The organism is Thioalkalivibrio sp. HK1 (assembly GCA_000583135.1).
Classification (GTDB): domain Bacteria; phylum Pseudomonadota; class Gammaproteobacteria; order HK1; family HK1; genus HK1.
In genome coordinates this window covers 1-50,579 of the sequence record JFBG01000044.1, presented here as the reverse complement: position 1 = coordinate 50,579, position 50,579 = coordinate 1, and the positions used below count along the sequence as shown (strand labels likewise).

Annotated in this window: 44 protein-coding genes; 29 read left to right on the top strand and 15 right to left on the bottom strand. The window is 59.8% G+C overall.

Annotated features, from left to right (window positions below; all coding sequences use genetic code 11):
• The first annotated feature begins 171 nt into the window (after positions 1 to 171).
• From BF99_RS0112010 to BF99_RS0111975, 5 genes are all read left to right on the top strand, one after another.
• Complete coding sequence (locus BF99_RS0112010; protein WP_156013295.1) at positions 172 to 429, top strand: hypothetical protein; 258 nt, start codon at positions 172 to 174, stop codon at positions 427 to 429.
• A 193-nt stretch (positions 430 to 622) separates the two neighbouring features.
• The gene (locus BF99_RS0112000; RefSeq protein ID WP_025771045.1) at positions 623 to 2,041 is read left to right on the top strand and encodes a metallophosphoesterase family protein; all 1,419 of its coding nucleotides are present in this window, start codon (positions 623 to 625) and stop codon (positions 2,039 to 2,041) included.
• Complete coding sequence (locus BF99_RS0111995; RefSeq protein ID WP_025771044.1) at positions 2,038 to 5,688, top strand: hypothetical protein; 3,651 nt, start codon at positions 2,038 to 2,040, stop codon at positions 5,686 to 5,688. Before BF99_RS0112000 ends, BF99_RS0111995 begins: the two co-directional genes overlap by 4 nt.
• A gap of 233 nt (positions 5,689 to 5,921) precedes the next feature.
• Positions 5,922 to 7,925, top strand: coding sequence for a transketolase (gene tkt / locus BF99_RS0111985; protein ID WP_025771043.1), 2,004 nt, complete (start codon positions 5,922 to 5,924; stop codon positions 7,923 to 7,925).
• A 178-nt stretch (positions 7,926 to 8,103) separates the two neighbouring features.
• Positions 8,104 to 8,466 (top strand): hypothetical protein, encoded by a 363-nt coding sequence (locus BF99_RS0111975; protein WP_025771042.1) that lies wholly within the window; start codon positions 8,104 to 8,106, stop codon positions 8,464 to 8,466.
• A gap of 283 nt (positions 8,467 to 8,749) precedes the next feature.
• Here the strand turns inward: BF99_RS0111975 and BF99_RS0111965 are convergent, their stop codons facing one another.
• Positions 8,750 to 10,141, bottom strand: a complete 1,392-nt coding sequence (locus BF99_RS0111965) for a uracil-xanthine permease family protein (protein WP_025771041.1) — start codon at positions 10,139 to 10,141, stop codon at positions 8,750 to 8,752.
• Between the two features lie 923 nt (positions 10,142 to 11,064).
• Here BF99_RS0111965 and gap point away from each other — a divergent pair.
• The 4 genes from gap (at position 11,065) to BF99_RS0111935 (ending at position 14,977) form a co-directional block, all read left to right on the top strand.
• Complete coding sequence (gene gap / locus BF99_RS0111950) at positions 11,065 to 12,078, top strand: type I glyceraldehyde-3-phosphate dehydrogenase (RefSeq protein WP_025771039.1); 1,014 nt, start codon at positions 11,065 to 11,067, stop codon at positions 12,076 to 12,078.
• 16 nt (positions 12,079 to 12,094) lie between these two features.
• Entirely contained in the window at positions 12,095 to 13,315 is a 1,221-nt protein-coding gene (locus BF99_RS0111945) for a phosphoglycerate kinase (protein WP_197019122.1), read from the top strand.
• 13 nt (positions 13,316 to 13,328) lie between these two features.
• Positions 13,329 to 14,444: a S1C family serine protease gene (locus tag BF99_RS0111940; protein WP_051482894.1), complete on the top strand. Its 1,116-nt coding sequence runs from the start codon at positions 13,329 to 13,331 to the stop codon at positions 14,442 to 14,444.
• Positions 14,445 to 14,563: 119 nt separating this feature from the next.
• Entirely contained in the window at positions 14,564 to 14,977 is a 414-nt protein-coding gene (locus BF99_RS0111935; RefSeq protein ID WP_025771036.1) for a GFA family protein, read from the top strand.
• 93 nt (positions 14,978 to 15,070) lie between these two features.
• Here BF99_RS0111935 and BF99_RS0111925 read toward each other — a convergent pair whose 3' ends face one another.
• From BF99_RS0111925 to BF99_RS22990, 5 genes are all read right to left on the bottom strand, one after another.
• Positions 15,071 to 15,958: a phosphoribosylaminoimidazolesuccinocarboxamide synthase gene (locus tag BF99_RS0111925; protein ID WP_025771035.1), complete on the bottom strand. Its 888-nt coding sequence runs from the start codon at positions 15,956 to 15,958 to the stop codon at positions 15,071 to 15,073.
• 104 nt (positions 15,959 to 16,062) lie between these two features.
• Positions 16,063 to 17,163 (bottom strand): hypothetical protein, encoded by a 1,101-nt coding sequence (locus BF99_RS0111915; RefSeq protein ID WP_025771034.1) that lies wholly within the window; start codon positions 17,161 to 17,163, stop codon positions 16,063 to 16,065.
• 65 nt (positions 17,164 to 17,228) lie between these two features.
• A complete protein-coding gene (locus tag BF99_RS0111910) occupies positions 17,229 to 18,212 on the bottom strand; it encodes a DNA-methyltransferase (RefSeq protein WP_025771033.1) in 984 nt (327 codons plus the stop codon).
• A gap of 113 nt (positions 18,213 to 18,325) precedes the next feature.
• On the bottom strand, positions 18,326 to 18,505 hold the full coding sequence (locus BF99_RS0111900) for a hypothetical protein (protein WP_025771032.1): 180 nt from the start codon (positions 18,503 to 18,505) through the stop codon (positions 18,326 to 18,328).
• A complete protein-coding gene (locus tag BF99_RS22990; RefSeq protein ID WP_156013293.1) occupies positions 18,502 to 18,642 on the bottom strand; it encodes a hypothetical protein in 141 nt (46 codons plus the stop codon). The genes BF99_RS0111900 and BF99_RS22990 overlap by 4 nt, the downstream gene beginning before the upstream one ends.
• Before the next feature lie 152 nt (positions 18,643 to 18,794).
• On the opposite strand from BF99_RS22990, the gene BF99_RS20860 reads away from it, so the two are divergent.
• Positions 18,795 to 18,980 (top strand): hypothetical protein, encoded by a 186-nt coding sequence (locus BF99_RS20860; RefSeq protein ID WP_038098215.1) that lies wholly within the window; start codon positions 18,795 to 18,797, stop codon positions 18,978 to 18,980.
• Between the two features lie 54 nt (positions 18,981 to 19,034).
• Here the strand turns inward: BF99_RS20860 and BF99_RS0111885 are convergent, their stop codons facing one another.
• From BF99_RS0111885 to BF99_RS0111860, 6 genes are read right to left on the bottom strand one after another with little or no spacing between them, the layout of a single operon-like run.
• Positions 19,035 to 19,715 (bottom strand): fumarate hydratase C-terminal domain-containing protein, encoded by a 681-nt coding sequence (locus BF99_RS0111885; RefSeq protein ID WP_025771030.1) that lies wholly within the window; start codon positions 19,713 to 19,715, stop codon positions 19,035 to 19,037.
• Positions 19,676 to 20,647 carry a fumarate hydratase gene (locus BF99_RS0111880; RefSeq protein ID WP_025771029.1) on the bottom strand — a complete coding sequence of 324 codons (972 nt, stop codon included), beginning with the start codon at positions 20,645 to 20,647 and terminating at the stop codon, positions 19,676 to 19,678. Before BF99_RS0111880 ends, BF99_RS0111885 begins: the two co-directional genes overlap by 40 nt.
• Positions 20,647 to 22,404 (bottom strand): L-aspartate oxidase, encoded by a 1,758-nt coding sequence (locus tag BF99_RS0111875; protein WP_025771028.1) that lies wholly within the window; start codon positions 22,402 to 22,404, stop codon positions 20,647 to 20,649. The genes BF99_RS0111880 and BF99_RS0111875 overlap by 1 nt, the downstream gene beginning before the upstream one ends.
• Positions 22,401 to 22,754 carry a succinate dehydrogenase, cytochrome b556 subunit gene (gene sdhC, locus BF99_RS0111870; protein WP_025771027.1) on the bottom strand — a complete coding sequence of 118 codons (354 nt, stop codon included), beginning with the start codon at positions 22,752 to 22,754 and terminating at the stop codon, positions 22,401 to 22,403. Before sdhC ends, BF99_RS0111875 begins: the two co-directional genes overlap by 4 nt.
• On the bottom strand, positions 22,751 to 23,080 hold the full coding sequence (locus tag BF99_RS0111865; protein WP_025771026.1) for a succinate dehydrogenase: 330 nt from the start codon (positions 23,078 to 23,080) through the stop codon (positions 22,751 to 22,753). Before BF99_RS0111865 ends, sdhC begins: the two co-directional genes overlap by 4 nt.
• Positions 23,077 to 23,802, bottom strand: coding sequence for a succinate dehydrogenase/fumarate reductase iron-sulfur subunit (locus BF99_RS0111860; protein WP_025771025.1), 726 nt, complete (start codon positions 23,800 to 23,802; stop codon positions 23,077 to 23,079). Before BF99_RS0111860 ends, BF99_RS0111865 begins: the two co-directional genes overlap by 4 nt.
• Before the next feature lie 307 nt (positions 23,803 to 24,109).
• Here BF99_RS0111860 and BF99_RS0111850 point away from each other — a divergent pair, with 307 nt between their 5' ends.
• From BF99_RS0111850 to BF99_RS0111805, 9 genes are all read left to right on the top strand, one after another.
• Complete coding sequence (locus BF99_RS0111850; protein WP_025771024.1) at positions 24,110 to 25,021, top strand: LysR family transcriptional regulator; 912 nt, start codon at positions 24,110 to 24,112, stop codon at positions 25,019 to 25,021.
• 336 nt (positions 25,022 to 25,357) lie between these two features.
• The gene (locus BF99_RS0111845) at positions 25,358 to 26,677 is read left to right on the top strand and encodes an ABC transporter substrate-binding protein (protein ID WP_025771023.1); all 1,320 of its coding nucleotides are present in this window, start codon (positions 25,358 to 25,360) and stop codon (positions 26,675 to 26,677) included.
• Positions 26,678 to 26,783: 106 nt separating this feature from the next.
• A complete protein-coding gene (locus BF99_RS0111835) occupies positions 26,784 to 27,731 on the top strand; it encodes a carbohydrate ABC transporter permease (protein WP_025771022.1) in 948 nt (315 codons plus the stop codon).
• The gene (locus BF99_RS0111830; RefSeq protein WP_025771021.1) at positions 27,728 to 28,666 is read left to right on the top strand and encodes a carbohydrate ABC transporter permease; all 939 of its coding nucleotides are present in this window, start codon (positions 27,728 to 27,730) and stop codon (positions 28,664 to 28,666) included. Before BF99_RS0111835 ends, BF99_RS0111830 begins: the two co-directional genes overlap by 4 nt.
• Complete coding sequence (locus BF99_RS0111825) at positions 28,663 to 28,854, top strand: hypothetical protein (protein WP_025771020.1); 192 nt, start codon at positions 28,663 to 28,665, stop codon at positions 28,852 to 28,854. The genes BF99_RS0111830 and BF99_RS0111825 overlap by 4 nt, the downstream gene beginning before the upstream one ends.
• Before the next feature lie 3 nt (positions 28,855 to 28,857).
• Positions 28,858 to 29,952, top strand: a complete 1,095-nt coding sequence (locus BF99_RS0111820) for an ABC transporter ATP-binding protein (protein WP_025771019.1) — start codon at positions 28,858 to 28,860, stop codon at positions 29,950 to 29,952.
• Positions 29,945 to 30,940 carry an ABC transporter ATP-binding protein gene (locus BF99_RS0111815; protein WP_025771018.1) on the top strand — a complete coding sequence of 332 codons (996 nt, stop codon included), beginning with the start codon at positions 29,945 to 29,947 and terminating at the stop codon, positions 30,938 to 30,940. The genes BF99_RS0111820 and BF99_RS0111815 overlap by 8 nt, the downstream gene beginning before the upstream one ends.
• Positions 30,941 to 30,966: 26 nt before the next feature.
• Positions 30,967 to 32,586: a dihydroxyacetone kinase subunit DhaK gene (locus tag BF99_RS0111810; RefSeq protein WP_025771017.1), complete on the top strand. Its 1,620-nt coding sequence runs from the start codon at positions 30,967 to 30,969 to the stop codon at positions 32,584 to 32,586.
• 108 nt (positions 32,587 to 32,694) lie between these two features.
• Positions 32,695 to 33,750, top strand: coding sequence for a LacI family DNA-binding transcriptional regulator (locus BF99_RS0111805; RefSeq protein WP_038098221.1), 1,056 nt, complete (start codon positions 32,695 to 32,697; stop codon positions 33,748 to 33,750).
• A 222-nt stretch (positions 33,751 to 33,972) separates the two neighbouring features.
• Here BF99_RS0111805 and BF99_RS0111795 read toward each other — a convergent pair whose 3' ends face one another.
• Together BF99_RS0111795 and BF99_RS0111785 are read right to left on the bottom strand one after the other, a co-directional pair.
• Positions 33,973 to 35,220, bottom strand: a complete 1,248-nt coding sequence (locus BF99_RS0111795; protein ID WP_156013292.1) for a hypothetical protein — start codon at positions 35,218 to 35,220, stop codon at positions 33,973 to 33,975.
• Between the two features lie 417 nt (positions 35,221 to 35,637).
• The gene (locus tag BF99_RS0111785) at positions 35,638 to 37,248 is read right to left on the bottom strand and encodes a glycerol-3-phosphate dehydrogenase/oxidase (protein ID WP_025771014.1); all 1,611 of its coding nucleotides are present in this window, start codon (positions 37,246 to 37,248) and stop codon (positions 35,638 to 35,640) included.
• A gap of 359 nt (positions 37,249 to 37,607) precedes the next feature.
• Here BF99_RS0111785 and BF99_RS0111775 point away from each other — a divergent pair, with 359 nt between their 5' ends.
• The 8 genes from BF99_RS0111775 (at position 37,608) to BF99_RS0111735 (ending at position 46,372) form a co-directional block, all read left to right on the top strand.
• Positions 37,608 to 39,341 (top strand): ABC transporter substrate-binding protein, encoded by a 1,734-nt coding sequence (locus BF99_RS0111775; protein ID WP_025771012.1) that lies wholly within the window; start codon positions 37,608 to 37,610, stop codon positions 39,339 to 39,341.
• A gap of 388 nt (positions 39,342 to 39,729) precedes the next feature.
• Complete coding sequence (locus BF99_RS0111765; protein WP_025771010.1) at positions 39,730 to 40,797, top strand: ABC transporter ATP-binding protein; 1,068 nt, start codon at positions 39,730 to 39,732, stop codon at positions 40,795 to 40,797.
• A gap of 28 nt (positions 40,798 to 40,825) precedes the next feature.
• Positions 40,826 to 41,887, top strand: a complete 1,062-nt coding sequence (locus tag BF99_RS0111760) for an ABC transporter ATP-binding protein (protein ID WP_025771009.1) — start codon at positions 40,826 to 40,828, stop codon at positions 41,885 to 41,887.
• 15 nt (positions 41,888 to 41,902) lie between these two features.
• Positions 41,903 to 42,769 (top strand): carbohydrate ABC transporter permease, encoded by an 867-nt coding sequence (locus BF99_RS0111755; RefSeq protein WP_025771008.1) that lies wholly within the window; start codon positions 41,903 to 41,905, stop codon positions 42,767 to 42,769.
• Position 42,770: 1 nt separating this feature from the next.
• Complete coding sequence (locus tag BF99_RS0111750; RefSeq protein ID WP_025771007.1) at positions 42,771 to 43,571, top strand: carbohydrate ABC transporter permease; 801 nt, start codon at positions 42,771 to 42,773, stop codon at positions 43,569 to 43,571.
• A 25-nt stretch (positions 43,572 to 43,596) separates the two neighbouring features.
• A complete protein-coding gene (locus tag BF99_RS0111745; RefSeq protein ID WP_025771006.1) occupies positions 43,597 to 43,878 on the top strand; it encodes a DUF2160 domain-containing protein in 282 nt (93 codons plus the stop codon).
• 31 nt (positions 43,879 to 43,909) lie between these two features.
• The gene (glpK, locus tag BF99_RS0111740) at positions 43,910 to 45,394 is read left to right on the top strand and encodes a glycerol kinase GlpK (protein ID WP_025771005.1); all 1,485 of its coding nucleotides are present in this window, start codon (positions 43,910 to 43,912) and stop codon (positions 45,392 to 45,394) included.
• A gap of 201 nt (positions 45,395 to 45,595) precedes the next feature.
• Entirely contained in the window at positions 45,596 to 46,372 is a 777-nt protein-coding gene (locus BF99_RS0111735; RefSeq protein WP_025771004.1) for an SIR2 family NAD-dependent protein deacylase, read from the top strand.
• Between the two features lie 97 nt (positions 46,373 to 46,469).
• On the opposite strand, the gene BF99_RS0111730 is transcribed toward BF99_RS0111735, so the two are convergent.
• Positions 46,470 to 47,216 carry a creatininase family protein gene (locus tag BF99_RS0111730; protein WP_025771003.1) on the bottom strand — a complete coding sequence of 249 codons (747 nt, stop codon included), beginning with the start codon at positions 47,214 to 47,216 and terminating at the stop codon, positions 46,470 to 46,472.
• 514 nt (positions 47,217 to 47,730) lie between these two features.
• Here BF99_RS0111730 and BF99_RS20855 point away from each other — a divergent pair.
• Together BF99_RS20855 and BF99_RS20850 are read left to right on the top strand one after the other, a co-directional pair.
• Positions 47,731 to 48,291 (top strand): disulfide bond formation protein B, encoded by a 561-nt coding sequence (locus tag BF99_RS20855; RefSeq protein WP_081759244.1) that lies wholly within the window; start codon positions 47,731 to 47,733, stop codon positions 48,289 to 48,291.
• Between the two features lie 420 nt (positions 48,292 to 48,711).
• Positions 48,712 to 50,579 (top strand): matrixin family metalloprotease (locus tag BF99_RS20850; protein ID WP_197019121.1); only part of this gene is annotated, 1,868 nt, incomplete at its 3' end.

The window sequence follows — 50,579 nt, the reverse complement described above, 5'->3', positions numbered from 1 at the left end:
TTGAAATCGTTTGCATCCCAAGGCTTAGATGCTTCGATCCTCGGCGCTCGCCTTTTCATCCATCCACCGATAGGAGGCTCGATAATGAGTCGGCAGATCAAGTGGTACCACCACCGCAAGGGCTGACGATCCTGCGAGAAGGCGTCCGCATTGTTGGACGCCCATTGTCTCGTGCCAGACGATGTCATTCCCGCATCGAGAAAGTTGGGGCGCGAGGATGCCCGCTCCCTCGCCGAGGGGTGTTCGCGCGCCATCGTATCGAAGGGCAAGAAGACCACGGTCTTCACCATTTCCGGCGTTCCCGACGATGATCTGATCGATGCCATGTTGGGACCGACCGGGAATTTGCGGGCTCCGGCCTTGCGGGTCGGAAAAACGCTTCTGATCGGATTCGACGAGGAGCATTACGAGAAAGCGCTCGGGCTTTGATCGCCTGCCAAAGCGCTATCGTCCCTTGGCGTCGATCCGGATCATCGATCCGGATTGCCGATCATCAGGGTCGACAATTCTCAGGGTCGACGATCGGCCGGGCTTGGTGACCGGGCCTTGAAAGCGCCTCGGCGGTGGTGGTCCGTCGGTGGCGATAAGGTGCGATTTAAGATTCGGCGAAAAGGCCCGTTCGATGAAGTTTCTATGCTTGGGCGATATCCACTTGGGGCGCACCCCCTCCCGTCTTCCGGCGGGTCTGGGCGAACCCCGCCCGGCGCAGGCGTTCGGACCGGCGGCGGCATTTCGCCGCTGCGTCGATTACGCCCTCGACAACGATATCGATGCGCTGTTGTTGGCCGGGGACGTCATCGACGACGAGGATGATTTCTACGAGGCCTGCGGCGATCTTCGTCGGGGGATCGAGCGACTCGCCAAGGCCAAGGTGCCGATCATCGCGGTCAATGGCAACCACGACGGTCAAGCCCTGCCGCGACTGGCCGACACTCTCGCGCCCCGAAGCGAATCAAGAGATCCGATCGCCTGCGGCTTTTATCTGCTCGGGCGGGGCGGCAAGTGGGAGACACTGACCATCGAAGGCGATGCCGGCGAGGCCGTGCACCTCTTGGGCTGGTCGTTCCCGAGCGTGCACGTTCGAACGAGCCCGTTGGCCACCCTCCTTCCGCTCGGCCCGCACCTGCCGGGGCTCGATATCAGGCGCGGCCCGGTGATCGCTTTGCTCCATTGCGATCGGGACGCCCCCGCAAGCCCCTGGGCCCCGGTGCGATCGAGCGACCTCGCCGCCGCCCCGGTGGATGCCTGGCTGCTCGGTCACGTCCACAAACCCGATGCCCTGACTCCTCCTCGTCCGATGGGTTATCTCGGTTCGCTGACCGGGCTCGATCCGGGCGAGGCGGGGCCGCGCGGCCCTTGGCTCCTCGAGTGCAAGAAGGCGGGTTTGGAGATCGAGCACCTGCCTTTGGCCCCTCTTCGATGGGAGGAGGTGACGGTCGATCTCGAGGGTATCGAGGGTCATGAGGAGGTGGATGCGCGGGTTGTCGGCGCCATCGCTCGGCGGCATCGGGAGATCGTCGCCACCCATCGGATGCCGGACGAAGGGCAGCGCCGTAGGCCGCATGATCTCGATGAGCGTTGGCGCCCTTTGGCCGTCGGCTGTCGCTTGCGTTTCATCGGCCGGATATCCGGACGAAGGGAGATCGAGCGGCGCCTCGAAGTCGACAATCCGATCGAAAAGTTCGATCTCGAACAAGAAGGGATCCGCTATTTCGTTCACGACTGGCGCATGGAAACGCGTCCGGCCCTCGATCTCGAGAATTTGGCGAGAGGAAGCGATCCCCCGGCGCTGCTCGCTCGCCGCATCCTCGCCTTGCGTCCCGGGGTTGCAAGATCGCAAGACGAGGCGTTGCGGCGCTCCCTGATCGATGGTTTTCGACGGCGCTTGGAGCGTCGATCGAGCGGCCCTTTTCTGCGCATCGCCCGCGCCTCGCCGGATGACGAGACCATCGTCGAGTTGCTGCAAGAAGCAGCCCTTTCAGTGCTCGAGGCTTTGGAAGCGCAACGCAAAGAGGAGGCGGCGGAGGAGGGGGGATCGTGAAATTGCGCCGTATCGCCATCAGGCGGCTGGCGGGGATCGCCTCGCCGGGTTTCGAACTCGACGGATTTTCCGATGGCATCAATATCGTTCACGGTCCCAACGCCTCCGGCAAGAGCAGCGTGGCCAGGGCCTTGCGCGCCTTGCTCGATGCGCAGGCTTTGCCCGCAGACGAATCCGTGGATCTCGAAGCGGAATTCGAGGATTCGGGCGGCAGGCGGTGGCAGGTGGTGCGCACCGGCCGCAGCCTGATGTGGACCTGCGACGGCGAGCGCTGCCAAGCGCCGCCTTTGCCCGATCCACATCACTTGGCCGGCTACACCTTGCATATCGAGGATCTGCTGGAAAGCGGCGATCGGCACGATGCGCGGATCGCCCGCGAGATCGCTCGAGATCTCGCCGGGGGCTACGACTTCGCGGCCGCGAAGGAGGCCTGCAAGGTCGCCATCGGCCCCCGCTTCGGTCACGGCGAGGCCAAAGTGCTGGGCGAGGCCGAATCCGATCTGCGCCGCATCGAGGAGCGGCAGCGATCCTTGGTGCGCGAGGAGGCGCGACTCGAAGCCTTGCAGGAAGAGCGGGCGCAACTCGAAGCGCGGCTGGAAAGACTGCCGCGGGCCTTGCGGGCCAAGGAATGGCTCGGGCATCGAAGGCGATTGCGCGATATCGAGGCGATGCTTCTCGATTTTCCTTGCGGGATGGAGCGCCTGCGCGCCGACGAGATCGCAAGGCTGGAAGAACTCGAAAGAGCCCATGATCTCGCCAAGCGTCGCAACGCCGGCGCCGGCGCCGAGGTACAGGCTTTGGAGCGGAAATTCCGGCAGATCGGATTGGACGCCGACACCCCCGATCAGGCGGCGATCGCCCGCATTCGGGGGCGTCTTCGGCTTTTATCCAAGTGCGAAAACGCCTTGCAGCGGGCAAGGCAAAGCGAAAGCGAGGCCTTGGCCGAGCGGGATGCCGCCGGATGCGATCTCGGAACGCCTTCGGGGGTGCGGGCGCGGATCGACCCCGCAACATTGGGGGAGGTCGAGCGCGGGCTGGCCGCCTATCGCGAGCTCGAGGCCGAGCGTCGGGCGATCGAAAAGGAGCGCACCGCCCGAGCCGAGCATCGAGCGCGATCGGCGCCCAAGGATGAAAGAACGAGCGAAGGAGCGGGCGAAGGGCGAGAGGCATCGGGGATCGAACGCCGGACCGTCGAGTCCGATCCGGATATCGAAGAGCGATTGCAAAGAGCCCTTCGAGCGCTGGTGCAATGGATGGCGGCGGCGAAGCGTCCCGCCGGAACGCATCGTCGAGCCGGATTCGCGCTATCGCTTCTTCTATGTATCGGTGCGATTTTCTTTTTGCCGGCGCTTATCGGCGGCTTCGGGGCGCAGGCGCCATGGCTGCCCGCGCTCGCTTTTTTTCTGATCGGAGCCCTCGCCGGGATCTGCGGCCTTGTTGCCCTCGATCTCGATCCGAGAAAAGCCCGGCGCGAGCGGGCGAAGGCCTTTTTCAGCGAACAAGGCGTCATCGGCCCTAAGCGATGGACGCAGGAGTCGGTTCGAGATCGCATCGAATCGCTGGGCGCCGAGATCGCCCTTATAGGGGAGCGCAGCGCCAACGCCCGCCGCATCCAATCCCTCGACGAGCGCTTGATCGAGGGCGAGCGGGTGCTGAACGAAGAGCGTCATCGTCTCGAGGCCATCGCTCGCAAGGTGCACTTCGACCCCCTAATCCTCGATGCCTCTTTCGAGCGATGGCTAAGGCTCGTCGATCGATACGCTCGTGCCGACGGCGAGTACATCGAGAGTCGCTCTCTTTGTGAAGATCTCTCGGAGCGAGCGGATGCCCTGCGCCAAGAGATCGAATCCTTTCTCGCCGGATACGAGGACTCGTCCCGGATTTTGTCAGGGATCTCGTCCGGGAATTCGACAGGGCGAGAGCCGGTGCGAGAGGCGGCGGATCGGCCGGCCCCGGATGATTCGGCCGAGATCTTCCAATCGCGCTTGGAGATTTTGCAAACGAGGATCGATGCCCGGGACGATGCTTTGCGGGCGAAAGGCGAGGCGCAAAGACGCTTGGACGATGGCGCCGCCGCTTGCGAGCGATGCCGGGCGCAGATCGACGAGTTTTATCGGCAGGCGGGGCTCGAATCCAAGGACGAGGCCGAGCTGCGTCGGCGTTTGGGGCTTTTGGATCGGTGGCGATCTTTATCGGATGATCGATCGGAAGCCGTCGGTGCCGAAAAATCCTGCACCGTCGAGCTTCGATGCGATGCCGAGTTGACCGCCTTGGCAAGGGCCGATGACGATCGCGCCCTCGATCGCCTCATCGATACCCTAAAAGACGACAAGGAGCGGATTTCGAGTCTTCAAGAGGAGATCATGCGCATCCGCACGCTCGTCGATCAAGCTGGACGAAGCGGGGCCCTCGAGCGGGCCAAGGCGATATGCCGGCGGCGAGGCGATGCCTTGGAGCGACGCTTCGAGGATGCGAAACGGGCCGAGGCTCGCGGCTTTATGCTCGATGCGATCGAGTCCGCGCATCGAACGGATAGCCGTCCGGCGCTTCTTCGCCGCGCCGAGGCGTGGTTCGCGCATTTTTCTCGACATCAATTCGCGCTCGAAGCGGTATCGAGGGATCGCTTTGCCGCGCGGGATACGGCCGACGGCGCTCGACGGGCGCTATCGGAGCTCTCGAGCGCAACCCGCATGCAGCTGCGATTGGCGGTGCGCATCGCTTGGGCTCTCGAGGCCGAGAAGGGCCGCGCAAGCCTGCCCTTTTTCCTCGACGAGGCCCTGACCACCGCCGACCCCGAGCGATTTCGGGCGGTGGCCCGAAGCCTTGCGGATCTCGCATCGAAGGGGCGTCAGATCGTCTACCTCACCGCGCAGCCCTTCCAAGCGAGTCATTGGCAAGCCCCCCAGGCGGTGGTGATCGATCTCGCCGCCCGTCGAGGCTTGGCGCAGGCGGCGGGATCCGCAAGCGATTTAGCGCCCCCACCGGCGCCATCGCTCCCGCCGCTGCCGGGGGACGATTCCCCCGAGGCATACGCGCAGCGCTTGCAAGTTCCCATGATCGACCCTTGGCGGCCGGATTCGACCCATCCTTTTTATCTGCTGCGCGATGATCTGCCGCTCTTGCGGCGGCTGCTCGTGGCCGGAATTCACCACATCGGGGCGCTCGATTCCCTGCTCGCATCGGACGAGGCGGCGGTGGTGCTCGATCCTTGCGAGATCCTTGATCTGCGCAGATTGTCGGTGGCGGCGAGGGCTTGGTTCGAGGCTTGGCAAAGGGGGCGGGGAAGGCCGGTCGATGCCGGGGCGTTGGAGCGATCGGGGATCGTCAGCGAAGTCTTCATCGACCGCGTGCTCGATATCGTCCGCAGCCAAGGCGGCGATGCGCGCCGATTATTGGGGGCGATGGGCTCGTTGCGCAATTTTCGCAAAGACAAGCTCGAGCAGATGAGTCAGTGGCTATTCGAGCAAGGCCATCTGACCGACGAGCCGCCGATGGACGAGGGCGCGCTCGAACGGCGCCTCGCAAGGGTGTTGCTCGATCAGACTTTCGATGAGTCCACCACCCCTGCCGACGAGCGAGAGGCTGCGCTCATCGTCGCCCGCTCCTTGGCGCGCAGCCTGCAAGCGGGGTTGATCCCCGCCTCTTAAGGGTGTGGTGCTTTTTCGATCGGGGCGCATCGCTTTGTGGGCGACTCGCCTTTCCTTTTCGTCTTCATCGCCATTGACCCCAAAGCGCAAAGAGGGGAGTGCGCTTTCGATACGCCGTTTTTCGGCGAGGTGCGAAAATTCCATTAATCGTTAAAATCCGTACCGTTGGACGATGCAAAGACTTATCACGAAGACCCCATCAAAAGACCCTTCGACTCAAGAGATATTCTCGGATGCCCACAGCCAAAGAACTAGCCGATGCGATTCGCGTGTTGTCCATGGATGCCGTGCAGCAGGCGGGATCCGGCCACCCGGGGATGCCGATGGGGATGGCGGATATCGCGCAGACCCTGTGGTGCGACCATCTTCGGCACGATCCGGCGCACAGCGATTGGCCGGATCGCGATCGCTTCGTATTGTCGAACGGCCACGGCTCGATGCTGCTCTATGCGCTGCTGCATCTATCGGGCTACGACCTTCCCATCGACGAGATCCGACGTTTCCGCCAACTGGGGTCGAGCACCCCCGGGCATCCCGAATACGGCGATACCCCGGGGGTCGAGACCACCACCGGGCCTTTGGGGCAGGGCCTTGCCAATGCGGTGGGGATGGCCATCGCCGAAAGGGCGTTGGCGGCGCGCTTCAATCGCAAAGGGCACGAGATCGTCGATCACCGCACTTGGGTTTTTCTCGGCGACGGCTGCCTGATGGAGGGGATCTCGCACGAAGCCTGCTCGCTCGCCGGCACCTTGGGGCTCGGCAAGTTGATAGGGATTTACGACGATAACGCCATTTCCATCGACGGCGACGTCAAAGGGTGGTTCACCGACGATACCCCCAAGCGCTTCGAGGCTTATGGCTGGCATGTGATACGGGATGTGGATGGCCACGATGCGGCGGCGGTGAGCCGAGCCATCGCCGAGGCCAAGGCGGTCTCGGATCGCCCCTCGCTCCTATGCTGCAAGACGATCATCGGCTTCGGTTCGCCGGGCAAGCAAGGCGATGCCTCGGCTCACGGCTCGCCCTTGGGGGTCGAGGAGGTCGAGCGGGCCCGCGCATCGCTCGGCTGGACGCATCCCCCTTTCGAGATCCCCACCGATATCTACGCCGCTTGGGATGCCCGTCCGTCGGGCGAAAAACGCTATCGAGATTGGTGCGAGCGATTCGAATCCTATCGCGCCGCCTTCCCCGAGGAGGCGGGCGAGTTCGAGCGCCGAATGCAAGGTCTTTTACCCCGAGGCTGGGATGCGGCATGCGAGGACGCCCTTGCCGCCGTCGATGCCGCGGCCTTGTCGGTGGCATCGCGCAAGGCCTCGCTCGATGCCCTCGAAGCCTTGGGTCCGATGCTGCCGGAGCTGATCGGAGGCTCCGCCGACCTCACCGGCTCCAATCTCACCCTTTGGAGCGGATCCGAGATCCTCTCGCGGGATTGTCCTGATGGGAACTACATCCATTTCGGGGTGCGCGAATTCGCGATGAGCGCGATCGGCACCGGCCTTGCCCTGCACGGCGGTTTCATCCCCTACTGCGCGACCTTTCTCGTTTTCTCCGAATACGCCCGCAATGCGCTGCGCATGGCGGCGCTGATGGGACAACGCGTGATCTTCGTCTTCACCCACGATTCCATCGGCTTGGGCGAGGACGGCCCCACCCATCAGGCGGTGGAGCAGACCGCCACCTTGAGGCTGATCCCCGGGATGTCGGTGTGGCGCCCTTGCGATGCGGTGGAGTCCATGGTGGCTTGGCAAGAGGCTTTGATGCGCCGGGAGGGGCCGACTTGTCTGCTCTTTTCGCGTCAGGGGCTTTCTCACCAAGAGCGAAGCCGCAAGCAGGTGGAAGATATCAAGCGAGGGGCGCATGTTTTGAAAGAAGGAAGCGATGCGCTGTTGATCGCCACCGGCTCCGAGGTCGGCATCGCAATGAGCGCCGCCGCCTTGCTCGATGCCCAAGGCCTTTCGGTGCAGGTGGTCTCGATGACCAGCGTGGATCGATTCGAAGCCCAGGACGAGGCCTATCGCGCATCGGTGCTGCCGCCCTCGCAGCGGGCCAGGGTGGCGGTCGAGGCGGGCATCCCGCACGGTTGGCGGGCTTGGACCGGCGAGGATGGAGCGGTCATCGGGGTGAGCGATTTCGGAAAGTCCGCCCCGTGGAAGGATGTCTACGAATATTTCGGGCTGACCGCCGAACATGTCGCCGCCGAGGTCCGGCGGGTGATCGAAAGGCTTCGCTCCCCTTAGAAAAAAAATCCCGTCGGAGCGCTCAAGGGAGGGCGGCGAGCCATCTCCCGATGTCTTCGGCGGTTCGAAGAGACGGGTTTTTCAAGATCCCCCGAACGATGATCGGGTGATCGAGGATTCATCGAGCGGCATCTTCGATGCTGCCGATCGTGCGGAATTTCGATAAAGGAGAGACGATGTGAACGCCAAGAAATACCTGATCGCCCTTGCGCTCTTACCGCTGTTTTTCGCCAACGCCCATGCCCAGTTGAGCCCCACCAAGCATTGGGCCGATGCCGAGGCGATATGCAAAAAAAGCATCGAGGAGTTCGCCCCTTTCGAGTTCATCTGGGAGCCGGGCACCCCCGTTTTCTCGGCGGCGCATATCAACGACACCGATAACATCAGATATAGCGGAGCGGGCATTCAATTCAAAACCCCCAAGGGCGATTGGTTGCGCATCAAATACCACTGCAACTATTACCCCGGCTCGAAGATCTGGCGGGTGGGGCTCCATGAATATTCCCAAAAACTGATCGAGAACCTGATGAGCTGCAAATGATCCTCTGATCATCGAATCCGCTTTTGAAAGCCCGGCCCTTCGCACCGAGGCGGCATATCCTCAGCTTGGGTGGAAGGGACCGGTCTTGATATGAGATTCGATCGCTTGCGAGGGTCGGATCAGGCCAAGGCGACTCGAAAGGCTTTCCTCCATCCCATTGCATACCGTTGTCTTCGCTCTTCATCCTCCGGTCTTTTTCAAGGCTCGTTCGAAGGGATAGGGGCTTTCGCAGCGCAAAGGGTGCGCGGTTTGCGAAAGCCCCTTCCCGTTCAGGCCGCCCCCCTTAGGCGGAGGGTGCTTGATCGAGGCTTTTGGATTCCTCGCCTTTTTCGTCTTGCGGCAGCACCAAGTTGAGCACGATGGCGATCAGGGCTGCGGGAAGCAATCCCGAGACCATCAGCAATTTCCAAGTGCCCGAAAGATGTTGCAAGGCTCCGGGTTCGAGTTGCAGCCCCAAGCCGACCGCAAGGGAGATGGCGAAGATCAGCATGTTGCGTCGGCTCCAATTCACTTGGGAGAGGATCGAAGCGCCCGCCGATGCCACCATTCCGAACATCACGATCACCCCGCCGCCGAGGACCTCGATCGGTATCGTGGAGACGATCGCCCCCACTTTCGGGAAGAGTCCGGCGATGACCAGCGCCACCGCTCCGATCGTGACCACCATCCGGCTCATCACTCCGGTCATCGCCACCAGTCCGACATTTTGGCTAAAGGAGGTATTGGGCAGCCCTCCGAAAAGACCGGCGACGGCGGTACCCAAGCCATCGGCCATCGTGGCCCCTTGAATCTCCTGGTCGGTGGCTTCTCGCCGGGCCCCGCCTCGGCAGATACCCGATACATCGCCGACCGTTTCCACCGCCGAGACCACGGACATCGCGCACATGCCGATGATCGCGGCCGCGGTGAACTCGATCCCGAAGTGGAAGGGATCGGGCAAGGCGAAGAATTCAGCCCGTCCGACCGCCCCGAAGTTGACCATGCCCATCGCGAGCGCGACCAAGTAGCCCGCCAGCATCCCCAACAGCACCGCGGCGGAGCTCAGCATCCCGCGGGTGAAGAAGTTGAGGACCAAGGTCACCACGATGACGATTCCGGCGATGCCCCAGTTCAGCAAACTGCCGTATTCCGGCTTGCCGATGGCCGGCACGCCGCCGGCGGCGTATTGGATGCCGACTTTGATCAGGGCCAAGCCGATCATCAGCACGATCAACCCCGTGACCAGAGGCGGCAGGGCGAAGCGGATGCGTTTGATGAAAGTGCCGAGCAGTAGGTGGAAGATGCCTCCGACCAGTACCCCGCCCATCACCGCCGCCATCGCCCCCGCTCCCTTGCCCGCCACCAGCGGGATCATGATCGGCACGAAGGCGAAACTCGTTCCTTGCATGATCGGCAAGCGAGCGCCGATCGGACCGGCGCCGATGGTTTGCAGCAGGGTTGCCAGCCCCGCAAAAACCATGCTCATCTGGATCATGTAGATCATTTCGGGGAAATCCGGGGAGTTCGAGCCGAAGCCGAAACCGGCGGCCCCGGCGATGATGATCGCCGGAGTGACATTGGAGATGAACATCGCCAGAATGTGCTGGATACCGAGCGGAATCGCCTGAGACATCGGTGGCGTCCAGTTCGGGTCCGCCAGCTGTTGCGGCGTTCCGATTGTGGTGTTTTGCGCCATCGTCATTTCCTCCTCGGGTGCAAGGAAGCGAAAAAAGAGCCTTGTATCGAATCCCCGGCAAGCAAGCATCGACGGGGTCAAGGCCAAGCGGGCAGCGAGTTGCGAAAGCCGCATCGAACGAGGCGGCTATCGGGCAATGGTAGAGCAAACGACAAATCAATCAATGATATGTCCGTTTTTGCCAAGTCATCGCTCGAAGGGCGAAAAAGCGATCCGAAGGGTCAAGGGCTCTCGGGGTGGGATCGAGGAGCGTAGCCCGTAGGGTGTCGGGTGGATTTTTTCGACGATGAGCGACCAAGAGCCTCGATGCTTGGCCTTGTCGCGCAGGCCCGCTTTTCGATATGCGAGGCTTGAAAGGGATCGTCGCGATGGATCGATCCCGGAACGAGGGTCCGCCCATGTATCCTCTCAATGCCCCGTCGGGGGCCAGCGGAACACTTTTTTCGTAGATGTGGCGGCATTCGATCCGGATGATCGCTTACCGACGTTCGATAAAATGATCGACAATTCGAGAGGTCGATGCGATCGTTTGCGCCGCTTGAGCGCATCGAGGATAGACTTCTTCGAAGGCGGGATGTATTTCAAAGGGAGTGGCTATCGATATCGCCTCGGCCCGAGTCGCTCGGCGATAAGCGGCGAAGGGCGCAAGCCTCGAGACGATCTTCCTTCCAAAGGTCGTTCTCATCGCCTCGATCCATCCCGAGTCGACCCTCGTTTTTCCAGTCCCTCGAGACTTCGCGATCTTCGGGCCGCCAAGCCCCCCGATGTGTCGATATCGCATGTGCCACCCGTTTCGAAGCGGCGTTATCGGCCGCCCGAGGCGAAGATCCCGTCGGCGGATACAAGGCCCAAGAGCCGGTGAATGTTCTTTGCAGGCCTTGGGATCGATTCTTTGAAACTGACCAATGAGAAGAGGATGCGATATGACGATCAATGCAGGTATCAATGGTTTCGGCCGCATCGGCCGCAATATCTTGCGCGCCCTTTATGAGAGCGAGCGCCAAGACGAGATCCGAATCGTTGCCATCAACGATTTGGGGGATGCAAAGTCCAACGCCCATCTTTTGCGCTATGACACGGTGCACGGTCGCTTTCCGGGCGAGGTCGAGGTCGATGGCGATGCCCTGATCGTCAACGGGGATCGCATCCGGGTGTTGGCCGAACGGGATCCGCAGCAACTGCCTTGGAAGGAGCTCGAAGTGGATGTCGCCCTCGAATGCACCGGCTTGTTCACCGGGCGCGAGAAAGCGGGCGGGCATCTGCGGGCAGGGGCGAAGAAGGTGATCATTTCCGCTCCGGGGGGCGCAGATGTCGATGCCACCATCGTCTACGGGGTCAATCACCGAACCTTACGCGCCTCGCACGAGGTGATATCCAATGCCTCTTGCACCACTAATTGCTTGGCCCCAGTGGCCAAGGTCATTCACGAGCGCATCGGTATCGAGCATGGATTGATGACCACCATCCATGCCTATACCAACGATCAGGTGTTGAGCGATGTGCGCCATTTAGACCTGCGGCGAGCCCGTTCCGCCACCCAGTCGATGATTCCCACCGGCACCGGGGCGGCGCGGGCGGTGGGGTTGGTGCTGCCGGAGCTCGACGGCAAGCTCGACGGGTTCGCGATCCGCGTTCCCACCATCAATGTCTCGGTGGTGGATCTGACCTTGACCGCCAAGCGCGATACCACACCCCAGGAGATCAACGAGGCGCTCAAAGATGCCTCGGAAAACGATCTGGCCGGGATTCTCGCTTATTGCGATGAGCCCTTGGTATCGGTGGATTTCAATCACCATCCGGCATCCTCGATTTGCGATGCCTCTTTGACTCGGGTGATCGACGGGCGTTTGGTCAAGGTCATCGCGTGGTACGACAATGAGTGGGGCTTTTCGAATCGAATGCTCGATACTCTGTCGGCGTCGATGAGCGCACCTTAGAAAAGGGGCTTTGGCGATGCCGGTCCACCTTGAAGGAACTTCCGCATCTCGCATCCCGAGCCTTCGGGATTTCGACCTCGAAGGCCGAAGGCTCTTGATCCGCGAGGATCTGAACGTTCCGATAAAAGACGGTGTGATCGGCAGCGATGCCCGCATTCGCGCCGCCCTTCCCGGGTTGCGCCATGCCCTCGAGGCCGGGGGGCGGGTACTGGCGATGTCGCATTTGGGTCGCCCGAAGCCCGGTCGTTTCGATCCCGCGCTATCGATGGCACCGGTGGCGGTGCGGCTCGGCGAACTCCTTGATCGATCGGTACGCCTGATCGATGCCGGCGTCGAGGATTGGCCACGGACTTGCGCCGATATCGAAGCCGGTCAGATCGCCCTTTTGGAAAACCTTCGTTTTCTCCCCGGCGAGGTCGAGAACGACGATGCCCTTTCCTCGGCGATGGCCGGGCTTTGCGATATCTATGTGATGGATGCCTTCGGCAGCGCGCATCGCGCCCATGCATCCACTTGCGGAGTCGCCCGCTTCGCTCCTTGCGCCTGTGCCGGGCCGCTGCTCGAGGCGGAGCTCGAGGCCTTGGGAAGGGCCTTGGCGAAGCCCGATCGTCCCCTCGTGGCCGTGGTCGGCGGGGCCAAGGTCTCCACCAAGCTCGGGGTGCTCGAATCCCTCGCCGAGAAGGTCGATGGACTGATCCCCGGCGGGGGGATCGCCAACACTTTCATCGCCGCCGCCGGTTTCGATGTGGGGGCGTCGTTGATGGAGCCGGACCTTGTCGATCGGGCCTTGCGAATTCGCCGCGCGATGATCGAGAGCGGAAAGGATATCCCGCTACCGGTCGATGTCGTGGTTTCCACCTCGGTCGACGGATCCGCACCGGTCGAGGTGCGCGCCTTGGATGCCATCGCCCCCGACGAGATGATCCTCGATATCGGCCCGCAAACCGCCCGCGCTTACGGGGCGCTGATCGAGGGTGCGGGAACGGTGGTATGGAACGGGCCGCTCGGGGTTTTCGAGCGCACCGCCTTCGCCGCCGGAACTTGCGAGATTGCAAAGGCCATCGCCCGCTCGTCGGCTTTTTCGATCGCCGGCGGCGGGGATACGCTCGCCGCCGCTTCGGCCTTCGAGGTCGTGGACGATCTATCCTATCTCTCCACCGGCGGCGGGGCCTTTCTCGAATTCCTGGAAGGCCGCACCCTGCCCGGGGTATCGGCTCTCGAAGCCCGCCTTCCTTAGGGAATCGAAGATCTTGAATCGCCTTGTCGATCCGGCGTTTTATCGACGGCTCCTTTTTCGCGCCGCCTTCGCCTCCCTCGTTTTATCGACGGGAATCTGTTTATCGTTTATCGCCCCCGCTGCGGTTCATGCGCAGCCCGTGGCGGTCAACGGGCTGCTTCCGGTGCAGGTGCAGCCGCAGCCCTACGATGAGGACGAGGAATCCCTGCTCCGACTGCTAAGCGCGGTGGTCTCGGTGCAGGCGGTCATTCCCGAAAACGCCCGTACCGTCAACACCTTGGGGAGGGTGCGATCCGGCAGCGGGGTGGTGATCGACGGCACCGGGCTCGTCGTGACCATCGGTTATCTGATCCTCGAGGCCGAGAAGGCGTGGGTGCAAACGGCCGGCGGGCAGCGCACGGGAGCGAAGATCCTCGCTTACGACCACGATAGCGGCTTCGGGTTGCTGCGGGCTAACAAGCCCCTCGACAAGGTGGTCCCGATGCCGCTCGGGGATTCGGATCGCTTGGAGAAAGGGGGAGTGGCGGTGGTCGTATCCTTCGGGCGCTTGGAGCCTGCGATCCTGCCGGTGCAGACGATCTCGAGGCGCGATTTCGCAGGTTACTGGGAGTATCTGTTGGAGGATGCGCTGTTCACCTGGCCCCCGCATCGGGATTACGGAGGGGCGGCGTTGATCTCCACCGACGGCGAGCTCGTCGGTATCGGCTCGCTCGTACTGTCCGATGCCGACCCCGAGGCGGCGGAGCCCAAACACCGGATCGGCAATATGTTCGTTCCCCTCAACCATCTCAAGGAGATCATCGCGGATCTGATCGCCCAAGGACGATCGTCGCAGCCTCCGAAGCCGTGGCTCGGTCTACATACGAGGCAGGGCGAGGACGATCGGGTGATCGTGATACGCGTGGCCCGGGACGGCCCGGCAGCCAAGGCCGGGATCGAGCCCGGGGATCTGATCGCCGAGGTGGAAGGCAAGCGCGTGCGCGGTCTGATCGATTTTTATCGCATCCTATGGAAAGGGCGGGTGGCGGGGGATCGCATCACCCTCGATATCCGGCGAGACGGCCGGATGTTGGCGGTCGAGATCGATTCCATCGATCGTCATCGCTGGCTCCGCTTGTCATCGCCCTAGAAATCGGCTTTTCCCGCGCCCTTTTTTCGACTTGGCCCATCCCGATATTTATTCGAAGAAGCCGAGGGTTTGCGATGGGAAGAAGAAATCGATCGATAGACAAAGCGAGGAGCACCAAAGTGGCCATCGAAGGCGGATGTCTATGCGGCATCGTTCGTTATGAAATCACAGGTCCCTTGACCTTTGCGGATCATTGCCATTGTTCGATGTGTCGGCGACAGCATGGGGCGGCGTTTTCGACCTACGCCGCCTTCGACCCGAGTCATTTCAAATGGCTATCGGGAGAAGACTTCATCAAGATATACGAGACATCGACGGGTGCCGGATGGTGTTTTTGCAGCGAATGCGGCTCTTCGTTGGCAGGCACCGAACAAGGCCGAATCACCTGCATAACGCTGGGCACCGTCGAAGGGGATATCGATATCGAACCGGCTTTGCATCTCTTCGTCGGCTCCAAAGCCAAGTGGTACGACATCGCCGACGATCGACCGCAGTTCGAAAAAAGACCGCCGGTCACCTGCGAGCCTCGATGAGTTCCTGATGGGTTCTTTCTTGAAAAGACGAGCGCATCCTTGGCCGCCGATGGTCGGATATCGGCGGCCGAGCCAAGGCCTCGATCGCTTCGCTTAGGCGGTGAGTCGGTCGAAAGCCTCTTTGTATTTGCCGGCGGTTCGCTCGATCACCTCGGCATCCAAGGAGGGGGCGGGTGCCTTTTTATTCCAACCCTTCGCTTCCAGCCAGTCTCGAAGATATTGTTTGTCGAAGCTCGGGGGACTGGTGCCCACGGCATATTCATCCGCAGGCCAAAATCTCGATGAATCCGGGGTCAGGACCTCGTCGATCAGCGTCAGCTCCCCATCGTCATCGAAGGCGAATTCGAATTTCGTATCCGCGATGATGATGCCGCGTTCGGCCGCGAACTCCGCCGCCTCTCGATAGATACGGATGCTGGTATCGCGCACCTTCGAAGCCGCCCGCTCTCCGATCAAATCCACCGCCGTCGCGAAATCGATATTCTCGTCGTGCGCCCCGGCGTCGGCCTTGGTCGATGGAGTGAAGATGACCTCCGGGAGTTGTTGCGCCTGCTGCAACCCCGAGGGCAGATCGATGCCGCAGACTTGTCCGGTGCGCTGATAGTCTTTCCAGCCGGAGCCGATGAGGTAGCCGCGCACGATGGCCTCGATGGCCAAGGGCTTCAATCGACGAACGACCATTGCCTGATCCCTCACCCGTTCCAGGATATCGGCATCTTGGATCACATCGGAAGGGGTGATTTGCGCAAGATGATGGCGGACGATCGAGGAAATGCGCGAGAACCAAAAATGCGAAAGGCCGGTCAGCACCGCTCCCTTGCCGGGAATGGGGTCGGGAAGCACCACGTCGAAGGCGGAAATGCGATCCGTGGCCACGATCAGCAGGTGATGATCGTCCACCGCATAGATATCCCGCACCTTGCCGCGTCCGAGCAATTCCAGCTCGGGGATCTCGGTTTCGAAGAGCGCCGGTTTCGGCATGCTTTTGGCTCCTTTATGGATCGAAGAAGAGGATTTCCAAGGAAACGACCGAGGAAATGACGGGATCGATCCCGTTTTTCACTCGTCCGCCTTCCAACCGCCCTTCATGTCCGGTAGTCGTTTATGAGAGACGGATCTGAATTATATCCTCGACAAATATCGTTGATGGGGCAATTCTTGCAGTCGGGATTACCGTGATTCAGACAATAATTTCGACCGATGGCGATCAGCCCATCATCGAATTCGGATACTTTATTATTCCCTTCCATCAGAAGGGGGTGCTGAAATCGCTGAATTTGAATTCTTTCAGATCGCCGTCTCGCGGTTTTCAAGTGATTGATACAAATATCGTTATAAAGATCGACGATCGATCGAGGAACCGATTTGCTCACGGGCATATTACGGATATTGGTGACTCGAATATAATCGGTATCTCCCTTTCCCCCTCCTTCTTTGATGACTTCTTTTTTTTCATATTCGGATTCCTCCGCCAACTCCAAAAAATAACCGGATCTCCATAATACGCGCCCGGCATTGGAATCGAAAGGTACCTCGTAGGAATATTCTCCCCAGCCGGCATCGTGGTTTTTATCGATCAAGCGAAATCTGGATACTACCCACTTGGCGAAAAGATGACATGCTTTATCCCCGATCGCTTTTCCCAGACCGTATCGATGATGAGATTTTAAATTCTCACTCATTTTTTCCGACGAAGGGAAGCTGGAAAGATAATCGGTAAGGCATGTCGCATCTTCGTCGATATCGCAGTCTTTGGACAGTAAATAAGGAACCGCAATGGGAACTCCCCAGCGAAAAATGGCGTAGTTAAGAGTCTGCTTGCAATTATCCATATATAGATTGTATCTACCCGGGGTGGATTGATTCCTCGCTGCCCAATCCTTGGATCTGATCCCTTTGATGATATCATGATGGCGGATAATATCGTCTACGGAAATGTTGATCTCCTCGAAGAAATCCACGGGTTTATGAAAAATTCTGATCTCCTTGGAGTAAAGATCGTTGATGATACCGACCATCATCTCTCTTACACCCTCGATATCCGGCCCTTGATCCAATACCGCATTGAGAAGCAAAAATCGTAAGATTATCTCCCTTCTGGTGCATCCTCCATCTCGTTTGTCGAGGTTTTCTACTTCCAGATCACCATAACGAAAAAAGTGATTGAATGCATCGATGCTCCTCACGGGAGGATCCAGTGGTTCGGATCTCCCGAATTCGGATATTTTACAAGTTAAATTCGACAGAAATTTTAAATCCATGATCCCGCCTTTATTTTTTCGACCCGAGGTATCAGCTGATAGGGTCTTTCCTTTCGATCGAAAATTCGCTCGATCGATAAATTGATATAGTCCATCTCGATATCATATCCGACGACTTTTCGAGTGTGCCGCAAGGCGACCTTTGCCGTTTGTCCGCTGCCGGAAAAAGGATCGAGAACTTCATCCCCTTTTTGAGAATAAAGGAGTGTCAATCGACGCACTATTTCGTCGGGATAAGGGCAAGGATGATCGATCGTTCGTGGAGGAACCGGGGCGATATGCCAAATATTATTGGCGATATCTCGTTTGAAAAGATCGTCGATCGGAAGGGCGGAATCGACATCCCTTCGAACCACATCCCCTTTTTTGAATACTAAAATATATTCACTCATGATATTGGGATAGTAGTAACCCGATCTCGGATGCTGAATAAAAGAGCCGGCGCGTTTGACGCCTCCGGTTACTTTATTCCAGATGATATCCTGATGAAAATTCCATCCATCGGAGATCATCTGCGCCGTGAAGTCGAAGGGAGCGGGGAAGTGCTTTTTATTCTTCAATATGGTGCCCAGCACCACGGCGCAAAATCCACCGTCCATCGTGACCCGATAGACCTCCTTGAAAATGACGCTCATTTGCAAGAGCCATTGCTCGTAAGTCGCCCCGCACTTGTCATAAGCGCGTTGACGATACCAAACATCGTTTCCTTTGTCGGCATGCAGGTCGTAGTCGATGGCATCCCAGTAAGGGGGGGAGGTGATTGTCAGTGCGATGCTATCGTTATCGAGTTCTTCCATATTTTCGGATGACTTGCAATAAAAGCGCCAGCCGTCACCGGCCACGAGATTTTTTCCGGCTTTTTTTCCGGCCTTGGTGATGCGGAGTTTCGCTGACGAAGGTGCCTGCTTCGAGGACTTGCGCCGATATTGGCGCGTTTTGGCGGTTTGACCTTTTAGCAAAGCCAACTGATCCATCGTCGTTCACTCCTTTTTACGTGGTTGAATCTCGGGCGCTATCTTTGCGTTTTCCGATGCCTTTTCGGATCGAAAAACGATCGTCGACAAAGCACCGATCCGCCATCGGGGGATCATATCCCGTCGGGGCTTGTTTCGTTGCCGATATCGCCTTTGTTCTGTGGCGATCGATCCTTACTCGTTAGAGCCGCTTGCCGGTTTTTTGGCCGAACGTGCATGCCATCGCCTCCGAGGGCGAGGCCCAAGGTCGCCCCCACGATACCGCCGCCGACGATGATGACATCGTATTTCATCGAGATCCCTCGAGGTCTTGATCGTCTTCGTCTTCGAGCGATGGCGCGGGCGTCGGCCGGATCCCCAGCGCGAGATCCGGCACCTTGCCTGCAAGCCCCGTCGCTTGGCGCGTCAAGGCGCTTTCGAGCCCCGTCATCTCTTTCCTTCACAAAGAAAGCTTACGGCCTGTTGCGGGTGTGCCGGGTGTGGAAGATCAACCGCTCCGGGGTATATCGTCATCCGAATGCAGCCAAGGACGGTCGTCCTCGCCAAAGGCCGGGGCCACACGGCGAGATGCCCGATACGCCCATGACCGAAGCCATCGAACAGGTCATCGAGGACAGCCCGTTTCATGGCGAAGGATACCGCAAGGTGCACGCGCTCTTGCGATTCAAGGACGTGTACAACGAACAATGGATGATCGAGCGCCACGGGCATCGCTCGCCGAGCCAGTTCATACGCGACGAGACGGGAGAAATCCCGATCGCCGCCTGATCTGCGAAAGTTGTTTCAACAACCCGAGTGCGCTACATGGCCCCGGCTAACGATTCATATCAGCTCTTGGGTCTTGTCGTCGGTTTCGCCATAACGACTCAACGCCGGCGGCTTGAGTCCTTCATAAGCCTTTTCGATTTGTGCATTGATGGCCCGGTTGTTCTGTTCGAACAGGCTGTTGCCCGCAAGGTCGCTTTCCACCAGCAACGGCCCGAAGTTCTCTACTTTCAGGACCCAGATGGCTTGTGCGATTCCGAGTTCATCCAGCCAATGCGCGGCTTCCACCTCGACGATGCCGCGTCCGAGCAGTGCACCCGTGCCGTATCCGACGGTCGTCAGGTAAACGGCGCCGGCGGGAACAAAGATGTCGCGGTAGTGCGCTTCGCTCATTCCGCCCTTGCCGATGATGACGCGGCACCCGCTGACTTCGAACCATCGGGGCAACCATTTGGCGAAGCGGAAGCTCGCGGTTGCGGTAACCGCACCGACGTTGAAACTGCCGTCGTCATTCACAGAGGCTGCCGGCGAACAATGAAAGTTCACGTTCGCAATGCGAGACAGGTCATCCGGTGGCGCCATGCCGTCTCCGAGGATACGCTGATACACGCCTTCGCGGCCCGTCATGATGAGCCCGTCGAGATACACCACCGTTCCGACTTCAATCCCTTCGAGGTCGGTGCGGGTGATGGGCGTCTTCAGCCGGATTGTGTTGAGATTTGCTTTGCTGTTGGCCATCCGATGCTGTTCCTGCGCATGTAAGGGGTGAACCACTGCGGGTCGGTGCGATACGCGATGCCGCCGTCGCTGAAGAGTCGCGCAGTTGCCCGACGCGACGACAGACAGAAGCAGTGCACGCTCATGGGCATGCCGCCCGTGTGCGTGTAGCCAACTTCGATGTGGGTGTCGACCACCATGGAGCGCCCGGCAAATCCCATGGCACCCATGCCGATCGAGTTGCCGAGTTCTGTCAGTGCGAGTTCGAGCGCCGCGATCTCGAGATCGGGGTTGCGGTCCCCGACCGTGCGAAGGCACGCGGCCTGTTTGCCGAGCACCATCGTGGTGTCTTTGGAGCCACCGAGCCCGATGCCTACGATGGCGGGTTGGCATGCAAGCCCCCGCTTCCCGAATGCGACCATCGTGTCCAGGAAGAAGCGCTTGATGCCGTCAACCCCATCGCCTGGAAACAGCATGCGGTAGTCGGTACCGAACAGTCCGCCTTTGTGAACGGTGGTGATGTCGATCCAGTCGGCGTCGGGTTCGAAGGACCATTCGATCTCGGGCGCGTTGATGCCGACATTGTTGTTGTTGTCGTGACGCGATAGCGGATGTACCCGGTTAGGCCGAAGGGGTACTTCTTGAGTTGCACGTGCCGTCGCGCCGCGAAGTGCCGCTTCCAGCGCAATGAATCCACCTTCGATGCCCGCTTCGTTACCTACCTTGACGTAGTAGCGCGGTACGCCGGTATCGGCACACATCGGCCGGCGATCGTTGTTGGCGACCGTCCAGTTATCGAGCATCGATTCCAGCACGAAGCAAGACAATGGCCCTGTCTCTTCGCCCGACATCGCCTCGATGCCTTGTCGGTAGTCTTCCGGGATTTCGATTCCGGCCTTGCACATGATCTGAAACGCGGCCTCGTCCAAAGCCGCGATTGTGATGACGCTCATCAGCGACGTCCTCCCATACCGGCGGTCGGCGGAGCGCCCGCTTCGTCTTCAATCAGTGACTTGCCGGGTTTGACGATGCAGAAGTCCACGGGCTCGGTATCGAAACTCAATCCCGTATCGGACTTACGTATGACGGTGTAGCGACTCGACTCGAGTTCGCCCGTGTCCGGAAAGTCCTCTCTGTAGTGCGCACCGCGCGAGTTTTCACGCGCAAGCGCGGCCCGGGCGATGGTCTTGGAGATCAGGATCTGGGAGTCCAGATTCAGCCAGTCGTGCCACGTGAGATTGAAGGCCCGTCCCGCATCCGCAATGCCGGTCCGCTCGAGCGTTTCACCGAGTGCGTCAAGATCCGAGATGGCCGCCGTCAGCGTTGTTTCGTCGCGCAAAATGCCGACCTTGTCCCACATGAGGTCCTGCAGTTGGAGCCGGAGTTCGTTCAGGTTCCCGCCAGTGGCATCGAAGGGTCGCAAACAGTCGGCGGCAGCTTCGGCGAGGGCATCCTCATCCGGATCGCGTAACCCTTCGTCACGCACGAACGCAGCCATCCGCTCACCTGCGATGCCACCGAAGACAGTCGAGTTGGCAACACCGTTACCGCCCAGCCGGTTGGCGCCGTGCACGCCACCGGTGTCTTCGCCCGCAAGGAAGAGGCCGTGCAGGTCGGTCGTGCAGTCTTCATCGAAGACGACACCACCCATCATGTAGTGCGCGGTTGGCACAACTTCAACGCGGTCACCAGCCAGGTCGAAACCGCAGTCGGCGCAGCGCGTGACCATGCCTTTGAATTGCTGCGCGACCTTTTCGGGGCCCAAGTGTTTCATCTCGATGTATACGCCGCCGTTCGGCGTCGTGCGTCCGTCGCGCATCTCCTTGTAGATGGAACGCGATACGATGTCGCGCGTCGCCCGTTCGCCGTGTTCGTGGTAGTCGAACATGAAGCGAGTGCCTTCACCGTTCAGCAAATGCCCGCCTGCGCCACGAAGTCCTTCCTCGAGGACCGTGCCGGTCATGCGCGTATCGCGGCCGGCAAGCAACCCCGTCGGATGGAACTGCACCATCTCCATGTCGCGCAATGCGAGACCTGCGCGGAGCGCCATGGCCATGCCGTCGCAAGCTTTGTCGCCCGATGGTGTGTGATAGCGGTACATCGTGGGGCCGCCGCCCGCCGCCATGAGCACTGACCGTGCGCGCACGAAGCGCAGGTCGCCGGTGCGCATATCGATGAACAGCACGCCGGCAACGCTCGCACCGTCGGTTGTACATATCAAAGAGACGGCTCGGTGTTCTTCGAGGCGCGCGATGTTTCGCGACCAGATCTGTTCCAAGAGCCGATTGATGATCTCGATGCCGGTCAGGTCGCCCTTATGCACGGTGCGATCGAAACTCTGACCGGCAAACGCCTTTTGGTGCATCGTCCCGTCGGGGTTCCGATCAAAGAAGCAGCCGACTTCGTTCTCGAGTTCATGGATACGTTCGACGGCGGTTTCGACGAGACGCCAGGCCAAGCGTTGGTCGGGAAGCCACTTGCCACCGACAATCGAGTCCATGAAATGCCGCTCGATGGAGTCGCCGTCGGCAATGGCGACGTTGTAGCCGCCTTGCACCATGCGTGTGCAGCCACATTTTCCAAGCAAGCCTTTGGCGGCGACGGTGATGTCGAGCTCGGGGTTGGCCTGATGCGCGTGCAATGCAGCAAACAACCCGGCACCACCGCTACCGATGATCAACACATCCGTGTCATGTCGTTCGATATTCATGCGGACTGACCGAGGTTGAAAGCAAATACGAGACTGACTGCGACCGCCGTTCCGGATGCGATGGAGATCCAGGTGCGCTGTCGATCCGACCAGATCCAGAGTTCGGCCATGAGCAAGCGGAGCCCGCCGGTCAGATGTAAGGCGAGTGCAAGCACAAGCAACCACTGTGCGAATTTGAGCAACGGCGAATCGGCCCAGGCAAGAAACGAATCCATCTTTTGTGCGCCTTCGAGCGCGAGCCCGAGCGCGAGGAAGTGCAGCGGTAAGAACAACGCCAGAGCCAAGCCGGAGATTCGATGCGCGAGAAACGCCCAGTAGCCTGCATGTCCGCGATGAGGGCGGCCGATCATGAAACCGTCACCGCGAAAACCGCGCGTAAGCCGAGCAGTAGAGTCAGCACCACGAACAAGTGGGCGATAGCAGCCGTGGCCCCGCGATTGAGAGCCGTCCACTCATCGAGTATGTTGCGCAGACCCAGTCCGGCATGCAGGGCAACGCTGACCACGAAGAGCGTATAAAACAAGCCCCACGCCACACTGCCTTGCGTACGCCCGAGAATCTCTCCGGCACTCAAGCCCCCTCGCACCGCGTAGATGACGAGCCCGAGATGCACAATCACCACGGGCACCATCACGAGTGCGCTCAGGCGTTGTAGAACAAAGGCGAGCGGCGTCATGATAGCTTCAACCGTCCGGATAAATACGCCCTCGACAAGGCCTTTTTCAATCCCGCGATGGCTGCTGACGGATCCAGCCCGACTGGACAGTGTTGCGTGCACGATTGGTGCGTATGGCAGCTCATGCAGCCACCGTTCACCGCAACCGACCGCAAAACGTAGCCAAGATGCGCATCGCGCTCATCGTTGAAAGCAACCCAAGCCCGGTTCAATGCCGCCGGACCGAGGTACTCCTTGCGCCAACTCACTACATCGCACGCGGAGTAACAGACCGCGCAGTTGATGCACTCCACGTGCGCGTTCGCCGTCTGCCGTGCGGGTGAATCCGGCTTGATTCGGGCGTAAGCATCGCGCCGGGTCGCAGCACCGTGGAAGCGTCCGCGAGCGCTTTGCCACTTCTCGAAGAACGGCGTCATGTCCGCCGCAAGGTCCTTTATGACCGGCACATTTCCGAGCGGCTCGATGGTCAGTGAATCGCCGTCGGTCACTTTGTCGACATGCGTACGGCACGTCCAACGCGGGCGACCATTGACCGTCATCGCGCACGACCCGCACATCCCGACCCGACAGGCGAATCGATACGCCAAAGATGGATCGTCATTGCGTTGGACCCAAGTGACGACATCCAGAACCGTCTGGCTGGCCTGACGGGGAACGTTATAGTGAACGAGCCCGCCTTCAGCCCCCCCGCGCCATATCCGGACTTCGAGCGTGTCGCTCACGAGCGCTGCGACCTCGGACCGCCGCCCATCGTGCCAGTCCCTACGAATCCGATCCCGTCGATCTCGCTCACTGCCTTCCCCTTGTCTTGTGATAACCGAGGTCGTTGCCGCTTCGTGTTTGCGAACATCCGGCCATCGAACCGACCACCATCGCCCGGTCTCGCATCCGCCCGGTCTCGCATCTCCCCGCCCCGTGTCCGGGTCAGGCTGTCCGCGGATTATCTTTGAAAGTTCCTGTTTATAAAAACGACTTTTTCTTTACTGACTGTTAATCTTTGCTTACTTTACGAGAAAGGGAGATACAGCCATGTCAATTCGTCGACTGGAAACCTTGGTCGCCGTGGCCGAGACCGGCACGTTTGCAAAAGCGGCGGATAAGGGATTCATGACGCCGGCAGCGGTCAGTCAGCAGATGAAGGCGCTCGAACGCGAACTGGGCGTCACGCTGTTCGACCGGAACAAGCGCAGCCCCACGCTGACCCCGATCGGGCATGCGCTGGTCCCCAAGGCGCGCGAGGTTGCGCTCGCATACCGGGGGCTGGTCGGGTCGGTCACCGGTGAGGTCGAACTGCACGATGAGCTGACCATCGGCGCCGTACCAACCACGATGGCGGGACTGGTCCCGCGCGCCGTGAGCTCGCTTAGAGACGCCCACGCCGGCGTGCGTATACGTATCGTCCCCGGCCTATCGAGCGATCTGCTACCGCAGGTTGACCGGGGGTTTTTGGATGCGGCGATCTTGAGCGAGCCGGCGCGCGCGTACCGGCACCTGCGATGGCGGCCTTTCGCGGAAGAGCCGCTGATCGTTCTGGCTCCGCCAGACGCTGCGGAAGAGGACCCGAAGGCGCTACTGGAAACCTATCCATTCATTCGCTTCAATCGTCGGGCTTGGGTAGGCCAGCGCATAGACGAGTGGTTACGCGCACAAAACGTGCAGGTTAGCGAAACGATGGAGCTCGACACGCTGGAGACGATCTCGACCATGGTGTTCCACGGCCTCGGCGTTTCCATCGTTCCCAAACGGTGCGTACCCTCGCCACGTCCATTTGCACTCAAGCGGATACTGCTGGACGGATCGGTGGCTCCGCGGCTGCTCGGTATTTTGAGTCGGCGCGACAGTACCAAGTTCCGGCTGCTCGACATCGTTTTGGAGGAATTGACGCGTACGGTCGAGGACAGCGGTCAGGTCCGGGCGATTCGCGAAGAAGACAACGCGTAGCGACAACCCAAAGCGTCGACATGGCGCATGAGCCGGCCAGCGGGACCATCCCCGGTGCTCGTGTCGCAATATGGCGTCAAACCCGCCGGGAATCGACAGTTATCCTCACGCACCGGACCTGCGAGTTCCTGCACAACAGCCTGTATCCGTCGCCAATCGCGAAGGTTGTCATGCCGGTCCACCTGTTTCGGACCTTCGGAGGCTAAAATGATGTACGCACATCAAAAAAATCCTTGACTTGACGTACGTACATCATTTAGACTCGTCTTGCCCGGTTACGAGGGTGCGAAACAATCGGAAAACGCCACCGCTTGATCAAGAGCGAGGAGAACGAACATGAATCTGCGAAAGTTGACGTCAGTCGGGGTGGTATCCCTTGCCGCCGCCGGCTTCACCAATGCGGCACAGGCCGAGGACCTGACCTTGTGCTGGGCCGCATGGGATCCGGCCAATGCGCTGGTCGAGCTGAGCAAGGAGTTCGAGGAGCAAAGCGGCCATACCATGCATTTCGAATTCGTGCCTTGGCCGAATTTTGCGGATCGGATGCTCAACGAGCTCAACTCCGGCGGCAAGCTGTGCGATTTGCTGATCGGTGATAGCCAGTGGATCGGTGGCGGAGCGGAAAATGGCCACTACGTCAAGTTGAATGACTTCTTCGACAAGGAAGGCATCAGCATGAGCGACTTCGCCCCGGCGACGGTCTACGCCTACTCCACTTGGCCCAAAGGCACGCCGAATTACTATGCGTTGCCGGCGATGGGCGATGCCAACGGATGGTTCTATCGCAAGGACTGGTTTTCCCGAGATGACATTCGCGCGGCCTACAAACAAGCCACCGGACAAGAACTGGGCGAACCGAAGACCCAAAAAGAGCTGCTGCAGATCGCGCAATTCTTTCAAGAGCGGGAGATCGACGGGAAGAAGGTTTACGGGGCGGCGATCTTCACCGAGCGCGGTTCCGAGGGCATTACGATGGGGGTTACCTCGGCCCTTTATCCTTGGGGATTCGAATACGAAAACACCCCGGGGAAATACGATATGGAGGGGGCCGTGAACTCCCCCGAAGCGGTCGAGGCGCTGGAGTTCTACAAGGAGCTTTACGAAACGGCGACCCCGCCGGGCTATACCAACTCCTACATGGGCGAGAGTCTGGATGCGTTCAAATCCGGTCAGGTGGCGATGGCGATGAACTGGTTCGCATTCTTCCCCGGGCTCTATGCCGACCCCAATACCGGTGGCGACAAGATCGATTTCTTCGTCAATCCGCCGCAAAACGTACCGGGCTCGACACTGGGCGGACAGGGGATTTCGGTGGTCTCCTACTCCGATAAACAAGAGGCTTCCCTGGAATATATCAAGTGGTTCGCCGATCCTAAGGTGCAGGCCAAATGGTGGAGCATGGGCGGTTATTCCGCGCATAACTCGGTTCTGGGCAGCGATACCTTCGAAGATAGCGCTCCCTTTGCCGGGGACTTTTTGGTGGCGATGGAAAACGTCAAGGATTTTTGGCAAGAGCCCACCTACGCCGAATTGCTGCTGGCGATGCAAAAGCGTATCCACGATTATGTCGTGGCCGACCAGGGCACGGCCAAAGAAGCCTTGGATAAGCTGATCGAGGACTGGACGGAAGTCTTCGAAGACGAAGGCAAACTGTAAAAAGTTGCCAAGACATGGAGCCGGCGGAGCGATCCGCCGGCTTCTATCGAAATATCCCTATCGATATCCGGCTGTTTGATCGGCACCTTCTTCTCGGATCCCCTCGATGATCGAAAAACCGCTCAATCGCCTGGCGCAAGCCACACCGACGCCTATCGCCCGCCGGGTGAAGGGATTGTCGGATCGAGCCATTGCCTGGATCTTCGTCGGACCGACCATCTTCTTGCTGTTGGTGATCAATATCTTTCCGTTGATCTGGACCATCAACTTGAGTTTCACCAACTTCAAGGCCAATCGCATCGGGCGGGAGATCGAATATATCGGCTTGCGCAACTATGAACGCATCTTGGGAGACAGCGATATCTGGCTATCGATGCAAGCGACGGCGCACTTTTTATTCTGGACCTTGTTTTTGCAAGTCATCATCGGGTTCACGCTGGCTTGGCTGATCAATCGAAAATTTCGGGGCAACGATCTTTGGACCACGATTATCGTGCTGCCGATGATGCTATCCCCGGCGGTGGTCGGCAATTTCTGGACTTTTCTCTATCAACCGCAAATCGGATTGTTCAACTATGTCGTGGCGTTTTTTACCGGCGCCGATCCATCGAGCTTCGAAATGTTGGGCTCGGTGAACTTGGCACCGTGGGCGATCGTCATCGTCGATACTTGGATGTGGACTCCCTTCGTGATGCTCATCTGTCTGGCCGGTCTGCGCAGCATCCCCAACTATATCTACGAGGCCGCGGAAGTTGATCGGGCATCCAAACTCAGGCAGTTCTTTACCATCACCATCCCGATGGTCTTGCCGTTCTTGATGCTGGCGATCTTGTTCAGAGGCATCGAGAATTTCAAGATGTTCGATCTCGTGGTGCAGTTGACCGGAGGGGGACCGGGATCGACGACCGAACTTGCGTCGATCAACTTGAAACGAGAAGCCTTCGAGAAATGGCGCACCGGTTACTCCAGTGCATTTGCCATTATCTTGTTCGTAACCGTCTTCGGTCTGGCGTCGATTTATGTCAAAGCCCTCAACAAGGTGAAGGAGCGATGAGTCACTCCATTACCGATGCCACCTTGAGGCAAAAGACCATTGCCGGTACGCTGGTGATTCTTTATGCGTCGATCACCATGGTTCCGTTGCTTTGGATATTCATGACCGGTTTCAAGACCCCGCCGGACAGCATCAGCTACCCGCCGAAAATCGTCTATCAACCCTCGCTGGAGGGTTATGTCAATCTATTCACGACGAGGACCCGGGTCAGCCCGGAGAAACTGGCGGAACTGCCGCCGCCTAAAAACTTCGCCGAGGAGATCGTTCGCAATCGGGAGATGGTGATCGCCGGGCCCTCCAAATTCGGCGAACGCTTTTTGAACTCGATCATCATCGGATTCGGATCGACTTTCCTTAGTATATTCCTCGGCACCTTGGCGGCTTATGCTTTTTCGAGATTTTCGATCCCCTTGGCCGACGACCTGCTCTTTTTCATCCTGTCCACGCGCATGATGCCGCCGATCGCGGTGGCGATCCCGATCTTTTTGATGTACCGGCAACTCGGATTGAGCGATACCCATCTAGGCATGATATTGCTCTATACGGCGGTCAATATCTCGCTCGCCGTGTGGCTATTGAAAGGGTTTATCGACGAGATCCCCCGTGAATACGAAGAAGCGGCATTGATCGACGGCTATACCCGTTTCCAGGCTTTTTACAAGGTGGTATTGCCGCAGGCCGCAACGGGGATCGCCTCGACCGCGATCTTCTGTCTGATCTTCGCTTGGAATGAATATGCGTTCGCGGTCTTGTTGACCTCCGGCACCGCGCAAACCGCACCGCCCTTCATCCCCACCATCATCGGGGTCGGGGGCTTGGACTGGCCCGCCGTGGCCGCCGGAGCGACGCTGTTCTTGCTGCCGGTGATGATCTTCACCGTGATGCTGCGCAAGCATCTACTGCGGGGAATCACTTTCGGAGCGGTACGCAAATGAGCGATTTTTTCCAAGGATTGATCCGCTTTCGACGAGGCCCGTGGGAGCTGCTGGCAACGCTGCTGATAGCCCTCGGGGTTTTCATGCTGATGCAGCCTTTTGTGATGTGGGCCTATACCTATTCGTTCATCACGACCTTGATCGGAACGGTGATGTTCATCGTTGTCAGTCATTTCCCGAAGGATTGAAAAATGGCTGAAATCGTCATCGAAAATCTATGCAAACGATTCGGTGCATTCACCGCGGTGAAAGAATCGTCTTTTACGATCGAAGACGGTGAATTCTTCATGCTGCTCGGACCCTCCGGCTGCGGCAAGACCACCACTTTGCGGATGATCGCAGGCCTCGAGATACCGAGCGGGGGAAAGATCTACCTCGATGGCGAAGAGATCAGTCGGCGGCCGCCATCGCAACGCGATATCGCCTTCGTCTTTCAGATGTTCGCACTCTACCCGCATCTGAATGTGCGCAAAAACATCGGCTATCCCTTGGCAAGCCAAGGGATGAAGCGCCGAGAACGCACGGCCAAGATTCTGGAGGTCGCAAAGATCCTCGGTATCGAGGATATCCTCGATCATCCGGTGAGCGGTCTTTCCGGGGGCGATCGTCAGCGCGTGGCTTTGGGGCGGGCCATCGTTCGCAATCCGAAGGCGTTCATGATGGACGAGCCTTTGGGGGCGTTGGATGCGGAGTTTCGCGAGCGAATGGCGTTGGAGTTGCGCGCGCTGCACGATCGCATGGGCGCAACCACGGTCTATGTCACCCACGATCAGCTCGAGGCGATGCAAATGGGCGACAAGATCGTGGTGATGAACAATGCCGTGGTCGAACAATTCGGCACCCCGAAGGAAATCTACGAAAAACCCGAGAGCCTGTTCGTTGCCGACTTCATCGGCTCTCCATCGATGAATTTTCTCGATGTCGACGGTGCGATCGCCGAAGGACAAAGCCAAGTTTCGGTAAAGGGCATCCCGATCGCCGTTCCGCAGCAGCACGAGTCGGCGGCGGGTGATGTGATCTTGGGGATTCGTCCGGAACACATCCGTTTTTCGGATCGCGCAAATCCCTCGGCTCGGGTTTGCGCCATCGAGTATTTAGGAACGACGCAAGTGATCACTTTGCAAAGCGATGCGGGCTCGATCAAGGCCCGAGTCGATTCATCGCAATCGGTCGAGATCGGCGAGCGGGTGGGCTTGGAATTCGAATCTTGCCGGATATCGCTGTTTTCTTCGGCCACGGGCAAGGTATTGCGTTCGGCTTTGCATGGAAGAACCCAAGATGGCTGAGGTCGTGTTATCGGGCTTGAGCAAATCCTTCGGCAATAAAATCGCCGTCGCCGATATCGATATGCGGATCGATGACGGCAGTTTCGTCGTTTTATTAGGTCCCACCGGTGCCGGCAAAACCACGACGCTGCGTTTGATATCCGGCTTGGAAAAAGCGGACGCCGGCACCGTTTCCATCAAGGGGCGCATCGTCGATCATGACACCCCGGCGATGCGCGATGTGGCCATGGTTTTTCAGCAATATTCTCTTTATCCGCATCTGACGGTGCGCGATAACCTGGCTTTCCCCTTGCGCTCGCCGATATTGAAAACCCCGAAAAAGGAGATCGAAGAAAAGATCGCGCAAGTGGCCGAGGTGCTGCGGATCAAGGACAAACTCGATAATCGGGCGACCGAACTATCCGGGGGCGAGATGCAGCGGGTTTCGATCGGACGGGCGCTGGTGCGGGATCCGACGATCTATTTGATGGACGAGCCCTTGAGTTCGCTGGATGCGCGCTTGCGGGCCGATTTGCGCATCGAGCTCAAACGCATCCAAGCCGATCTCGGGGCGACTTTGCTCTACGTCACCCACGATCAGATCGAGGCGATGACCATGGCCACCCATGTCGGGGTGCTGCAAGACGGTCGGCTGGTGCAGTTCGGCAGCCCGCGCGATGTCTACGAACGGCCGAACAGCATTGATGTCGCCGGTCGACTCGGATTGCCCCGCATCAATATCTTGCCGGCGGATTTATTCCCCGCCACCCGGGGCAAGGGTCATCGGATCGGTCTTCGGCCCGAACATATTCGATTCGGTGATGGACAACCGGCACTGGTCAAGCGTATCGAACATTTGGGCGATCAGATCCGCGTGCATCTGGAGATCGAGGGTCATGCGTTGGTGTGCCTGCAACCGCGCCTGCGATCGCTAAGCGTCGGCGAGCGAATCGGTGTGCAACCGATCGACCCCTTGTTTTTCGACGAGAACGGCAATCGAAGGGCATAAGCCCCCACAAGGACAAAGGACTTGAAATGAACCGATTCATCAACGAAAAAGAGAACTCGGTAACCGAGGCGATCGACGGATTGCTCGCCGGCTCCGGCGGAGCCTTGCGACGGCTCGATGGTTATCCGCATATCAAGGTCGTTTACCGCGCCGACCGGGATCCATCCAAGGTGGCGCTGATTTCCGGCGGGGGCAGCGGGCATGAGCCGGCGCATGCAGGCTTCGTCGGGCGGGGGATGTTGACGGCGGCGATTTGCGGCGAGGTCTTCGCCTCGCCCTCGGTCGAGGCCGTCTTGGCCGGGATCTTGGCGGTAACCGGGGATGCCGGCTGCCTGCTGATCGTCAAGAACTACACCGGGGATCGCCTCAACTACGGTCTCGCCGCCGAACGCGCCCGGGCCTTGGGTCGCAAGGTGGAGATGGTCGTGGTCGACGATGATATCGCCTTGCCGGATCTGCCGCAGCCCCGGGGCGTGGCCGGCACCCTCTTCGTGCACAAGATCGCCGGGCATGCGGCCCAGATCGGCAAGTCGCTCGAAGCGGTCACCGAAATCGCCCAAGGAGTGATCGCCAAGATCGCCTCCATCGGGATGTCATTGGATACCTGCACCGTCCCCGGTGCCGACAAAGAGGATCGCATCGCCTGGGGCAAAGCCGAGCTCGGGCTCGGCATCCACGGCGAAGCCGGGGTGCAGCAAGTCGATTTCGTCGACGCCGCAACCGCCATGCGGATGGTATTGGAAAGGCTCGCACCCCATCTCGGCGAGGGGCCGACCGTGGCCTTGCTGAATAACTTGGGCTCCACCACCTGCCTGGAAATGTCGGTGCTGGCCAACGAGCTGGCTCGCTCGGATAAAAAAGTCGGTATCGAATCTCTGATCGGCCCCGCATCCTTGATGACCTCCTTGGATATGCACGGATTTTCGGTATCGGTCCTGCCTGCAAGCGATGCGGATATGCAGGCCCTTCGATCCCCGGTCGAGCCCGCCGCTTGGCCCGGTATCGATGCCCTCGTCGAGCCGATCGTCGAGCGCTTGCCCGATGGCCTGTCTCCGGTCAAACCGATCCCCTCGGCCAATCCGCAGGCCAGGGCGCTGCTGGAAGATATCTGCGATTTATTGCTCGAATCCGAGGCGGAACTGAATCGTCTCGATGCCAAATCCGGTGATGGCGATGCCGGCAGCACGCTGGCCGGGGCGGCCAGATCCCTCAAAGGCAGTCTGGATCGCATGCCGCTGGCGGATCTGACACAACTGATGCCCGCTCTGGGCAACGAATTGAGCCAGACGATGGGCGGATCCTCCGGGGTGATTCTGGCGATCTTCTTCAACGCCACCGGGGATGCCTGCTCCCGCGGGCTTTCCATCGAGCGGGCCTTGGCCGAAGGGCTCGAAAGGGTGTGCGAGGTCGGCGGAGCCAAACTCGGGGATCGAACGATGATCGATGCCTTGCAGCCTGCGCTCGAAGCGCTGAGCGGTGGCTTCGCCTTGGCCGCAAGGGCCGCGCGCGAGGGGGCGGATGCCACCGCGCGCATCGGCCGCGCCAAGGCGGGGCGCGCCGCCTACGTGCCGGAAGAAAACCTGCTCGGGAACAACGACCCCGGAGCCGAAGCCGTGGCCCGGGTTTTTGCCCGGTTGGCCGGCTGACGATCCTTCGAAGACCCGGCCCGGCTCGACTTCGAAGCGCATCTTTCCCTTGTGACAAGCGGCGCAGAAAGCCCTCGCACCATCGGCGCGATCGATGACGGTGGTCCGATGGCGGCGGGAAAACCCACGGTCAACGATATCGCCCGGCATGCCGGGGTGAGCCTCGCCACCGTCGATCGCGTGCTCAACGAACGGCCCGGGGTGCGCTCGGCAACGATCGCGAAGGTCAACCGAGCCATCGACGATCTCGGTTATGTGCGCGATACCGCGGCCGCCAACCTTGCCCGCCGGCGAATCTATCGCTTGCTCTTCGTATTGCCGGATTCCGGCAGCGAGCTGATCAAAGCATTGAAGCGACAGATCGCCGCGCAAGCCAAATTGCTGGTCAATGAACGCACCCGCTTGGAGATCCGCCGCACCACCCCCTTCGATAGCCGTGAAACCGCGCAGACCCTCGATGATTTGAGGTCCGACGGGGCCGACGGGGTTGACGGGGTGGCGATATTGGCCCCGGAAACACCGCAAATCCGCGATGCCATCGTCAGAACCCGGGCGCGAGGGATCGCCGTCGTATCCATCATCTCGGACTTGCCGAGTTCGACGCGAGATCACTTCATCGGTATCGACAATATCAGCGCCGGCCGAACCGCGGCTCGTTTGATGGGTCGCTTTTTGGAGCGCAAAAAGCGGAGCATCGCGGTGATCATCGGCTCCCGCCATGCCCGCGATCATCTGGAACGGCGGCACGGTTTCGATCTGACGATGGCGAAGGACTTTCCTCACCTGTGCATATTGCCCTCGATAGAAGCGCGCGACTCGGCGGATCCGGTCTTCGATGGATTGCGCAATGCATGGCGGGCGAATCACGATATCGGCGGTATCTATTCTTCTTCCGACTACAGCCAAGGCTTGATTCGCTTCCTAAAGGGAATCCATCGCAAACCGGTGGTGATCGGCCACGAACTGACCCCCGACAACCACAAGGCGCTCGATGATCGCCTCTTCGATGCGGTCATCGCCCAGGATTTGGGTCATATCGTTCGCAGCGCCGTGCGGTTGCTGCGGGCCACGGTCGATTCCACTCCCTTCAACGCCCCCCAAGAGCGAATCGGGATCGATATTTATCTAAGAGAAAACCTGCCGGCGGCGGATTTCCCGCTATGACTTTCATCGATATGCCGATCGAAACGCGGCGCAACCCCCGAGCCGGGATGCGCCGCCGATCGATCCGGATAGGGTCGCACTATAGAAAAGATAGGGTCTATCGGATAAAAGCAAGCGGGCTCGCTCCATCATCGAGCGAGCCCGCTTGCGTTTACTTGGGCAGTCGCCGCATCGATGACCAATCCCGCCGAGCCGGGGAGCCCGGCGGGATTGGGATGCGAGTTAGTCGCAAGACGGGTGGAAGCACCCGTGGTTGGAAGCGAACACGCCGAAGATGCCGACATCTCGAATCGCCGGGCTCTCATCGTCCGTCCCATTGAAGCACGCCCAAGCATCCGTGCCGCAAATCGGCTTCGGGTCGCCGATGCGGATGTCGGCGATCATCGTTTTTTCCTCGAGCGAAGCCTGATTGCCATAATTCTGATCGCAGTTATCGAAACAAGCCTTTTGCAAATACCAATCCAGACTATTGCAGTGGTCTTTGCACTGCTCATAACTACCATCCGAAGCCAACATCGTGGGCTGCTCGGCTCCGGCTCGTTTTGGTTGACCGGGAGATGTGCAGACGCCATTCTTATCGCAATTGATGCGAGCCATCATCGTGGGCTGCTCGGCTGCGCTCGATTGCTGCGCTGCCTTACAGGTATCATAGCAATCTTGCTGCGCGTGCCCGTCTTCCTTCGCGCAATGCTCGCAGGAATTGAGTGAAGCGATCAGTGTGGTTGGCTCGACCGAAGCCGATCCCTCTTCCATTTCACACCAAGACAAGCAGTTATGATCGTCCTCTGCGCAAACCGCTTTGCAGGTCTCGATGCTATCTTCACCCTTTTCGGGCAATTGAGCAATCAGTGTGGTTGGCTCGACCGAAGCCGATCCCTCTTCCATTTCACACCAAGACAAGCAGTTATGATCGTCCTCTGCGCAAACCGCTTTGCAGGTCTCGATGCTATCTTCACCCTTTTCGGGCAATTGAGCAAGCATAGTAGCGGGCTGCTCTTCAACCGCCCCGTCCGCGCTTGACGTGCTGAACGTCATGCAAAAGTTCGGAGTGGAGATTAGATTGGCGCAAATCGTCGTCGCCAACTGCTCGCCAAACAACTCGTTGGCTTGCTCGGGCGTAGGAGCGACTTGATCCAGCCAATCGATGAAGTCTTGATCAACGCTCGCCTTATTTTTGTTCTGGCAATCGCTCATACACTTGCCGTAATCGTCTTCGCGCGCATCACGGCATTGAATCTCACACGATCCCACCGCTTGGGGCGGGGGCAAGAACCCTCCGTGTCCAGTCGGCTGAGCAAGGAATATGGGATTGTCCGTAGGAGTGGTTTCTATCCATCCGCTCTCTTCCTCGACCGAAGACTGATACCCGATTCCGCCTTGACTTGTCGCCTCTTGCGGATCCGCATGAACCGCCCCGACGAAGCCGAAGAGCATCATTACCGCTGCACCTACCGCCATGAATTGTTTCATCGTCTTGTTCCTCTTGCCGGTTGCTGACTGCCGATTGTGGATTGACGCATCGTTTCGAAAACCTGACTCTATCTTTATCAAATCCAGGGAGTGTTGTCAACCCCTTTCTTCAATGTAATTGGCTGATATTCGGCACCACAATATCGATTCCATAAGCAATCCATCATCGATCGGCTCGGTCTTGAGGAATCTCGAGCACCCTTAGGCTTTCAATGCATCGATCGTCGACGACCTTGGGCAGCTACCCGTCGATGCTTACCGCACTCGAAGGGCAAGGAGACGACCGACCGTTAGCGCTCGATGCGTTCCATATCGATCTCGGCTCTTAGGACCTTCGTCAACTTGGCGCGGCCGTCATTTTTCCCGCCATCGGGAAAAATACATGCGTCGGATACGGGCGATGCCAATCGATCCGAATCACCGGGCATCGAGGGCGAAGTACTCGTCGAAGCGCTCTCGTGCCGTAGCCCCGAACAGGGCGTTGCACGCATGCTGCAGGCCATCGGCGGCAAGTAGCTCGTGGCGACGCATCATCAGCGCGATCTTCGAGCGACGCCTTAGAAAATCCTCCAACTTGACGATCATCTCCCGCTGCCGGGCGAGGGCGATCTCGCAGCGGGTGTACTCGGTCCCTTCGATGAGGACTTGGGCATCTTTGGGGTCGGTTTGGATGCGCTCCAACAATTCGATCGCCGCCGCTCCATAGCGGCGCCAATAGCGGGTGGTGAGCCCCTCGGAGGAGTCCGCCGGGGTGAAGGCATCGAGGCTCATCCTCTTCGCTTGGCGGAAATACGCTTCCTTGGCCCTTCCCTCGGGCTCTCCGTACCACCGATAGCGCGCGCGGGGCAATCTCACCTTGAGGGATTGCACCCGCTCGCAAATTTCCTCGCCGACATTGATGCAGTCGGTGAGCTTGCCGCCGTAGATGCTCAGATGCCGCCTTTGCGCATCCATGTCGATGGCGTGCTTGCGCGACATCTGCAGGAAATCGCCCGAGTTTTTCTCGCCCTTGGCGATGGCAAGCGGCCGCACGCCGCAGCGCTCGGCGATCACGTCGGCTTGCGTCAAGGGTCGATCCAAGCGCAAGCGCCGATTGATATTGTCGAGGATGAAGCGTCGATCGTCGGCGGTGACTTCGGTCCAGGGCGAATCGACTCGGGTATCGGTGGTGCCCAAACAGGTGCGACGGCCCATGGGGATGACGAAGAACAATCGGCCGTCGTCGGCGAAAAAGGCGAGCACGCGGCGCTCGCAAGTCATCCGCTCGACCAGCAGGTGCACCCCTTTCGAATAGACATGGCGGTGGGCGCTTTGCGCCCCGGTGAGGTCGTTATGCTCGTCGGCGAAGGCGCCGGCGGCATTGATCAGGATATCGGATTCGATCTCGAACTCGCTGCCGCTTTCCACATCCCGGGCCGTGGTCCGCCAGATGTGGCCATCGAATCGGGCACCCAACGATTCGACATAGTTGATCGCCGTCGCCCCTCGATCGACCGCGGTGCGCACGAAGTTGAAAACGAAACGGGCATCGTTGTCATGGAGATAGGCATCCGAGTACTCGACGAAACCCGCTCCCGACGAGGCCTCGATCAAGGGCTCTTCGCGCTCGACGGCGCGGCGGGAAAGTCGGCGAGGGGGTCGGGTGAAGCAGTTGCCGATCAACCAATAGGCCCACGCTCCGAGCCACATCGTCAAGGGGCGGTGGCGAAAGCCGCGCGGGATCGTGGTCAAGAAGCGGATCTCGCGCACCGTCGACGGATAGGAACGGATCAAGGCATTGCGGGACAGGCATAGATCGCGCACGAGAGGGAACTCGTAGTTCTCCATATATTTGATCCCGCCCCAAGCGAGATTCGAGGTGTGCTGACTGGTAAACCCCGCGAAATCACCACGGTCGATCAGCCCCACCGAGGCTCCCTTCGAAGCCAAAGCGGCGGCGGCGACGGCCCCGTTGATACCCCCGCCGACGATCAAGACATCGAGGCGTCGTTCGGCAAGGTTCGTAAGATTCGTCTTTCTCGATCGCATTTCACTCCTTCGCTTTGGCGTGATCGTCATTGAAATCGTCATTCAACGGGAGGCTTTGCCTTGACAGGCCCTCCCCTGACCAAGGGTCAAAGCCCTTGCCGGAAAGCCGTGATTTGCATCCCCACTCGCATCGATGGCGATATTAAAACAAGAATCCGAGCGGGGATTCGTTGATCGCGATTCGTTGATCGCGCATCGATCGCACATCGATCGCACATCGTGCGGATAGAAAATCGTGCCCATGGCCGAAACAAGGGTTAATATGATGCGGTTTTACGGCAACGAGGCTCGTTATTTGACTGCGAATGACGAGCCCGTCGCACGATCATTCGAAAAATATCTTGTGGAGGAAAGAACCCATGAAGAATCAGTTGGCGATCGCCGCTGCGGCCGCAATGCTGGGGCTTGCGTTCGGCGCCCAAGCGGATATGGCCGCGGCCGAGAAGTGGGTGGAAAGCGAGTTCCAGCCATCGACCTTGTCCAAAGACGAGCAGATGAGCGAAATGCAGTGGTTCATCGAAGCCGCCGAGCCCTTCAAGGGGATGGAGATCAACGTTCTCTCCGAAACCATCCCCACCCATGAGTATGAATCCAAAACGCTTACCCAAGCCTTCGAGGCGATCACCGGCATCAAGGTGAATCATCAGCTCCTCGGCGAGGGCGAGGTCGTGCAGGCGGTGCAAACCCAAATGCAGACCAAGCGCAACCTCTACGACGCCTATATCAACGACTCCGACCTGATCGGCACCCATTCTCGCTTGCAGCTGGCGGTGAATCTCTCGGACTGGATGGCCGGGGAAGGCAAGGATGTGACCTTGCCGACACTCGATATCGATGATTTCATGGGCAAGTCCTTCACCACCGGTCCTGACGGCAAGCTCTATCAGCTGCCGGATCAGCAATTCGCCAACCTCTACTGGTTCCGACACGACTGGTTTTCGCGCCCCGATCTGAAAAAACGCTTCGAGGAGATTTACGGCTACGAGCTGGGGGTGCCGGTGAACTGGTCGGCCTACGAGGATATCGCGGAGTTCTTCTCCGAGCATGTCAAGGAGATCGACGGCGTGCGCGTCTACGGTCACATGGACTACGGCAAGCGCGCCCCCGACCTCGGCTGGCGTATGACCGACGCTTGGCTTTCCATGGCCGGGGCGGGAAGCAAGGGTCTGCCCAACGGGGTGCCCGTCGACGAGTGGGGTATCCGTATGGAGGAGGGCTCGTGCAATCCGGTCGGGGCCTCGGTATCGCGCGGCGGCGCCACCAATGGACCGGCGGCGGTTTATGCCATCCGCAAGTGGGATGAGTGGTTGCGCAAATACGCCCCGCCGGGCGCTGCGAGCTATGACTTCTACCAATCGCTGCCGGCCCTCTCGCAAGGGAATGTCGCCCAACAGATCTTCTGGTATACGGCATTTACCGCATCGATGGTGGCCCCCAAGAGCGAGGGCAACAACACCGTCGACGACCAAGGCAATCCGCTGTGGCGCATGGCTCCCTCCCCGCACGGTCCTTATTGGGAGGAGGGGCAAAAACTCGGCTATCAGGATGCGGGTTCGTGGACGCTGTTCAAATCCACTCCGGTCGATCGCCGCAAAGCGGCTTGGCTCTACGCCCAATTCACGGTATCCAAGACCGTTTCGCTCAAGAAAACCCATGTCGGCCTGACGCCGATCAGAGATAGCGATATCCGCCACGCCTCGTTCACCGAGCGGGCTCCCAAGCTGGGCGGGCTGGTCGAGTTCTACCGCTCTCCGGATCGGGTGCGCTGGAGCCCGACGGGTATCAACGTGCCCGATTATCCGAAACTGGCACAGCTCTGGTGGCAGCAAATCGGCGATGTGAACTCCGGGGCCTTCACCCCGCAGCAAGCCATGGATCGCCTTGCGGCGGAGATGGATCAGGTCATGGCGCGCATGGAAGCCGCCGATAAAAGGGCGAATGTCTACGGTGGCTGCGGGCCTCGCCTCAACCCCGAGGAATCCCCCTCGAAGTGGCTGAGCGACGACGAATCGCCGAAGAACAAGCGCAACGAAAAGCCCCAAGGCAAGACCGTGGATTACAACGAGCTCATCAAGCGCTGGCAGGCGAGCTGAAAACAGCACTAAGCGAAGGAATAAGGAAATCCCTTCGTTATCCGGCCTATCCGGCCCGAGCTTAGGGCGCCTTGCGCCCCAATCTCGGGCCGGGCACCCCCCGAAGGCCTCGTCTGGGTACCGAGCCGGAAAGCTCGGGCGGCGGATATTATGCAATCACCGAAGCCCCGGCGCCCTCGATCGAAAAGCCGTGAGCGCCGATCTCCTCCTCATCGAGCGCAAGGCTTGTAGGATGCTTTGACCGCCTCGCCGCCTTGCCACCGAGGATTCGAAGGGCTCATGAACCCCCATCGATACGATGGGCAATCCGAAACGGTTGCCATTGCGCGCACGATTATCTCGAAAGCGCGCCCGGGCAGTGGGCGATGAATCGAATACGAGGACTTTCATGGCGATCGAGCTTCGAGGCGTGGTCAAGCAAGAAGGCGGACAAATCCATATCCACGAGACGAATCTCTCTTTGGAAAAAAACGCCTTCAATATCCTCTTGGGGACCACGCTTTCCGGAAAAACCACGCTCATGCGGCTCATGGCGGGGTTGGAGAAACCGAGCTCGGGCCGGGTATTCTTCGATGGCCGGGATGTAACCGGTGTGGCCGTGCAAAAGCGCAATATCTCGATGGTCTACCAGCAGTTCATCAACTATCCCAACTTGACCGTTCGCGAAAATATCGCATCGCCGCTGCGGGTGGCGAGGGTATCGGCGGCGGAGATCGACAGGCGGGTCGCCGAGGCTGCGGAACTTTTACGACTCTCGCCGATGCTGGACCGACTTCCGGCCGAACTGTCGGGAGGGCAGCAGCAACGCGCCGCCCTCGCCCGCGCTTTGGTGAAGGACTCGGACCTGGTGCTGCTCGACGAGCCCTTGGCGAACTTGGACTACAAGCTGCGCGAGGAACTGCGCCAAGAACTCCCGAGCATTCTCGCCGAGAAGGGCGCGATCGTGGTCTACGCCACCAGCGAGCCTCACGAGGCCCTTCTTTTGGGGGGATTCACCGCCGCCTTGCATGAAGGACGCATCGCGCAGTTCGGACCCACGGCCGAGGTCTACCGGAATCCCGTGGACCTGCGCACGGCTCGGATCTTTTCGGACCCCCCCATCAATACCGCTCTCGTCGCCAAAAAAGGGAATACCTTCCATCTGAACGAGAGCGTGAAGTGGCCGGTGAACGATGCGACCTGCGGTCTTGCCGACGGGGAGTATCGGGTCGGACTGCGCCCGCACCATATCACGCCGATGCGAAGGGGGGAGGGTTCCATCGAGGTCATGGCCCGAGTGCTGGTAACCGAGCTGACCGGCTCCGAGAGTATCGTCCACCTCGATATCGGCGGCCATCGTTGGATCTCGCAGTCCCACGGAGTCCATGCCGTCGCCATCGGTGCGACCGAAACGATGTATCTCCAAACGCACCGATTCATGTACTTCGAAAGCGACGGATCGCTGATCGCCGCCTGAGCGGTCGCAAGGCGAGGGGGATTGGAATATGGCGCAGATCACGCTGGCCGGGATACGCCACAGCTATGCGGACTCACCCTCGTCGCCGAGCGACTATGCGCTCAAGGGCGTTGACGGGCAATGGGCCGATGGCGGCGCCTACGCCTTGCTCGGCCCTTCCGGATGCGGGAAGTCGACCCTGCTGAACATCGTCTCGGGGTTGTTGCAGCCGAGCGAGGGACGCATCCTCTTCGACGGAAAGGATGTCACCGCCCTCGATCCCGTCGACCGCCATGTGGCGCAGGTATTCCAGTTCCCCGTCATCTACGACACGATGACCGTCTACGAGAATCTCGCCTTCCCGCTGCGAAATCGAGGCATGGCCGAAGCCGAGGTGGACGCTCGGGTGCGCGAGATCGCCGCCATGCTCGATCTCGACGACATGCTCGAACGACGGGCCACGGGACTGACCGCCGACGGCAAGCAGAAGATCTCGCTCGGCCGCGGGCTCGTTCGCTCGGACGTCAACGTGATCATGTTCGACGAGCCGCTCACGGTGATCGACCCGCATTTGAAGTGGATGCTGCGCTCCAAGTTGAAGGAAGTGCACCAGCGCTTCGGGACCACGATGATCTACGTGACCCATGACCAGATCGAAGCCCTGACGTTTGCGGACCGGGTGATGGTGATGACCGAGGGCGAGGTCGTGCAGATCGGCACCCCGGTGGAACTCTTCGAGCGTCCGCAACATACCTTCGTCGGATATTTCATCGGCTCCCCGGGCATGAACGTGATGCCCTGCTCGCTCTTCCAAGGCGATGCGATCTTCGATGGCGAGGCCGTCACCATCACCGAAAAACCCGTCGGATCGGCATCGGGCTCGCTCGAGCTCGGGGTGCGACCGGAGTTCATCACCTTCGCCGAGGACGGGCTGTCGGTGGAGATCGTCAACGTCGACGATATCGGGCGGCACAAGATCGTGGATCTGCGCCGCGGCGATCATCGGATCAAGATGCTCGCAGGCGAGGACGATCCCATCCCCTGGGAGAACCCCCGCATCCGCTTCGACCCCGACCATACCCGCATCTACGCGGACGGTCGGCTCCTGTAAAGTAAGGATTCGACGATGGCCGCAAAGACCGCCAATCACAAGGCCTGGTGGCTGGTGGCGCCGGTGGTGGCGCTGGTGGCGTTCAACGCGCTCATCCCGATGATGACCGTCGTCAACTACTCCTTCCAAGAAACATTCGGCGACAACGTCTTCTTTTTCGAAGGCTTCAAATGGTACGAGCAAGTACTCGGCTCGGAGCGATTCCACGCCGCCCTCGGCCGCCAACTCGCCTTCACCTTCACCATCCTGGTCATCGAGATCCCTCTCGGGGTGGCGGTGGCGTTGGCGATGCCGCGCAAGGGGATCGGCGTTTCGGTGTGCCTGGTGCTGATGGCGCTCCCGCTGCTGATCCCGTGGAATGTCGTGGGGGCGATGTGGAATATCTTCGCCCTGCCGGATATCGGCCTCCTCGGGCGGGCGCTGAACGGCTTGGGCCTAGCCTACGATTTCACCCAAGATCCGACCTCGGCATGGATCACCACCATCGTCATGGACGTATGGCACTGGACATCGCTGGTGGTATTGCTCGCCTATGCCGGCCTTCGCTCGATCCCCGAGGCCTATTACCAAGCGGCCAAGATCGACGGCGCGAGCGCGTGGGCGATATTCCGCCACATCCAACTTTCGAAGATGAAACGGGTGCTCACCATCGCGGTTTTGCTGCGCTTCATGGACAGCTTCATGATTTATACCGAGCCTTTCGTGCTCACCGGCGGCGGCCCGGGAAATACCACCACCTTCCTATCGATCGATCTCGTGAAGATCGCGCTCGGTCAGTTCGACTTGGGTCCGGCAGCGGCGATGTCCCTGATCTATTTCCTGATCGTGCTGCTGCTGTCGTGGGTCTTCTACTCGCTGATGATGCGCAACGAGGAGCGGTGAGATGAGACGCTTCAAGTGGCTCGTGCCGACCCTCTACATCGTCTTCCTGATGCTGCCGATCTACTGGCTGCTCAATATGTCGTTCAAGACCACCAACGAGATTTTGGGGGGCTTTTCGCTTCTCCCCCAAGATTTCACCTTGGAGAACTACAAGAAGATCTTCACCGATCCCACTTGGTATAACGGCTATTTGAACTCGCTCGCCTATGTGGTGTTCAACACCGTCATCTCGGTTTGCGCCGCCCTGCCGGCGGCTTATGCCTTCTCCCGCTACCGCTTTTTGGGCGACAAGCATCTGTTCTTCTGGCTGCTCACCAACCGCATGGCTCCGCCTGCGGTTTTCGCCCTGCCATTTTTCCAGCTCTACTCGGCGATCGGACTGTTCGATACCCATATTGCGGTGGCGCTGGCGCATTGTCTGTTCAATATCCCCTTGGCGGTGTGGATCCTGGAAGGGTTCATGTCCGGCGTTCCGAAGGAGCTCGACGAGACCGCCTATATCGACGGCCATTCATTCCCGTCGTTTTTCGTGAAGATCTTCATCCCGACGATCACCGCCGGTATCGGGGTCGCCGCCTTCTTTTGCTTCATGTTCTCGTGGGTCGAGTTGCTGCTGGCGAAGACCTTGACCTCGGTGGAGGCCAAACCCATCGCCGCCACCATGACCCGCACCGCCAGCACCAGCGGCTACGAGCTCGGGCTCCTCGCCGCCGCCGGGACGCTCACGATCATCCCCGGGGCCTTCGTGATCTATTTCGTGCGCAACTACATCGCCAAGGGCTTCGCCCTCGGGCGTGTATGACATCGATGATGGAGGTGCGCCCGGCATGAGCCTCTCGTGGATGGCATGGACTTGGCAAACGGCCACCTTCTTCATCCTCCTTGCGATGGTGCTGGCGGGGATGGGATTGTGGGAATGGAAGCGCCCGGGCGGCAATCCGCGCCGAGGGATCTTCGGCTTGGATACCACCCGCGGCGATCGTCTGTTCATCACCCTGCTCGGATCCGGCTTCATCGCTTTGGGGTGGCTATCTTTCATCGGCAGCCCGCCTTACGGTGCGCTGGTGATTTGCGCTTTGTGGGCGATATTCGTCTTTCGCCGGGTTTGACCGAAACATCCTTCGAGGGAGAAACGAGGCCGTGGATTCCAACGCCCTTTTACTGGCCATCGATCAAGGCACCACCAGCTCCCGCGCCATCGTCTTCGAGGCCAACGGCGCGATCCGCTCGATCGCGCAGCGAGAATTCACCCAGCACTACCCCGACAGCGGCCGGGTCGAGCACGATGCCGAGGAGATCTGGGAGACGACGCTTGCGGTTTGCGGCGAGGCCATCGCCGCTGCGGGGGGGTCGATCGCGGCGATCGGGATCACCAATCAGCGCGAGACCACGGTGGTGTGGGATCGCGATACCGGGAAGCCGGTGCATCGGGCCATCGTCTGGCAGGACCGTCGCACTGCGAAACGCTGCGCCGAGATCAAAAGCGCGGGATACGAAACCCTGATCGCCGCCAAGACCGGTCTGCTGCCGGACCCCTACTTTTCGGGCACCAAGATCGCGTGGATCTTGGATAACGTCGACGGAGCCCGCGCCGCCGCCGAGGCCGGGAGGCTGGCCTTCGGCACCATCGATACCTTCCTCGTATGGCGACTCACCGCCGGCGCCGTCCATGCCACGGATGCGACCAACGCATCGCGCACCATGCTCTTCGACATCCATACCCAACAATGGGACGACGAGCTGCTCGCCCTTAACGATGTTCCGCGCAGCCTCTTGCCCGAAGTGCGCGACAGCGCCGCCGATTACGGCGAAACCGCGCCCGGTATCTTGCCTGCGCAATACCGCATCGCCGGGGTCGCCGGGGATCAGCACGCCGCCGCCATCGGTCAAGCCTGCTTCGAGCCGGGCATGATCAAGAGCACCTACGGAACCGGGTGTTTCGCCATGTTGAATACCGGCAAGACGGCGACCCCCTCGACCAACCGCCTGCTCACCACCGTCGCCTATCGATTGAACAACGAGGCGACCTACGCCCTCGAGGGCTCGATCTTCATCGCCGGGGCGGCGGTGCAGTGGCTGCGCGACGGGCTCGGCGTCATCGATAGCGCCCCGGCGACCGAGGCGCTGGCCCGGTCGCTGCCGGATAATCGGGGGGTGTACTTGGTCCCGGCATTCACCGGCTTGGGGGCGCCGCATTGGGATCCGGATGCTCGAGGCGCCATCTTCGGGCTCACCCGCGACAGCGCCCCGGCCCACCTCGCTCGCGCCGCATTGGAATCGGTGTGCTATCAAACGCGCGATCTCGCCCTTGCGATGGCCAAGGATAGGGGCAAGGCTCCGAGCGCCGTTCGGGTCGACGGGGGGATGGTGGCGAACGATTGGCTGCTGCAATTCCTTGCCGATATGGTCGAGGCCCCGGTGGATCGTCCGGTGATCACCGAAACCACGGCCTTGGGGGCGGCCTATCTCGCAGGACTGCACGTCGGGGTCTATGACGGGCTCGATGAAATCGCGCGGCAGTGGCGACACGAGCGCACCTTCGCCCCGAGGATGCCCGCACCCGAACGCGAGCGGCTGGTGAGCGGCTGGGATCGGGCGGTGGCCAAGGTGCTCGACAATCGCTAGATTCGAAGGCCTTTTCGAACATCTCGTCGGGGGGATTTGTCGGGAAATCCTACCTTGCCGCAGCGTCATCCGCGAGGATGCGGGCCGCCCTTATCCCCCTTCGATGCTCGTTCGAGCCTTGCCGACCTTCGATCTTCGCTAGCGATATCGCTCGGCTCGAAAAAAGCGAGATCCTTCTATTTCGAATCAAGGAGTGCATCGATGATCGACCCCGAGATCCGGCGCTTTCACGAATTGGTCGCATCGGCGAGCCGCATCGTGTTTTTCACCGGCGCCGGTATCAGCACCGATTCGGGGATCCCCGATTTCAGAAGCCCGGGCGGGGTGTGGGATCGCTTCAAACCGATCGACTTCGGTGATTTCATGGCATCGGAAGAAGCTCGCATCGAAGCCTGGCGCCGCAAGTTCGAAACCGATAAAAGCATCCGCCGAGCGAAACCGAATATCGCCCACACCGTCATCGCCGACCTTACCGACAAGAAAAAAGGCTCTTGCGTGATCACCCAAAATATCGACGGCCTGCATCAGGCATCCGGAGTGCGAGGCGATCGGGTGATCGAGCTACACGGCAATACCACCTACGCCAAATGCCTTCGCTGTCAGACTCGCTACGCCCTCGATCCGATCCGCAAGGCTTTCGAAAAAAGCGGGCGGGCGCCGGTTTGCGAATGCGGGGGCTATATCAAAACCGCCACGATTTCTTTCGGTCAGGCGATGCCGGAAGCGGAAATGGCCCGCGCGGAGGACGAAACGCGATCTTGCGATCTCTTCATCGCCATCGGATCTTCTTTGGTCGTGCAACCGGCGGCCGGTTTCCTGGCCTTTGCCAAGCACCACGGTGCGAAACTTGCGATCTTGAATCGAGACCCCACCGAATTCGATCGCATCGCCGATCTGACGCTGCACCGAGAGATCGGACCGGTCATGGCTTCATTGGCCCAAGGACGAGCCGCCCTTGAGAACGCCGAGGAACCTTGAAAAAACGACGGCGACGACGAAGGAATATCGATCTTATCCATCCGACAAGGCTCGATAAAGGCTTTGCCTTCGGTACCCCCGACGGCATATCACGCTTTCAGGGGGCGATGAAGCGCCGGTAGTCCTCGATGACATCCTCGACGGCGGCGGCGAACAGGCGTTCTCCGGCTTCGGGGGTGGAAAGAGATGGGTCGGAACCGATGCGGCCGTCGGGGAAGCGTTGTCGGTAGTCGATGGCATCGCGGATCGGCCCTTGAGGGGCGATCTTCGGGGTCATCGGCGGCTGCCTAACGGCGTCGGGAAAGGCATACCACGTCAGGGATATCTCGGAAGGGGTCGCATGGCTGCCCTCCGCCGATCCGAAGAGTTCCCTCGAAAGAGAACGCACTCGGCGGCCGTCGAACCAATTCCCCAACCGACAACGAACACCGGGGCGATTCATCGATTCGAGGTTCAAGCTGGTCTCGGCGTAGACCTCGGAGAATGCGGCGTTGACGGTTGCGATATTGCCGCCGTGTCCGTTCAGAAAATAGCAATGCTCGAAGCCGTGTCGCACCAAAGACTGCACCACATCTCGCACCACCGCCAAGAGGGTGGCAGGTCTCAAGGTGATGGTGCCGGGGAAACCCAGGTGATGCTGGGCCATGCCGATGCTGATGGTGGGGGCGATCAGCACGTCGATTTCGTCGGCGATGCCCCGAGCGACGATTTCGGGGCAAAGGGCATCGGTGCCGACCAGACCGTTGGGGCCATGCTGCTCGGTCGAACCGATGGGGATGATGATGCCCCGGGATCTTTCGAGATAGGCAGCCACATCGTGCCAAGTGGAATGCTGCAAGAACATGGTGGGGTCTCACTGGTTCGAAAAAGGCAGATTCGAAAAACCATGCGCCGAGGCCTTGCAAGCGCCGATGACGGGATTGTACAAAGGATGGGACCGGCGGCGAGATTCGAGGATGGTTCATCGGGCGATGGAAACAAGGGGTGGCGAGATATCCGAGTCCGCGCTCGATGTCGATGCTTGATCGCATCTTCGAGCGGGGAGTCGAAAGAGCCGCTTGCTTGCGATGAATACGGCCATCGAATCAAGGGCGATCCATCGAGAAATCATCGAGTCACCGCATACCGATGCGTTAATATAGACAGGAGCGAAGATCGATGTGCGGGATCGAGAGTCGACATGCCCGAGATCTCGGCGGTCTTTTTTTCGAGCGCCTTCGGACGAAGGGGTAATAAAGTACCGGCTATCCGCTCTGCGAAGGCAAAGGGCATGATCTCGAGGGTTCGAAACCACTCGCCATCAGCGTTCTTTTCGCGAAAAGTCGAGCGTCAGTCATCGGAAGGGAGAGATCGAAACGATGGTTTCGCAAAGGATGCTTTTTCTGATCGGCTTCTTGTTCTGCGCCGGTCTCATCGGAGTCGCTCTGTATTTGGAGCATATCGACGGACTTGAACCGTGTCCTCTGTGCGTCTTTCAACGCATCGCGGTCATCGCCGTCGGAGTGTGGCTATTGCTGGCGGCGCTGCACAATCCCAAGACGACGGGGCGCCGCATCTACGGAGTGGTCACCTTCATCTTGGCTGTCGTCGGAGGTGGTATCGCCGCCCGTCATGTGTGGCTGCAAAGTCTGCCGGCGGATGAGGTGCCGGATTGCGGGCCGGATCTGGGCTATATGATCGATGCCTTCCCGCTGGCGGATACGCTGATGATGGTTTTCAGCGGCTCCGGGGAGTGCGCCGAGGTGCAATGGAATTTCCTCTCGCTGTCGATCCCCCAATGGACTCTGTTGGTCTTCGTGGGCTTTGCGATCTTCGGGCTTTGGTTGAGCTTCACTCGCAGCCCGAGGCATGTCAAAAAATCCCCCGATCTCAAGGAATTCATGGCTCGCAACGAAAAAGGCCGTCCCCCTCGCTTTTAGGGAATCGATGTCGGAGGGTACCGAGAAGCCAAACCCATTGCGTTGCTCATCGCCTAGCGCCCTCACGATAAAAGATAAGCGTGATCGCCCGAAAACGATCCCGTTCGATGCGTTGAATACCGAGTGCTCATAAGCACGCCCATCTTAGCCCTCCCCCTGCGGATCATTCCTCCATCTTCGTAGGCGAGGACGCCGAGGATACTCGCATCTTGGATCAACGGGCCGTCGAAGCATGCCCGAGCATTTGTTCCGCACACGGACCGGGGGTCGCCGATACGGTTCGACGAAGCGGTCACCGTCTCGACCTCCAAATACCGTGCAAAGACGCCGTTGGAAAGGGGCCGGCCTCTATGACCTCAAGGTCGATCCATTCACCACCCTTCGAGCGAACGGTCAAGAACAATGCCAAGGAGAGAACGAGTGCTTGATCGATGGTCCACTGCCCGCAGCGCTTCGACCACGCTATCTCGCATCCCCTTGCTTGCGATCGCGCTTTTTGCGAGCGTGATCGTTCTCTTGATATGCTTGCCGGTGGAAACGACCCGAGCGTGGGCGCAAATAAAGCACGCTGACGGGACGCGGATCAAATGGAATAGGCGCGAGATCGATATGGAGGCGCGCTTCGGAGGGGGGACGACGAGCGAGACCTGCCGCCCGAAAGCACAAGGGGTGGAACTCTATGAATTCGGCCCTTGCTGGGTTGATGTGGTCAAAAGCGCCGCCGATCAGTGGTATCGAACCGATGCCCGAGTGCGGATCAATATCGAAACTTCTTCTATCGAGCCGGGATGCACCATCGGTGATGACATCAACACGGTCACCGCCGGTGATAGTTATTGCGGCCGGGAGTTCGGCGAGCGGGTGCTGGGGACCGCCTTCTATCGCTATAACGCTCGAACCGGCTTCTTTTTGGAAGGCAATGTCGTTTTCAATACGGCCCACTCTTGGAACAGTTATTCGGGGCCTCAACGAGCGGCGTCGGCCGCAATGGGGTTGTTCGATATGCACCGCGTTGCCATCCACGAATTCGGCCATATCTGGGGGCTCGATCACCCGGATGAGGCGGAGCAGGAAGTGGCCGCGATCATGAACTCGAAGCTAAGCGATATCGATCGTTTGCAACGAGATGATATCGATGGGATCGTGGCGATTTACGGTGTGGACCCGAACAACCCGCCCGTGGTCCCGTCGGGCAGGATCGAGTTGGGCGATACCGGTACTTTGGCCATCGACGAGGGCGGCACCGGCACCTTCACCGTCAAACTCGATACCGAGCCCATCGGCGAAGTCACCGTTAATGTGACAAGCGCCGATCCCGGGGTCGTTACCGTCAACCCCGCCTCGCTGACATTGACCGCCTCGAATCACACGATCGCGCAAGCGGTCATCGTCACCGCCCTCCATGACATCGATATCGACGACGAGTCGGTCGATATCACCTTGTCGGCCGGCGGCGGCATCGTGGCGAGCGAGGTGAAGAAAAGCGTTGCGGTCGGCGATGACGACGAAGCCGGGTCCCTCGTGATGCTGCCCTCGCCCTTGCAGGTGGTCGAAGGCGGGCAAGAGACCTTCATCGTACGTTTGGGAACGGTGCCGACCGTGCCCAATGTCACCGTCGACCTGACCAACGCCAACGCATCCGTCTCTTTGAACCCCACCACCCTCTTTTTCACCGACAGTGATTGGAATGCAAGTCAAACCGTCACCGTCTCCGTCGCCCAAGACGACAACGCCGAGAACGGCACCGATACCATCGTCGGCACCTTCGACAACGGCGCCGGGAACTATGCCGGCATCGCCAATCCCCAAGGGGCGGCGATCGCTGTAACCATCCTCGACCGCCCCGGTGATATCGTCGCTTCCAAAACCATGGTGGACTTGATGGAAGGCGGCGATCCGGTCGAACTCACCGTGCGCTTGGGCGAAATCCCCGTCAACACCGATACCGTGACCGTCACCTTGTCCAACTCCAACCTCGACGTCACCGTGAACCCGAAGGTGCTGCTCTTCACCCGAGACAACTGGAACGGCGAGCGCACCGTGACGTTGCAAGCAGGCGAAGACAGCGATATCGAAGACGGCTACGACTTCGTGGTATTGAAAGGCGCCGGGGGGAACTACAACCGTTCGATGACCACCATAGCGGTCTCGGTGGAAGAGAACGATGACGACGGGGGCATCATCGGCGGCACCCCGGGACGCACCGGTGTCTACGCCTTGGCCATCCCGCCGGAGACCGGTTCGGATTCCTCGGATATCCGCATTCGCTGCAAGCAATCGAGCCCCTG

Bases quoted from the DNA above. Each gene is read 5' to 3' on its own strand.
- BF99_RS0112000 (WP_025771045.1), top strand. From the start codon at position 623: ATGAAGTTTCTATGCTTGGGCGATATCCACTTGGGGCGCACCCCCTCC.
- tkt (WP_025771043.1), top strand. From the start codon at position 5,922: ATGCCCACAGCCAAAGAACTAGCCGATGCGATTCGCGTGTTGTCCATG.
- BF99_RS0111965 (WP_025771041.1), bottom strand. From the start codon at position 10,141: ATGGCGCAAAACACCACAATCGGAACGCCGCAACAGCTGGCGGACCCG.
- gap (WP_025771039.1), top strand. From the start codon at position 11,065: ATGACGATCAATGCAGGTATCAATGGTTTCGGCCGCATCGGCCGCAAT.
- BF99_RS0111945 (WP_197019122.1), top strand. From the start codon at position 12,095: ATGCCGGTCCACCTTGAAGGAACTTCCGCATCTCGCATCCCGAGCCTT.
- BF99_RS0111925 (WP_025771035.1), bottom strand. From the start codon at position 15,958: ATGCCGAAACCGGCGCTCTTCGAAACCGAGATCCCCGAGCTGGAATTG.
- BF99_RS0111910 (WP_025771033.1), bottom strand. From the start codon at position 18,212: ATGGATCAGTTGGCTTTGCTAAAAGGTCAAACCGCCAAAACGCGCCAA.
- BF99_RS0111900 (WP_025771032.1), bottom strand. From the start codon at position 18,505: ATGAAATACGATGTCATCATCGTCGGCGGCGGTATCGTGGGGGCGACC.
- BF99_RS22990 (WP_156013293.1), bottom strand. From the start codon at position 18,642: ATGACGGGGCTCGAAAGCGCCTTGACGCGCCAAGCGACGGGGCTTGCA.
- BF99_RS20860 (WP_038098215.1), top strand. From the start codon at position 18,795: ATGACCGAAGCCATCGAACAGGTCATCGAGGACAGCCCGTTTCATGGC.
- BF99_RS0111885 (WP_025771030.1), bottom strand. From the start codon at position 19,715: ATGGCCAACAGCAAAGCAAATCTCAACACAATCCGGCTGAAGACGCCC.
- BF99_RS0111880 (WP_025771029.1), bottom strand. From the start codon at position 20,647: ATGAGCGTCATCACAATCGCGGCTTTGGACGAGGCCGCGTTTCAGATC.
- BF99_RS0111875 (WP_025771028.1), bottom strand. From the start codon at position 22,404: ATGAATATCGAACGACATGACACGGATGTGTTGATCATCGGTAGCGGT.
- sdhC (WP_025771027.1), bottom strand. From the start codon at position 22,754: ATGATCGGCCGCCCTCATCGCGGACATGCAGGCTACTGGGCGTTTCTC.
- BF99_RS0111865 (WP_025771026.1), bottom strand. From the start codon at position 23,080: ATGACGCCGCTCGCCTTTGTTCTACAACGCCTGAGCGCACTCGTGATG.
- BF99_RS0111850 (WP_025771024.1), top strand. From the start codon at position 24,110: ATGTCAATTCGTCGACTGGAAACCTTGGTCGCCGTGGCCGAGACCGGC.
- BF99_RS0111845 (WP_025771023.1), top strand. From the start codon at position 25,358: ATGAATCTGCGAAAGTTGACGTCAGTCGGGGTGGTATCCCTTGCCGCC.
- BF99_RS0111835 (WP_025771022.1), top strand. From the start codon at position 26,784: ATGATCGAAAAACCGCTCAATCGCCTGGCGCAAGCCACACCGACGCCT.
- BF99_RS0111830 (WP_025771021.1), top strand. From the start codon at position 27,728: ATGAGTCACTCCATTACCGATGCCACCTTGAGGCAAAAGACCATTGCC.
- BF99_RS0111825 (WP_025771020.1), top strand. From the start codon at position 28,663: ATGAGCGATTTTTTCCAAGGATTGATCCGCTTTCGACGAGGCCCGTGG.
- BF99_RS0111820 (WP_025771019.1), top strand. From the start codon at position 28,858: ATGGCTGAAATCGTCATCGAAAATCTATGCAAACGATTCGGTGCATTC.
- BF99_RS0111815 (WP_025771018.1), top strand. From the start codon at position 29,945: ATGGCTGAGGTCGTGTTATCGGGCTTGAGCAAATCCTTCGGCAATAAA.
- BF99_RS0111810 (WP_025771017.1), top strand. From the start codon at position 30,967: ATGAACCGATTCATCAACGAAAAAGAGAACTCGGTAACCGAGGCGATC.
- BF99_RS0111805 (WP_038098221.1), top strand. From the start codon at position 32,695: ATGGCGGCGGGAAAACCCACGGTCAACGATATCGCCCGGCATGCCGGG.
- BF99_RS0111795 (WP_156013292.1), bottom strand. From the start codon at position 35,220: ATGAAACAATTCATGGCGGTAGGTGCAGCGGTAATGATGCTCTTCGGC.
- BF99_RS0111785 (WP_025771014.1), bottom strand. From the start codon at position 37,248: ATGCGATCGAGAAAGACGAATCTTACGAACCTTGCCGAACGACGCCTC.
- BF99_RS0111775 (WP_025771012.1), top strand. From the start codon at position 37,608: ATGAAGAATCAGTTGGCGATCGCCGCTGCGGCCGCAATGCTGGGGCTT.
- BF99_RS0111765 (WP_025771010.1), top strand. From the start codon at position 39,730: ATGGCGATCGAGCTTCGAGGCGTGGTCAAGCAAGAAGGCGGACAAATC.
- BF99_RS0111760 (WP_025771009.1), top strand. From the start codon at position 40,826: ATGGCGCAGATCACGCTGGCCGGGATACGCCACAGCTATGCGGACTCA.
- BF99_RS0111755 (WP_025771008.1), top strand. From the start codon at position 41,903: ATGGCCGCAAAGACCGCCAATCACAAGGCCTGGTGGCTGGTGGCGCCG.
- BF99_RS0111750 (WP_025771007.1), top strand. From the start codon at position 42,771: ATGAGACGCTTCAAGTGGCTCGTGCCGACCCTCTACATCGTCTTCCTG.
- BF99_RS0111745 (WP_025771006.1), top strand. From the start codon at position 43,597: ATGAGCCTCTCGTGGATGGCATGGACTTGGCAAACGGCCACCTTCTTC.
- BF99_RS0111735 (WP_025771004.1), top strand. From the start codon at position 45,596: ATGATCGACCCCGAGATCCGGCGCTTTCACGAATTGGTCGCATCGGCG.
- BF99_RS0111730 (WP_025771003.1), bottom strand. From the start codon at position 47,216: ATGTTCTTGCAGCATTCCACTTGGCACGATGTGGCTGCCTATCTCGAA.
- BF99_RS20855 (WP_081759244.1), top strand. From the start codon at position 47,731: ATGGTTTCGCAAAGGATGCTTTTTCTGATCGGCTTCTTGTTCTGCGCC.